Origin of the sequence: uncultured Megasphaera sp. (assembly GCF_900539295.1) — a bacterium.
Classification (GTDB): domain Bacteria; phylum Bacillota; class Negativicutes; order Veillonellales; family Megasphaeraceae; genus Megasphaera.
In genome coordinates this window covers 1-57,671 of the sequence record NZ_UQBH01000012.1, presented here as the reverse complement: position 1 = coordinate 57,671, position 57,671 = coordinate 1, and the positions used below count along the sequence as shown (strand labels likewise).

At 51.5% G+C, this 57,671-nt stretch carries 46 protein-coding genes and 1 other RNA gene (1 of these 47 running past the window's edge); 3 read left to right on the top strand and 44 right to left on the bottom strand.

Going from position 1 to position 57,671, the window contains the following annotated elements; all coding sequences use genetic code 11:
* The 12 genes from rny to tkt all read right to left on the bottom strand — a co-directional run.
* Nucleotides 1-561, bottom strand: the 5' end (the start) of a protein-coding gene (gene rny / locus QZQ46_RS05595; RefSeq protein WP_296827689.1) for a ribonuclease Y. The gene continues 975 nt to the left of window position 1, outside the view; the window shows 561 of its 1,536 coding nt (coding positions 1-561); it begins with the start codon at nucleotides 559-561; the stop codon falls past the left edge of the window.
* Nucleotides 562-770: 209 nt separating this feature from the next.
* Nucleotides 771-1,205, bottom strand: a complete 435-nt coding sequence (locus QZQ46_RS05590) for a regulatory protein RecX (protein WP_296827686.1) — start codon at nucleotides 1,203-1,205, stop codon at nucleotides 771-773.
* Nucleotides 1,206-2,288 carry a recombinase RecA gene (gene recA / locus QZQ46_RS05585; protein WP_296827683.1) on the bottom strand — a complete coding sequence of 361 codons (1,083 nt, stop codon included), beginning with the start codon at nucleotides 2,286-2,288 and terminating at the stop codon, nucleotides 1,206-1,208.
* Between the two features lie 12 nt (nucleotides 2,289-2,300).
* Nucleotides 2,301-3,557, bottom strand: coding sequence for a competence/damage-inducible protein A (locus QZQ46_RS05580; RefSeq protein ID WP_296827681.1), 1,257 nt, complete (start codon nucleotides 3,555-3,557; stop codon nucleotides 2,301-2,303).
* 14 nt (nucleotides 3,558-3,571) lie between these two features.
* The gene (gene rimO, locus QZQ46_RS05575; RefSeq protein WP_296827678.1) at nucleotides 3,572-4,906 is read right to left on the bottom strand and encodes a 30S ribosomal protein S12 methylthiotransferase RimO; all 1,335 of its coding nucleotides are present in this window, start codon (nucleotides 4,904-4,906) and stop codon (nucleotides 3,572-3,574) included.
* 6 nt (nucleotides 4,907-4,912) lie between these two features.
* On the bottom strand, nucleotides 4,913-5,956 hold the full coding sequence (locus QZQ46_RS05570; protein WP_296827675.1) for an ABC transporter substrate-binding protein: 1,044 nt from the start codon (nucleotides 5,954-5,956) through the stop codon (nucleotides 4,913-4,915).
* Nucleotides 5,957-5,961: 5 nt separating this feature from the next.
* On the bottom strand, nucleotides 5,962-7,869 hold the full coding sequence (locus QZQ46_RS05565; RefSeq protein ID WP_296827672.1) for a YgiQ family radical SAM protein: 1,908 nt from the start codon (nucleotides 7,867-7,869) through the stop codon (nucleotides 5,962-5,964).
* A 12-nt stretch (nucleotides 7,870-7,881) separates the two neighbouring features.
* Nucleotides 7,882-8,283 (bottom strand): RodZ family helix-turn-helix domain-containing protein, encoded by a 402-nt coding sequence (locus QZQ46_RS05560; protein WP_296827670.1) that lies wholly within the window; start codon nucleotides 8,281-8,283, stop codon nucleotides 7,882-7,884.
* Between the two features lie 71 nt (nucleotides 8,284-8,354).
* A complete protein-coding gene (locus tag QZQ46_RS05555; protein ID WP_296827668.1) occupies nucleotides 8,355-10,886 on the bottom strand; it encodes a DNA translocase FtsK in 2,532 nt (843 codons plus the stop codon).
* A gap of 24 nt (nucleotides 10,887-10,910) precedes the next feature.
* A complete protein-coding gene (locus QZQ46_RS05550) occupies nucleotides 10,911-12,230 on the bottom strand; it encodes a replication-associated recombination protein A (protein ID WP_296827666.1) in 1,320 nt (439 codons plus the stop codon).
* A gap of 79 nt (nucleotides 12,231-12,309) precedes the next feature.
* A non-coding RNA gene (ssrS, locus tag QZQ46_RS05545) (6S RNA) lies at nucleotides 12,310-12,487 on the bottom strand.
* Between the two features lie 150 nt (nucleotides 12,488-12,637).
* Nucleotides 12,638-14,629 (bottom strand): transketolase, encoded by a 1,992-nt coding sequence (tkt, locus tag QZQ46_RS05540; protein ID WP_296827663.1) that lies wholly within the window; start codon nucleotides 14,627-14,629, stop codon nucleotides 12,638-12,640.
* A 198-nt stretch (nucleotides 14,630-14,827) separates the two neighbouring features.
* Here tkt and QZQ46_RS05535 point away from each other — a divergent pair, with 198 nt between their 5' ends.
* Nucleotides 14,828-15,589: an HAD hydrolase family protein gene (locus tag QZQ46_RS05535; protein ID WP_296827660.1), complete on the top strand. Its 762-nt coding sequence runs from the start codon at nucleotides 14,828-14,830 to the stop codon at nucleotides 15,587-15,589.
* Here the strand turns inward: QZQ46_RS05535 and QZQ46_RS05530 are convergent.
* From QZQ46_RS05530 to QZQ46_RS05375, 32 genes are all read right to left on the bottom strand, one after another.
* On the bottom strand, nucleotides 15,584-16,738 hold the full coding sequence (locus tag QZQ46_RS05530; protein WP_296827658.1) for a toxic anion resistance protein: 1,155 nt from the start codon (nucleotides 16,736-16,738) through the stop codon (nucleotides 15,584-15,586). The two genes, QZQ46_RS05535 and QZQ46_RS05530, sit on opposite strands and share 6 nt — an antisense overlap.
* A gap of 9 nt (nucleotides 16,739-16,747) precedes the next feature.
* On the bottom strand, nucleotides 16,748-17,446 hold the full coding sequence (locus QZQ46_RS05525) for a 5-bromo-4-chloroindolyl phosphate hydrolysis family protein (RefSeq protein WP_296827656.1): 699 nt from the start codon (nucleotides 17,444-17,446) through the stop codon (nucleotides 16,748-16,750).
* Between the two features lie 113 nt (nucleotides 17,447-17,559).
* Nucleotides 17,560-18,471, bottom strand: a complete 912-nt coding sequence (locus QZQ46_RS05520) for a lysophospholipid acyltransferase family protein (RefSeq protein ID WP_296827654.1) — start codon at nucleotides 18,469-18,471, stop codon at nucleotides 17,560-17,562.
* 12 nt (nucleotides 18,472-18,483) lie between these two features.
* Nucleotides 18,484-19,515: a UDP-3-O-(3-hydroxymyristoyl)glucosamine N-acyltransferase gene (lpxD, locus tag QZQ46_RS05515; protein WP_296827650.1), complete on the bottom strand. Its 1,032-nt coding sequence runs from the start codon at nucleotides 19,513-19,515 to the stop codon at nucleotides 18,484-18,486.
* Between the two features lie 18 nt (nucleotides 19,516-19,533).
* Nucleotides 19,534-19,953 (bottom strand): OmpH family outer membrane protein, encoded by a 420-nt coding sequence (locus tag QZQ46_RS05510; protein ID WP_296827647.1) that lies wholly within the window; start codon nucleotides 19,951-19,953, stop codon nucleotides 19,534-19,536.
* 16 nt (nucleotides 19,954-19,969) lie between these two features.
* Entirely contained in the window at nucleotides 19,970-20,905 is a 936-nt protein-coding gene (locus QZQ46_RS05505) for an OmpH family outer membrane protein (protein ID WP_296827645.1), read from the bottom strand.
* A 9-nt stretch (nucleotides 20,906-20,914) separates the two neighbouring features.
* Entirely contained in the window at nucleotides 20,915-21,427 is a 513-nt protein-coding gene (locus tag QZQ46_RS05500; RefSeq protein WP_296827642.1) for an OmpH family outer membrane protein, read from the bottom strand.
* Between the two features lie 20 nt (nucleotides 21,428-21,447).
* The gene (locus QZQ46_RS05495) at nucleotides 21,448-22,728 is read right to left on the bottom strand and encodes a hypothetical protein (RefSeq protein WP_296827640.1); all 1,281 of its coding nucleotides are present in this window, start codon (nucleotides 22,726-22,728) and stop codon (nucleotides 21,448-21,450) included.
* An 18-nt stretch (nucleotides 22,729-22,746) separates the two neighbouring features.
* A complete protein-coding gene (locus tag QZQ46_RS05490; protein ID WP_296827637.1) occupies nucleotides 22,747-24,984 on the bottom strand; it encodes an outer membrane protein assembly factor in 2,238 nt (745 codons plus the stop codon).
* 17 nt (nucleotides 24,985-25,001) lie between these two features.
* Entirely contained in the window at nucleotides 25,002-25,607 is a 606-nt protein-coding gene (locus tag QZQ46_RS05485) for a hypothetical protein (RefSeq protein ID WP_296827635.1), read from the bottom strand.
* A 166-nt stretch (nucleotides 25,608-25,773) separates the two neighbouring features.
* Nucleotides 25,774-26,409: a sigma-70 family RNA polymerase sigma factor gene (locus QZQ46_RS05480; RefSeq protein WP_296827633.1), complete on the bottom strand. Its 636-nt coding sequence runs from the start codon at nucleotides 26,407-26,409 to the stop codon at nucleotides 25,774-25,776.
* A gap of 49 nt (nucleotides 26,410-26,458) precedes the next feature.
* Entirely contained in the window at nucleotides 26,459-30,742 is a 4,284-nt protein-coding gene (locus QZQ46_RS05475; RefSeq protein ID WP_296827631.1) for a translocation/assembly module TamB domain-containing protein, read from the bottom strand.
* A 149-nt stretch (nucleotides 30,743-30,891) separates the two neighbouring features.
* Complete coding sequence (locus tag QZQ46_RS05470; RefSeq protein ID WP_296827628.1) at nucleotides 30,892-32,547, bottom strand: TolC family protein; 1,656 nt, start codon at nucleotides 32,545-32,547, stop codon at nucleotides 30,892-30,894.
* A gap of 32 nt (nucleotides 32,548-32,579) precedes the next feature.
* The gene (locus QZQ46_RS05465; protein WP_296827624.1) at nucleotides 32,580-33,815 is read right to left on the bottom strand and encodes an MlaD family protein; all 1,236 of its coding nucleotides are present in this window, start codon (nucleotides 33,813-33,815) and stop codon (nucleotides 32,580-32,582) included.
* Nucleotides 33,812-34,564 (bottom strand): ABC transporter ATP-binding protein, encoded by a 753-nt coding sequence (locus QZQ46_RS05460; protein WP_296827622.1) that lies wholly within the window; start codon nucleotides 34,562-34,564, stop codon nucleotides 33,812-33,814. Before QZQ46_RS05460 ends, QZQ46_RS05465 begins: the two co-directional genes overlap by 4 nt.
* An 8-nt stretch (nucleotides 34,565-34,572) precedes the next feature.
* On the bottom strand, nucleotides 34,573-35,337 hold the full coding sequence (locus QZQ46_RS05455) for an ABC transporter permease (RefSeq protein WP_296827620.1): 765 nt from the start codon (nucleotides 35,335-35,337) through the stop codon (nucleotides 34,573-34,575).
* A gap of 257 nt (nucleotides 35,338-35,594) precedes the next feature.
* Nucleotides 35,595-37,610 (bottom strand): SpoIVB peptidase S55 domain-containing protein, encoded by a 2,016-nt coding sequence (locus tag QZQ46_RS05450; RefSeq protein ID WP_296827698.1) that lies wholly within the window; start codon nucleotides 37,608-37,610, stop codon nucleotides 35,595-35,597.
* The gene (locus QZQ46_RS05445) at nucleotides 37,610-37,900 is read right to left on the bottom strand and encodes a hypothetical protein (protein ID WP_296827617.1); all 291 of its coding nucleotides are present in this window, start codon (nucleotides 37,898-37,900) and stop codon (nucleotides 37,610-37,612) included. The genes QZQ46_RS05450 and QZQ46_RS05445 overlap by 1 nt, the downstream gene beginning before the upstream one ends.
* A gap of 43 nt (nucleotides 37,901-37,943) precedes the next feature.
* Entirely contained in the window at nucleotides 37,944-39,014 is a 1,071-nt protein-coding gene (locus tag QZQ46_RS05440) for a rod shape-determining protein (protein WP_296827615.1), read from the bottom strand.
* Complete coding sequence (gene murA / locus QZQ46_RS05435; protein WP_292280161.1) at nucleotides 38,995-40,269, bottom strand: UDP-N-acetylglucosamine 1-carboxyvinyltransferase; 1,275 nt, start codon at nucleotides 40,267-40,269, stop codon at nucleotides 38,995-38,997. Before murA ends, QZQ46_RS05440 begins: the two co-directional genes overlap by 20 nt.
* Before the next feature lie 186 nt (nucleotides 40,270-40,455).
* Nucleotides 40,456-41,421: a class II fructose-bisphosphatase gene (gene glpX, locus QZQ46_RS05430; protein WP_296827613.1), complete on the bottom strand. Its 966-nt coding sequence runs from the start codon at nucleotides 41,419-41,421 to the stop codon at nucleotides 40,456-40,458.
* A 117-nt stretch (nucleotides 41,422-41,538) separates the two neighbouring features.
* A complete protein-coding gene (gene serS, locus QZQ46_RS05425) occupies nucleotides 41,539-42,822 on the bottom strand; it encodes a serine--tRNA ligase (protein WP_296827610.1) in 1,284 nt (427 codons plus the stop codon).
* A 55-nt stretch (nucleotides 42,823-42,877) separates the two neighbouring features.
* A complete protein-coding gene (locus tag QZQ46_RS05420; RefSeq protein WP_296827608.1) occupies nucleotides 42,878-43,522 on the bottom strand; it encodes a histidine phosphatase family protein in 645 nt (214 codons plus the stop codon).
* 12 nt (nucleotides 43,523-43,534) lie between these two features.
* Nucleotides 43,535-45,127 (bottom strand): phosphoglycerate dehydrogenase, encoded by a 1,593-nt coding sequence (serA, locus tag QZQ46_RS05415; protein WP_296827606.1) that lies wholly within the window; start codon nucleotides 45,125-45,127, stop codon nucleotides 43,535-43,537.
* A 40-nt stretch (nucleotides 45,128-45,167) separates the two neighbouring features.
* On the bottom strand, nucleotides 45,168-46,241 hold the full coding sequence (gene serC / locus QZQ46_RS05410; RefSeq protein ID WP_296827604.1) for a 3-phosphoserine/phosphohydroxythreonine transaminase: 1,074 nt from the start codon (nucleotides 46,239-46,241) through the stop codon (nucleotides 45,168-45,170).
* Nucleotides 46,242-46,594: 353 nt separating this feature from the next.
* Complete coding sequence (locus QZQ46_RS05405; RefSeq protein WP_296827601.1) at nucleotides 46,595-48,391, bottom strand: phosphoethanolamine transferase; 1,797 nt, start codon at nucleotides 48,389-48,391, stop codon at nucleotides 46,595-46,597.
* 150 nt (nucleotides 48,392-48,541) lie between these two features.
* The gene (locus tag QZQ46_RS05400; protein ID WP_296827599.1) at nucleotides 48,542-50,827 is read right to left on the bottom strand and encodes an adenosylcobalamin-dependent ribonucleoside-diphosphate reductase; all 2,286 of its coding nucleotides are present in this window, start codon (nucleotides 50,825-50,827) and stop codon (nucleotides 48,542-48,544) included.
* Nucleotides 50,828-50,967: 140 nt separating this feature from the next.
* Nucleotides 50,968-51,921 (bottom strand): alpha/beta hydrolase, encoded by a 954-nt coding sequence (locus QZQ46_RS05395; RefSeq protein ID WP_296827596.1) that lies wholly within the window; start codon nucleotides 51,919-51,921, stop codon nucleotides 50,968-50,970.
* Between the two features lie 232 nt (nucleotides 51,922-52,153).
* Nucleotides 52,154-52,702, bottom strand: coding sequence for a bifunctional pyr operon transcriptional regulator/uracil phosphoribosyltransferase PyrR (gene pyrR, locus QZQ46_RS05390; RefSeq protein ID WP_296827594.1), 549 nt, complete (start codon nucleotides 52,700-52,702; stop codon nucleotides 52,154-52,156).
* 6 nt (nucleotides 52,703-52,708) lie between these two features.
* On the bottom strand, nucleotides 52,709-53,626 hold the full coding sequence (locus QZQ46_RS05385; RefSeq protein ID WP_296827591.1) for an RluA family pseudouridine synthase: 918 nt from the start codon (nucleotides 53,624-53,626) through the stop codon (nucleotides 52,709-52,711).
* Nucleotides 53,627-53,636: 10 nt separating this feature from the next.
* Nucleotides 53,637-54,074, bottom strand: a complete 438-nt coding sequence (gene lspA, locus QZQ46_RS05380) for a signal peptidase II (RefSeq protein ID WP_296827587.1) — start codon at nucleotides 54,072-54,074, stop codon at nucleotides 53,637-53,639.
* Nucleotides 54,075-54,196: 122 nt separating this feature from the next.
* A complete protein-coding gene (locus QZQ46_RS05375) occupies nucleotides 54,197-54,361 on the bottom strand; it encodes a DUF362 domain-containing protein (RefSeq protein ID WP_014015850.1) in 165 nt (54 codons plus the stop codon).
* A 553-nt stretch (nucleotides 54,362-54,914) separates the two neighbouring features.
* Between QZQ46_RS05375 and QZQ46_RS05370 the strand changes: the two genes are divergently transcribed.
* Together QZQ46_RS05370 and QZQ46_RS05365 are read left to right on the top strand one after the other, a co-directional pair.
* A complete protein-coding gene (locus QZQ46_RS05370) occupies nucleotides 54,915-55,595 on the top strand; it encodes a response regulator transcription factor (protein ID WP_296827585.1) in 681 nt (226 codons plus the stop codon).
* Complete coding sequence (locus QZQ46_RS05365; protein ID WP_296827582.1) at nucleotides 55,579-57,057, top strand: cell wall metabolism sensor histidine kinase WalK; 1,479 nt, start codon at nucleotides 55,579-55,581, stop codon at nucleotides 57,055-57,057. Before QZQ46_RS05370 ends, QZQ46_RS05365 begins: the two co-directional genes overlap by 17 nt.
* The last annotated feature ends 614 nt before the right edge of the window (nucleotides 57,058-57,671 follow it).

Here is a 57,671-nt window from a genome sequence, read left to right as displayed (position 1 = left end):
CACGGAAATGATTTCCCGGGCCTTGCTTTCTGCTTCTTCATGAGCCTGTTCTTCAAGCATCTTGATCATCTGTGCCGTTTCATGCTTCACTTCACTTTGAACGTTGTTCAAAAGCAATTCTTTGGCATCTTCATATGTCAAGCCGGAAATTCGTTCCAATTCGACCATCTTCTGTTCATGGATAGCTTCGATTTTTTCCTGCATGCGCGTCACTTCTTCTTCCTTGCGCTGCAGACTATCTTCTTTCTTTTCCATGGAATCGGATTTCTTGTCTAAATGTTCTTCTTTTTGAAGCAAACGCCGTTCAAAGCGCTGTAATTCCGTGCGGCGTTCCTTGTTTTCCCGTTCGGCGTCACTGCGAAGCTTATGGATTTCTTCCTTGCCTTCAAGGACCAGTTCTTTTTTGCGGGCTTCCGCATTCTGCTGGGCCGTGGCAATGATCCGCTGGGCTTCGACTTCGGCCTGTCCGATTTTACCTTCGGCAATATTTTTGCGATAGATGTAACCGGCACCGCCGCCGATGAGACCACAGATAATAGCCGCCACAATAGTAGTCAGCATAGTAACAAATTCACCTCCCCTTCACAAAAAAAAGCCGAACCTACCGTCCGGCTTTTTTTATGAGTATGTAAAATTTACTTCATGTTCAAAAAACCTACAATTATGCAAAATATGAACCAGTGTATCAAACCGGCTCCTTTAATTGTAATTTTTTTTCATATTAATGTCAAGACGGATTTGACTTGTCAAGTGTCTCTTTTAGCAAGCTGTCAATCCCCGTCAGAAACGGTAAAGGATGCGATGACCTCGGCGATGACAGCCGGCGAAAAACCGCGGTACTGGAGGTATCGCGCCGCCTTCCGTGCTTCATCGCGATGACGGGAAAATTTCCGATCGGTCAAGGCCTCTGCCAAGGCGTATTCATCAGGCCGTTCAACATCATCCGGCACGGTCAGCTGACGGCGGCGGAGACAATTGGCGATATATAAATGGCCGTACTGCCCTTTTCGGACATAGTAGGCATAGACCTGACGGGCCAGGCGTTCGTCATCGATAAAGTGTTCCTCTTTCAGCATGGCCATCACCTCGTCGATGACGTCGTCACTGACATCCCGCCGCCGCAGCTTAAGCCGCAGTTCGCCTTCACTTAAAAAGCGGACGTTGAGCAGCTGCAGCGCCTTTTCATAGGCTTCACTATAGGTCATTTATTCCTGTTCGTCGCTTTCCGGAATGGCTTCTGCCACAGCATCCTCTTTCATCAGGTCTTCGTCCATGACGTCATCGAATTTTTCCGGTTCCGCTGCCAGCGTATCGCGGATGATCTTTTCGACTTCGTCCGTGATTTCCGGATGTTCTTTCATGAAGATCTTGACATTTTCCTTACCCTGGCCCAGTCGTTCGCCTTTATAAGAATACCAGGTACCGCTCTTTTCAATGATATCCATCGACGCACCCAGGTCGAGGACCGTCCCTTCACGGGAAATCCCCTGGCCGTACATGATATCGAATTCACAGTGTTTAAAGGGAGGTGCCACTTTATTCTTGACAACCTTAACCCGAGCCCGGTTGCCGATGACGTCGCCGCCGGATTTGATGGCTTCGCCTTTGCGGATTTCCATGCGGATCGAAGCATAGAATTTCAAGGCCCGGCCGCCGGTCGTCGTTTCCGGGTTGCCGAACATGACGCCGACTTTTTCACGAAGCTGGTTGATGAAGATGACCATAGCTTTCGACTTGGAAATGATCCCTGTCAGTTTACGCAGGGCCTGGCTCATGAGGCGGGCCTGGAGGCCGACGTGAGAGTCACCCATTTCGCCTTCGATTTCGGCCTTGGGAACCAGGGCTGCTACGGAGTCGACGACGATGACGTCGACGGCACCGCTGCGGACGAGTTCTTCCGTAATTTCAAGAGCCTGTTCGCCGTTATCCGGCTGGGAAATGAGCAGTTCGTTGGTATCGACGCCGAGGTGGCGGGCATAGACCGGATCGAGAGCGTGTTCCGCATCGATGAAGGCTGCAATGCCGCCGTTTTTCTGGGCCGAAGCAATGGCATGGAGAGCCAAAGTCGTTTTCCCTGACGATTCAGGGCCATAGATTTCGATGACTCGCCCCCGGGGATATCCGCCGACGCCGACGGCCAAGTCGACGGCCAGGGACCCCGATGAGATAACTTCTAAATTCATCTTGTCAGCAATGTCGCCGAGGCGCATGATGGCACCCTTGCCAAAGTCTTTTTCAATCTTGCGCATTGCATTTTCAAGCGCTGTCTGTTTCGCGTCCAAAATCATTCCTCCTAACGGTTATTTGTTTTTATGGTTCACTAGATAGCGTACTACATAGTAGATGGCCCGTACGGCTGCGCGCCGCTTGATTTCAGCACGGCCGCCGTGATAAACGTCGCGGTGAACGAGGGTTCCCCAGGGGCCGCTGACGCCGGTATAGACAAGGCCTACGGGCTGTTCTTCCGTACCGCCGCCGGGACCTGCAATGCCCGTCGTGCTGACGGCAACATCACTCCCGTAAAGGCGTCGGCTGCCGTCAGCCATTTCAGCAGCTGTTTCCGAACTGACGGCCGTATATCGTTCCAGTGTCTCATGAGAGACACCGAGGATTTTTTCTTTCATTTCATTGCAGTACGTCCCGGCCGAACCGCGGAAGTAATCGGAAGCACCGGGCACATCGGTAATGAGCGAACCGATGAGGCCACCCGTACAGGATTCCGCAGCACTGACGATATAGCCTGCCTGACGGACTTCCCGTCCCAGTACATCGGCCATCGTTTCGTCGTTAAAGCTGACGATTTGGTCATTGAGACGGCGGCGTACTTCTTCTTCGAGCGGTAAGAGGAGCTCCTCAGCCTGTTCCTCACTGTCGGCGCGGGCCGTCAGGCGGACTTCGACGAATCCCGGGCGGGCGTACATGGCCAAGGTCGGATTCGACTGGTCTTTGACAAGATCCATCAGCCGTTCTTCAATAAAGGCTTCACCCATATCATAAATCTTTATATAGAGCGAGCGGATAGACCCTTGGCTGCCAAAAGTCTGAAGAAGCCAGGGTTTCAGGCGGTTTTCATACATCCAGCGCATTTCGCTGGGCGGTCCCGGCAAGTGGACCAGGGTCTTGCCGCCCTTTTGCATGGCAACGCCCGGTGCCGTACCGGCCAGATTGTCAAAAATGGAAGCCCCTTGAGGGACCATGGCCTGGCGCTTCTGGTTTTCGGTCATCGTCACCGTACCGTGATGGGCTGTTACCCAGGCTTGGACCGCATCGGCAATAGCCGGATCATAGACCAAGGGAAAATCCATCAGTTCAGCACCGATGATTTTGGTCATGTCGCCCTGAGTCGGCCCGAGGCCGCCCGTCGTAATGACGATGTCGGCCCGGGAAAGGGCCGTTTTCAAGACGTCTTTCATGCGCTTCGGGTTATCGCCGACCGTCGTATGATAGACGACGAAATATCCCATTTCATTGAGCTGTTTCGATAAGTAGGCGGAATTATAATTGGTAATTTCGCCCAGCAATAATTCAGAGCCTGTCGTAACAAGTTCTACTATCATACCAATCACCTCGGTTAATCGAGCCGTTCAGCAACGAGATCGTAGGCAAAGCCTTGAGCAATGCGGACTTGAATCATGTCCCCGGGCTGTACGCCATCAGCATCTTCAAGATAGGTCAGACCGTCGACGTCAGGCGCTTGGATTTCAATGCGCCCCACGGCTTGGGTCACGCCCTTTTCTTGTTCTACCTTTTCAACTAACATCGTATGGACAGAGCCTTCGAGCTCTTGGTTGCGGATTTCCGATACTTTGGCCTGAATGGCCATGAGCTGATGGTAGCGTTCTTCTTTTATTTCTTCCGGAATCTGACCGTCCATCATGGCCGCCGGCGTCCCTTCTTCCTGAGAGTAGGTAAAGACGCCGACGTCGTCAAATTTCGTTTCTTTTACGAAATCGCAGAGAGCCTGGAATTCATCTTCTGTCTCACCGGGAAAGCCGACGATGAAGGTCGAGCGCAGCGTGAGTTTTCGGCCGTGGCTGCATAACTTTTTCATGAGACGGCGCACATCATCTTCCGAATCGCGGCGGTTCATGCGGCGCAGTACCGGTTCGGCAATATGCTGGAGCGGCAAGTCGACATAGGGACAGATTTTATCTTCCTTCACGATGAGGTCCATCAGTTCGTCTGTAAAGTAATGGGGATAGAGATAGAACAGACGGATCCAGCGGATGCCTTCGATGGGAACCAATTGACGCAGCAGCTCCGGCAAGAGGGAGTGACCGGCAATATCGACGCCGTAACTCGTCGTATCCTGGGCAATGAGGTTGATTTCCTTTACACCGTCAGCAGCCAGTTGCTGCACTTCAGCGACAATCGATTCGATAGGCCGGCTGTATAATTTTCCCCGAACGTGGGGAATGATGCAGAAAGAGCAGCCGTTGTTGCAGCCTTCGCCGATTTTTACATAGGCGCTGTACGTCGGCGTCGTCCGCATGCGGCTCGTATGCTGGTCGTACAAATGGCTGACATCGTCGATGAAACAGGCCTTGCGCCCTTTTTTGACGGTATCGATAGCTTCCCAGATGCGGTCCCATGAACCGGTGCCCAGGAGCGCGTCGATTTCCGGCATTTCCTTCATCAGTTCTTCTTTATACTGTTGGCTGAGACAGCCCGTTACGATGAGGATCTTACAGTTGCCCTCCGTCTTATAGCGGGCGGCCTGCAGAATCGTATCGATGGATTCCTGCTTTGCCTTTTCAATAAAGGTACAGGTATTGACGATAATAATGTCGGACTGGGCGAGGTCCTCCGTAATTTCCATGTGGCGGTCGCGGAGAATCCCCAGCATGACTTCTGTATCGATGAGATTTTTAGAACAGCCTAAGCTGACAAATCCGATCTTTTCCATGTATCGTTATTTTTCCTTTCCGAAGCGAATTGATTTGATCCACCATGACTGCAAAGTGCGGCGGCCTTCATCAGAATATAATTTTTTTACCGGGAACAAGACCAGTCCCCGGCCGTTGGCGTCGACGTCAGGCTGCTCCTGCGGTATGGCGTCACTCATAAAGATATGCTTTTGCCGTAATACCGCATTGGCTTCCGGGGAATAGAGCCAGTCCGTAAAGGCATCGGCCAGTTCCCCGTCTTCACACCAGTTGGTGATGGCAATCCCTGTCAGCCAGTACGACGTGCCGTCCTGAGGATAGACAATATAAATAGGGGCTCCGTCATTTCGATACTGCCGAGCCGTCGAGGCATCGGCGACACCGACATCGGCTTCCCCGCTGGCAACACGGCGCACGTTGACCGGCATCGACTTCGAATACGAAGCGACGTGACTTTGCAGAGCCCGCAGGTAGCGTTCACTTTCATCGAGGCCCTTCATTTCGACGAAAGAACAGAGAAATTCACCGGCCATATCCATAGCGGCCAGATCCGGGAAAGCCAGCAGCATTTGAGGATCGGTCAAGAGATCGTCCCAAGTAGAGAGGAGCTGCCCCCTCCGGTCATAATAGGACTGACCGACGACAAAGACCATCGGATTATACCACAAGCCGTTCCACATGCCCTCCGCATCCTTCATGGAAGACGGCACCTTGTCCGTCACATCAGACTCATAGGGCTGGAGAATACCATTTTGTTTCTGCGTCCGCAGATCATCTTCCGAAGCGATGAGGATATCCGGCTTAGGGCCGCTGATATTCCCTAAAGACTGGCGCATATCGCTGTCAGTCTTGGAATAGATCTGTACCCGCAGGTGCTTCTGCTTATAAAATTCTTGGGCCAAGCCGTTATTGACGTCTTGGGGTAAGTCGGAAAAGACGACGAGATGGCGGCCGGCTTCATAGGCCCGCTGTGCTTCTTCCTGCTGGTGCTTCATCAAGATGGGCCAGGCCAGGCTCAAAAGCACGATGACGAAGACGCTGAGCATGATAAAAGGCACGTATTTCTTCATTATATTCACCTGAATTTTCTAGTCCTGTTCAAATCCTTCCGTCCTTGTCCGGAGCGAACAGCCGAATGGCCATGGCGATTGCCGCGGCCGGAAAGCGGACGGCCTGACTGACGTTGATGACGCCGCGGTGCAATGAGGCACTTCGGCCCGTAACCGATGAGGTCACGGCGGCCCGTCAGGCATAAGGCCTTATAGACAATATCATAATTTGCCGGGTTCTTATACTGCATAAGGGCCCGCTGCATCTGTTTTTCTTCTGCCTGGCGGGCAACGTACACTTTTTGCCCGGTCAGGGGGTTAATCCCGGTATAGTACATGGCCGTCGACAGACTGCCCGGCGTCGGGATAAAATCCTGAACCTGTTCGGGCTGCATATGCATATCCCGCAAAAATTCAGCCAGGGCCACGGCATCCTTTAAGGTACACCCCGGATGACTGGACATAAAATACGGAACGAGGTACTGTTTTTTCCCGAGCTCCCGATTGGCTTCGTCAAACCAATCTTTAAAGGTCAGAAAAGCATGGACATCGGCCTTGCCCATGAGGTCAGTTACGTGTTTTACGACGTGTTCCGGCGCCACCTTCAGCTGGCCGCTGACGTGATACTGGCAAAGTTCTTTTACGAATTCTTTGTTGCCGTCAGCCAAGACGTAGTCATAACGAAGACCGGAGCGGACGAAAACCTTTTTTACGCCCTTTACATGACGGATTTTCCGCAGGAGCTGCAAGTAATCGTCATGGGACGTGTTAAGGTTCTGACAAGTCTCGCTGCCGATACAGTGACGGTTGCGGCAGACGCCGTCCGTGAGCTGCTTTTGGCAGGCCACATGGCGGAAGTTCGCCGTTGGACCGCCGACGTCGTGGATATAGCCTTTAAAGCCGGGCAGCTTCGTCATCCGTTCCGTTTCTCGAACGAGGGATTTCTGGCTGCGGTGCTGGATGATGCGCCCCTGATGGCTGGCAATGGCACAAAAATGGCAGTGGCCGAAGCAGCCGCGCTGGCTGGTCAGGCTGAACTGAACTTCCTGAAGGGCCGGAACCCCGCCGGCAGCATCGTAGTCAGGATGCCAGCGGCGCTGGAAGGGAAGCTCATAAATAGCGTCCATCTCTTCCGTCGAAAGGGGCAGCGCCGGCGGGGTCTGGACGACGAACCGGTTTTCTGACGGCTGGATGATGGTCTTTCCATAAAAAGGATCCTGCTCTTCATACTGCATCTTAAAAGCCTTGGCAAAAGCCGCCTTATCGGCCCGGACCTCTTCATAAGACGGACAGACGACAGTCTTGTCCGAAATAGGCGGTTTACTGGTTACGTAGCAGATGCCGCGGATGTCGTACATTTCGGCGACGGACTTGCCTTCAGCCAGGGCATCGGCGATTTCTACGATGGAATGTTCCCCCATGCCGTAACTGAGGATATCGGCTTTGCTGTCGAGGAGTATCGAGTGGCGCACCTTATTGGACCAATAGTCATAATGAGCAAAGCGGCGCAGACTGGCTTCGATGCCTCCGATAATGATGGGCACGTCTTTATAAGCCTCGCGCATGCGATTGGCATAGACGATAGTCGCCCGTTCCGGCCGATGGCCCGTTTCTCCGCCCGGCGAATAGCTGTCGCGGCTGCGGAATTTTCGGGCCGCCGTCTTTTCATTGAGCATGGAATCAAGATTCCCTGCCGTAATCAAGGCTGCCAGCCGCGGACGGCCCAGTGTCTTAAAGGCGTCTGCACTGTGCCAGTCGGGCTGAGAAATAAGGCCGACACGATAGCCCCGGCTTTCGAGGACGCGGCCGATGAGGGCTGCGGCAAAACCGGGGTGATCGACATAGGCGTCGCCATTGATGTAGACAAAATCAAGTTGGTCCCAGCCGCGTCGTTCCATATCTTCCCGACTGGTTACTAAGAAATTCTCACGCATATGGCTCCTTATTTACATTAAAATCCAAATAATGAGCAAGAGGAAAATAATGATGCCGGCAACAATCGTAATTTCCGGCCAATTCCCTTGCCGCGTCTTTTTCTTCTTATTGTCTTTCCTGTTTTTTTTATGCTTGGCAGAAACGATGGTCCGAACTTCCGGCCTGGGCGTCCTTTCTTCGACAGAGGCCTTATATTCCTGAACCAGGGCAATGCCGTCCAGTTCCAGGAAGTTGCCGTAGTTGCGGATAAAGCCCTTGACGAATACGGCACCGGGAATGGCGTCATATTCATTGGCTTCCAGGGCTTCCAGGTATTCCCGCTTTATATTTAGGGCTTCCGATACATCTTGTAACGTCAGGCCCTGTTGTTCTCTCGCTAATCGTAATACGTCACCGATCGAAGATTCCTTCACTGTCTTTCTCTCCCTATTTACTATAATCGTATCCTTTATTATATAACAGATACGACAAAGGGTACAGGGGGTCAGCCCAAATACTTCTGCTGGACTTCGTCAGCCGTCATCAGGATATCCCGCGGCTTGCTGCCGTTGTTGGGCCCTACGATGTGCATGGCTTCCATCATATCGATCATGCGGGCAGCCCGCGTATAGCCGATGCGGAAGCGGCGCTGGAGCATGGAAGTCGACGCCTGGCCGGTCTCAAGGACCATGTCGATGGCCTGCTGCATGAGTTCGTCTTCAAAGAAGTCGACGCTGTCTTCGGAATTTTCAGACTGGGCTTTTTGGACGGACTCGTCGTAATGAGGACCGTCCTGTCCCTTGATAAATTCCACCATTTCATCGATTTCCGAATCGGAGATGAAAGCCCCTTGGACACGGAGCGGTTTCGATGCGCCGAGGGGATAAAAAAGCATATCCCCCTTGCCGATGAGCTTGTCGGCACCGGCCATATCCAGAATGGTCCGCGAATCGACCTGACTCGACACGGCAAAGGCAATACGGCTCGGCACATTGGCTTTGATAAGGCCCGTCAGGACATCGACCGACGGCCGCTGCGTGGCCAGCACTAAGTGCATGCCGCAAGCACGAGCCTTCTGGCCCAAGCGGATAATCGACTTTTCGACGTCGTCCGACGCGGTCATCATGAGATCGGCCAATTCGTCGATGATGATGACGATAAAGGGCATGGCTTCGTCAGGGTGCAGTTCATTATATCGGGAAATATCCCTCGTATGCGTATCGGCAAAGCGTTTATAGCGGTCATCCATTTCCCGAACGGCCCAGCGCAGGACGCTGGCAGCTTTCTTGGGATCGGTAACGACCGGAGTCAGCAAATGCGGAATGCCGTTGTAGTTGGACAATTCGACGACTTTCGGATCGATGAGAATTAATTTTACATCTTCCGGCCGCTGCTTAAAGAGGATGCTGGCAATGAAGGTATTGATGCAGACACTCTTACCAGAGCCCGTCGAGCCTGCTACCAAAAGATGAGGCATCTTGGTCAGGTCGGCAACGATGGGATTGCCGGCAATGTCTTTGCCCAGGCAGACGGGAACACCGCGGGCGGCTTTTTGGAATTTTTCACTTTCAATGACGTCGCGCAAATTGACACCGGTCAAGGTCTTATTCGGCACTTCAATGCCGACGGCGGCCTTACCTGGAATCGGCGCTTCAATGCGGATATCCGTCGCTGCCAGTTTAAGAGCTATGTCGTCGGCCAAATGGACGATTTTACTGACCTTGACGCCAGCTGCCGGTTCCAGTTCATACCGCGTAATGGACGGCCCCTGGCTGGCATTTAAAATCTTGGCATCGATGTTAAAACTCTGCAGGGTTTCTTTTAAAATGGCTGCATTTTCCCGTACTTCGTCGCTGAGGCCGACCGTATGCTGCGGTCCCGGCTTCAGCATAGAGACTGACGGCAGGCGGTATATCGACTTTCGTTCCGCCTTGGGAACGGCACTGCTGCCTTCCTCACTGAGATCTACGGCAACCGTGCTCTGTTCTACTTCAATGGGTTTAATATCGTCCATGTCATGACGGAGAACGTCTCGTTCCTCCGCTAAGGACGAAGTGCTGACGGGCTGAACGTCGTGAGCCGTCGGTTCGGCATCGGAAACAACGGTCTCATGAATCTGGCTGTAGTCCGTCTCATCTTGAGGGCCGTCATCAAAGCCGTCTTCCAGATCTTCATTCCAATAAGCTTCGATGTCTTCAGGAGATACACTTTCTTCAACGGCCGGAATTTCTTCAATGGGGCGGGAATCAAAGCTGACTTCCTCTACCCCATTTCCAAGATCGCGGGCATCCGAAATCTGAATTCCTTCCGACAGATCTTTATCGACTGCTGAAGCGTCTTCCGGCGTATCTGCCGATCTTTCTTCCAGGGCCTGAAAATCGAAGATTTTCCGCTTTTCGTGCCATTGGCGAAGGGACTGGGATGCGTCCTGCAGTCCTTCGACAGCCTTTCCGGAAACGCGGGCCGCTTCCTGGCCGGCCTTATCGGCAACGGCCGCCACTGGCTGGGAAATAGACCAGTTCTTCCAGATCAGAAAGGTGACGATAGCAGCTCCCATGATGGCCATGACAGCCCCAAAAAAGCCGAGAAACTGCTGCAGCACCGAGGACACGACAGCCCCGATGATGCCTCCTCCGACGGATAAACTGGCAGGCAGAAACTTCGTGCCTTCCGGAATGACCAGTAAATGGATAAGCCCCAAGAGAAGCACATAGATCCAGGCACCGATGACCCAGGACCGCGATACGGGGCAGGCCTTGCGGACGACGATATACTTCAGGCCCAAGACAACCAGAGATAAGCTGACAACGATTCGCCCCAGCCCGAAGATGTATGATAAGACATCGTCTACACTGTGTCCGATACGGCCCGTATCGACGCCGATAAAACCGACGGTCGCAAAGACGCCGAATAAGATACAGAAAATACCGATAATCTCATATTTTAAAAGGGGCGATTTCTCGGCCCGCTTGGCAGGCCGTGCCCGCCGGGTCGTCCGCTTGCGGCGGGTGGTCTTAGGGGTCCTTCCGTTTGCCAAAATAGTTCACCTTCCACTAATAGATTACTTGTCACGGCGGCGCTTATGCCAGGCATCAGCCATAGCCTGTTCACGGCCGTAAGGTCTTTCATGATAATACGACGCGCCTTTAAGGGCATCGGGCAGGTACTGCTGATCGACCCAGGCGTCTTCAAAATCGTGAGGATAGCGATAATTTAAGCCGTGGCCCAACTGGGCAGCCCCGCTGTAATGACTGTCCCGCAAATGGGCCGGGATATCGCCGCAGTCCTTCCGGCGCACATCGCTGAGGGCTGCATCGACAGCCAGGTAAGCGCTGTTGCTCTTAGGTGCGCAGGCGACATAAATAACGGCCTCCGACAAGATGATGCGGCCTTCAGGCCAGCCGACAAATTGAACGGCCTGAGCTGCTGCGTTGGCGATGACCAGGGCCTGCGGGTCGGCAAGGCCGACGTCTTCGGCAGCACAGATGACCAAGCGGCGGGCAATAAACGACGGCTGCTCGCCGGCTTCAATCATACGGGCCAGATAGTGCAGGGCCGCATCGGGATCAGAGCCGCGCATACTCTTTATAAAGGCCGACACCGTATCGTAATGGGCATCGCCTTTTTTGTCATAAGTATATACCTTATGACCGGCGACCTTTTCGATAGCTTCTTGTGTAAGCTTACCGCCGGCAGGAACGACCATGGCGACCTGTTCCAGTAAATTGAGGCCTACACGGGCATCGCGGTCAGCCAGGCGGGCAATGGTTCCGAGCATGTCATCGCTGCCTTCAATGCCAAGGCTCCCCAACCCTTTCACCTTATCGGTCAAAGCCCGCTTCAAAACGGATACGACAGCGGCTTCTGACAAGGGCTGAAGAGAGATGACCCGCAGGCGGGATAATAAAGGCCGATTGACTTCAAAATAAGGATTTTCCGTCGTCGCTCCGACCAGGATGACCGTCCCGTCTTCAACATAGGGCAGCAGCACGTCCTGCTGGCTTTTATTGAATCGATGGATTTCGTCGATAAAGAGAATCGTCCGCTTTTGATATAAATGAACCGCTTCTTTGGCAGCAGCAATGACTTTTCGCAGCTCTGCCGTCCCGGCCGTCACGGCATTCAAAGTTACGAAGCGGCTGTCCGTTTCAGCAGCGATGACATGGGCCAGCGTCGTCTTGCCGACGCCCGACGGGCCATAGAACAAGAGCGACGGAATCGTATCCCGTTCAATCATCATCCGCAGGAAACTCCCGGGCCCAATCAACTCATCCTGGCCATATACGTCATCCAGCGATTCAGGCCGCATACGGACGGCCAGCGGTGCATACTCTCTGCCGCTTCGTTCATCGGCCATGGAAAATAAATCGTCTCCGCTCATTTGTTTGCTCTCCAGACTAAATAGAACGCCGCCAAGAGGTTCTTAGCGGCGGAAAATACATCATATTCTTGCACAAGAAAAGAGCCCCACCATGCCGTTTATAAACCGAGTTTTGAGCCTGCCTAAGCAGGTGGGTGTCCTCCTATAAGGGTCGGCAGTCCAATGAAGGCATTGCCTCGCATTATAGAGACCGAACTCCCAATGTAAAAAGTGTTGGTTCAAAACATCGAGACCATTTACGTACACAGTAGGGTTTCTTCTTGTACATAGTATAATAAAATACTCAAGAAAAATCAAGCCTTGACAATAGGAAAAGGGGCTGCCGCCCATGCAGCATCCCCTTTTCGAGACCTTGGCAGGTCATTGGAAGACTTGCCGCGGACCGTATGACACCGATAACATCGGTTTTATTTTACAACTTTCTTAACCGTTTCAACAACATTTTCTGTCGTGAAACCGAATTTCTTGAACAGCGTCCCTGCCGGAGCAGATGCACCGAAGGACTTCATGGACACAGTTGCACCGTCGAGGCCGACGTATTTGCCCCAACCGAAATCGGAAGCGGCTTCTACAGCGACGCGGGCCCGAACGGCCTTGGGAAGAACCTGTTCTTTATAAGCTTCATCCTGCTGTTCAAAGAGTTCGAGGCACGGCATGCTGACGACGCGGACGTCGATACCGTCCTTAGCCAGTTCTGCTTTAGCGTTGACAGCCAATTCAACTTCAGAGCCGCTGGCCATGATGATGGCATCGGGAACGGCTTTAGAAGCGTCAGCAACGACGTAAGCCCCTTTGAGAGCTTCTTTGCTGCTGCCTTCAAGCTGCGGCAGGTTCTGACGCGTGAGGACTAATGCCGTCGGAGTCTTCTGGCTGGTAACGGCTAAGTACCAACCGGCTGCCGTTTCCGTAGCATCAGCCGGGCGGAAGACGTTGACGTTGGGAATGGAGCGCAGCATAGCCAGCTGTTCAATCGGTTCGTGTGTCGGGCCGTCTTCACCGACGCCAATGCTGTCGTGAGTCAAAACATAAGTCGTCGGAAGTCCCATGAGGGCAGCCAGGCGGATCATCGGTTTCATGTAATCGCTGAAGACGAAGAACGTGCCTGCATAGGGGCGAACGCCGCCGTGGAGGGCCAGGCCGTTGGTCATGGCACCCATGGCCAATTCGCGGACGCCGAAGTGGATGTTGCGGCCGCTGTAATCGGCTTTTCCGAAAGAGCCTTCGCCTTTCATTTCCGTTTTGTTCGACGGAGCCAGGTCGGCACTGCCGCCAAAGAGCTGCGGGATGCGGTCTTTTAAGCGGTTGATCATCGTGCCGGACAGGTTGCGCGTTGCCTGCGGTTTATCTTCATAAGCCCAGAACTCTTCATCATTCAAGAGTGCCTGTGCATCGACATCAGTATGGTAAGCATCCCATTTAGCCTTCATATCCGGGAAGGCAGCGACATAAGCGTCAAACAATTTCTGCCAATCTTTTTCAGCAGCACCTGCTTTTTGGCTCAGTTCTTCATAATGGGTGTATACTTCGTCGGGAACGTAGAAGGTTTCTTCCGGTTTCGGCCAGTTGAGGTTCTTCTTCATAGCGACGATATTTTCTTCACCAAGGGGCGCTCCGTGAGCGTCGGCAGTACCCTGCTTAGCCGGGCAGCCGTAACCGATTTGGGTCTTAATGGTGATAAAGGACGGATGTTCTTTGTCGGCTTTCGCTTCTTCGATAGCTTTGCCGATAGCATCCATATCCGTGCCGTCTTCGACGGTAATTGTCTGGAAACCGAAAGCTGCCATGCGGGCTTGGACATTTTCCGTAAATGCCAGATCCGTATTTCCTTCGATGGAAATATTGTTGCTGTCATACAGGATAACCAATTTGGAAAGGCCGAGAGTGCCTGCCAAGGAGAGGGCTTCGGACGAAATGCCTTCCATCAGGCAGCCGTCGCCGCAAAGGGCAAAGGTGTAGTGGTCGACGACAGGATAGTCCGGTTTATTGAATACCGCAGCTAAATGAGCTTCTGCCATGGCCATGCCAACAGCCATGCCAAGGCCGGCCCCGAGGGGACCCGTCGTAGCTTCAACGCCCGTCGTATGAGCATATTCCGGATGTCCCGGTGTTAAGGAGCCGTCTTGACGGAACTGCTTAATATCATCTATGGTCAGGCCGTAGCCGTACAGGTGAAGCAGCGAATACAGCAGCATCGAACCATGGCCGGCAGAGAGGATAAAGCGGTCCCGGTTCGCCCATTTCGGGTCTTTTGCATTGTGGTTCATGTGGTTTGCCCAAAGTTCGTAGGCAATCGGGGCAGCTCCCAAAGGCAGGCCCGGGTGGCCGGAATTAGCCTTTTGGATTGCATCCGCCGACAATACACGAATGGCATTTACACAAGTCGTATCAATGGTGCTCATTAGTCAAATCGCTCCTTTTTAGGTTCGTTAAATATAAATAAACATTTACACTTTATTATGTAAAAAAAGGGCAGTTCTGTCAATGGCAAAATGTCCTTTCACATATAAAATCACCCGGTCCCGCAACATTTCGGATAGACAAAAAGAATTATGCTATAATAAAAAGGCCTATACATCTCGTACAGAAAGGATTTAACCATGACCAAAAAATACTTTTTCTTTGACATCGACGGAACCCTGGGCCTTGGGATTTCAAGCATCATCCCGGCAGACAGCCTCTATTGCCTGCGCCGCCTCATGAAGGCCGGCCATTTTGTATCCATTGCCTCGGGAAGGCTCCAGAACGATGCCCAGTCTTTTGCCGACTGCTATGGGATTCCGGCCGTCGTTGCCGACGGCGGCAACAGCCTGTCCTTAGATGGGAACGTATTAGAAATGGAAGGACTTCCCATCGAAAACTGTAAGACCCTCCTCGGCGAACTGACTCGTCGCGGCTTTGCCTGGGCCGTCGTCACCGATAATACGATCAACCGCTATACGCCCTACAAAACCTTTCCCCACGTCGACCGGCGCAATTACATGAAAACCGTCGTCAAGCCCATCAATATTGACGAGTTGACGACGGTCTATAAAATCATGTATGCCCGGCCGGAGAAAGAAGAAGATGAGCCGGAAAAATACGGTCTGCCCCATTTAGAATACATCGACCACACCTATCTCATCGAGCCGACGGATAAGCGCCGCGGCATCCTGCGCATGCTGGAACTCGTCGGCGGAGCAGCCGAAGACGCCGTCGTATTCGGCGACGGCTTAAACGACATCACCATGTTCCAAAAGCCATTCTTTTCCATTGCCATGGGCAATGCCCGTGAGGCCCTCAAAGAACGGGCCGACTATATCACGGACGACCACGATAAGGGCGGTATCTTAAAGGCCTGTAAGAAATTCGGCTGGTTATAACGGCTGCGACTGGCCGGCACCTTTGAGCAGCGCCTGTTTCAGCCGGTCTTCGATCTGGACTAGTTCCTGTTCGGCAGCCTGCCGCTTCTGACGGCCTTCACTCTGGATGCGCAGCGTATCTTCAATGGTAGCAATCAGGTCTTCGTTGACCTGCTTGACCGTTTCGATATCGACGATAGCCCGTTCATTTTCAACGGCCGTATCGTGAGAATTTTGCTTGAGCATGGCGGCGTTGCGCTTCAAGAGGTCATTGGTCGTCTCGGACACAGCCTGCTGCATCTTAAGGGCTTCCTGCTGGCGGCCGAGGCCGAGGGCCAATATCATCTGGTTCTTCCACAAGGGAATGGTATTGTAAATGGCACTCTGGATGCGGTCGACGAGAATCTTGTCATTATCCTGAATAATGCGGATCTGCGGTGCCGTCTGAATAGCGATGGTCTTGCTGATTTTGAGGTCATGGACCTTCTTTTCAAAGCGGCTGACGGAATTTTTAAAATCCTGAACGACCTGCGTCGCCATGGGATTATCCGAGGCCTTAGCCTGGGCTTCCAATTCGGGAATCGTCGTTTCATTCAATTCCTGAATCTTTTCCTCCCCGGCTTTGATGTAGAGCTGGAGCTGTTTGAAGTATTCCAAATTCTTGTCGTACAGCCCGTCGAACATGGCCACGTCCTTCATGAGGACCATCTTCTGCTTATCGAGGCCGGCCTGGATATTGTCGATCTGAGCGGCCAAGGTCATGTAGGACTGATGCAAAGCCGGCACTTTTTTAAACAAGGAGCCGACGACGGGGATGTTGGCCAGGAATCCTTTTCCGCCTTCTTGTTCTTCTTCAAAGTCATGAACCTTTTTCACCAAGTCATTCAGCAAGTTGCCGGCTGCCGTCTGATCGGTACTCTTTATAGTCGATAAGATGCTGTCCGAAAAAGAAGCGATATTGTTTTGGGCCGCAATGCCGTACTGAGCGATGGCATTGGCCGTCACCAAGTTGATCGATTCCTTAATCGTATCGACTTGCTTCCGATCTTCTGCCGTCAAAGTCTCTACCTGCTGATTGAATTTGACCAATTCATGCTTTTCGTAGCTTTTAGCAGCGGTCTCGCCGGACTGTTTTTTCTCTAAGAGGTCGTTCAAATTGATATCCGCCATGATAACACCCTACTTTCGTTTCGTATTTAAAAATTTATCCGTCAAATCGATGATCGAATTCACCAAATCACTATTGCGATTTTCGATTTTTGGCCTTTCCGGAATTTCAGGCTTTAAGCCGTCGGCTGCCATATTTTCCTTCATGACTTTCATTTCCGCATCGAGATCCATGAGCTGGGCGTTGAGGACCTTGGAAAACTGGTCGGCATAGGCTTCATCAAAATTATCCAACAATCGTTTAATCTGCATCTTGGACTGCTGTACTTCCACCGCCTCGAGGCCGGTCTTTTCCAGTTCTTTATACTTTTGTACCAATAGAATGGCCCGGTCCTGGTAGTAATCGACGAAGCGGCGAGACAGGCTAATCCGTTCCGGATGCCCCTGCAAATAGATCAGAAAATTCTTGGCAATGCTCTGCATCTTGCCCAATTGCTTGCGCAGGTCTTTGTCGTTCAGTGTCCTCATTTCCTGATCGAGGACATTGAAGTCTTCGACAGCCTTATTAAAGAGTTCTGTATTGAGTTTATCGAGCTCTTCATTGCCGGTCGCAATCTTGACCTTGGCCTTAAACTTTTTCTTCTGCCGGAAGGCAAAGCGAAGGGCCAGGAGCCCAACGATCAAGGCAAAGATGCCGGTCGGTTCGGTAAATCCCAAGTATCCCGCAGTAACAAAACAAAGAAGGGCTATAAAAAACATAATAACGCGCATAATCGTGCCTCCTCAGTCTAAAGAATCTCTTTGTGTTAATCATACCATATTTCCCGGTCATTTGTCGTCATCCTGTTAATATTCACAAAAATATTCGCAAAAAAAGAAGCTGCCTATTGGGCAGCTTCTTTTTCAGCTTGCTTTTCTTTATAGCGTTTCGTCCATTTCCAGCGATTGTGCAGCCAGAACCAATCTTCCGGATACTGACGGATATGAGCTTCTAACCGATCGTTGAGTTCTTGAGTCGTCTTATACATGATCGGCTCTTTTTCTTCCTTTGAGAGCTTGTGGTCCGCCGTATAAGGCCGAAGCGGCGGCTGAACGTCAATGACGTGATGGTACGGCCGGTCTTCCCGGATAAATATCGGTACAATCGGATAGTTTCCAAGGCCGGCCATCTTGGCCGGACCGTCCGCCGTCAGGGTATCGCGGCCGAAGAATTTCACCATGATGCCTGTATACCCCGGATCCTGATCCATGAGAAGGCCGATGTAGTGACCGTCCCGGAGGAGACGAACCATGTCGCGGATACCCGTCTTATAGGTGACGTGCTGTTTCATCATAGCCCGATATTCGTTGATAAACTTATCGGCACCATGACTCTGCTCCTGGGCCACGGAAATGAGGGGATAGCCGTTCATGGCAAGTACCGCCCCCAAGAGTTCCCAGTTGCCGGAGTGAGAGGCCATAATAATAGCACCGTCCCCACTCGCTTTTAAGGCTTCCAAATGCTCACGGCCTTTAAAGTCAACCTTCTCATCAAGGGATTCCTTAGTATAGACCGGATAGCGTAAGACCTCTATTATCATCGGGCCAAATCGAAGGGTACTGGCCTTGGCAATAGCCATAGCTTTTTTCGGGTCGTCCGTAATGCCGCAGTCCAGTATTTGCTGTTGGGCTAATACTTTTCGTTTTTTCGGAACAAAGGTCCAGAAAAAAGAACCAAAAAAAGTACCCAAAGTGCGGCAGCAGCCGCGAGGAAGATGACAAACGATCCAGCTCAGACATTTCATAAAGGTATACATAAGCCTGTCCTCTTACTGTTGTTCTAATTTTTTTTCTAATTGGGCAATCTTTTTCTGCAAGTCCTTGACGGTCTTAGCCATTTCCGGCAGATGTTTCAAGAATACCTGAGTGCGGCTCCATTCCATATGAGGCCGTGCCGGAAAGCCGGCGTAGGTCTGATTGCCTTTGATATTGCCGATAATCCCTGATTTTCCGGCAAAGACGGCGTTATCGCCAATGGTAACGTGACCGGTGCAGCCAGTCTGTCCGGCGAAGATGACGTGATTGCCGGCTTTGGTGCTGCCGGCAATGCCCGACTGGGCGATGATGAAGCAGTCTTCACCGATTTCGACGTTGTGGCCGAGGTGGACCAAGTTGTCGATTTTCGTCCCTCTGCCTACCTTAGTCGCGCCGAGAGTAGCGTTGTCCAAGCAGGTGCAGGCCCCGATTTCAACGTCGTCACCAAGGATGACGTTCCCAATCTGGGGAATGCGGGTATGCTTCCCCTTTTCAGTGGCAAAGCCGAAACCTTCCCCGCCGATGACGGCATGGGCCCGGATGACGGCATTTTTACCGAGGACACAGTGCTCATGGATGACGGCACCGGGATAGAGGACCGAACCTTCACCGATTTTAGCACTATCCCCTAAAAAGACGTAGGGATAGATAACCGATCCTTTTCCGATTTCGACATTTTTGCCGATGACGGCATAGGGCATGATAGAGACATCTTCCCCGATGACAGCGGTCTCGTCAATGATGGCCGTCGGATGGATGCCGGGATGAATCGACTGACGGGGGTGAAACAAGACCAGGAGCTGCGAAAAGGCCAGACGGGGATTTTCTACGATGACCAGCGTATTATCGCCGGCCGGTACTTCTTTATCGACGATAACGGCACCGGCGTGGACTTGCGGCAAATATTCCGTATACGGATCGACGGCAAAGGTAATATCGTTTTGACTTGCTTCTTCCAAGCTTTTTACGTCGCCAATGACGGTATCACCGTTGCCGATAACCGTCCCGCCCAAAAATGCGGCTAATTCCTGTACTGTTTTATTCACTATATACAACCCCTTTTTTTACTGCATTTTGGCAATAAGATCATCGGTAACATCGATGCCGCCGGAAGGAACGGCTTCTTTCATGACGATGATGCCGACGTTCTTATCCTTGGCGATATCGCCAAGGCGGCTTTCAAGATCCGACATGAATTGACGCTGCATGCTGGCGCCGAAAATATTGAGTTCCTGCTGAGCCTGCTGCTGCTTCTTCTGGAAGTCTTCTGCAGACATGGTCTGTTTAGCATCCTGCAGTTCTTTATCGATAGCCTTCTGCTTATCTTCCGTCTTCTGCTTATATTGCTGAACAAGGGGCGCTTCTTTCTGTATGCGCGACATGTCGACAACACCTACATTATCTTTACCGCCGCATCCGGCGAGTACGCCTGTAAGGGCTGCCATGACGGCTACGATTCCCAAGCGCTTCCAAACTTTTTTCATTCCAAAATGCCTCCTGTTACGCCAATTTGGCAATAATATCATCAGTTACGTCGATAGCCGTCCCGACACCTTCATAGTCGGAAAAAATCATGTCGATGCCCTGTTCTTGAGCAACGGCAGCGGCTTTATCGCGGATGTCTGCCATGATGGCTTCTTTCACATCGTTCATTTCTTTTTCTTTTGCATCGAGTTTATCTTTCCACTCTTTATTCCACACAGCCGGTTCAGGCCGATCTTGCAAATTTCCCAACTGCTGCTTAAAAGCCTCCTGGCTCTGAAGCTTGCGTCCTTCGAGGTCAGTTTTGACCTGACGGGCATAGTCTTCGAGTTCCTTCTTAGCCTGCTCCTTGTAAGGCGCCATGGCAGCTGCTATTTCCGCAGCCGTACTGTTCGTCACTTGAATGTCAGCATTGCTGCCTCGCAGGAGAGCCTGCAGCTGCTCTTCCGCTGCCGCCCGTTCTTCTTTTGAAAGATTCAAGGTTTTCAGCTTCAACTGAAGGTTGACGATTTTTAAGGCGTCGGAATCAGAGATGACCGGCGTCGTCTTTTTCTTTTCCTCAACAAGGGCGTCATAACGCTGTTTCAAACTGTTGTTGAGTTCATTCTGTTTGATGGCGACTTTAGCCTGTAATTCTTGGTTGAGGGCCGCCGTCCCGGCTGCATCGACTGCGGCAAACTGCTGCATCGTTACACCTTCGGCCTGAGCCTTGCGGGAATAATTCCACTGTTCAAACTGATATTGGGCAACCATAGCATTATATTCCAGTTCTAACCGGTGATATTCGCTGTAGCGCGGATGGCTCATGACGACGTGTTCCAAGTCTGCATAGGCATAGACCGGCGTCGCTGCTGCCGCTGGCACGGATTGATCCCGATGGCTGAAAAACCACCAGCCGGCCAAGAGGCAGACGAAGAGAACCACGGCACCGGCTGCCGCATATATCCGTTTCATAAGAACTCCTTACTGATTGTTGCTAGTGCTGCTGGAGGAAGCACTCGAATTCTGGTTCAGTTCCTTCGTTACCTGATCGGTAATATCCGTGCCGCCATAGAGGACGACGCTCTTTTCAACAACCAGGCTGAGACCTTTCGTCTGAGCTACGTTGCCGACAGCCGTATCGACTTTGTCTTTCAGGCCTTTAAAGAGTTCCTGACGCTTGGCAGCCAGTTCGCCCTGCATCTTCTGGAAGAGTTCCTGTTTCTGCTGGTCATCCATGTTGGCCGACTGCTGTTCAAACTGTTTCTGCATATCTTCTTCGGCCTGCTGGAGCTGTTTCTGTACTTCAACGGCATCCTGGTTATCCGGCGTAATGATTTTGCTGGTATCGACGACGCCGATATTGCTTGAAGGCGCTGCATTTACGGGATTGCCCGTCTGCATGATGGCAAGGCCGGCGATACTGAATACAAAGATAGCGGCAATGACTGCCGAGAAAATTTTGATATTGCGTTTCTTACCCATTTCAGACATCATAATAGAAAATCTCCTTTATTTTACAAATAACCGATGATCCGAAGCCAATGATCATGGTCGGATACGATATATTCTAAGCCAACATAATCGTCGACACGATACTGAAGACCGACTTCATTATCGGCATGCGTCAAGTCGCGGTCATAGCGCAGCGTCCAGCGGCTGCCCAAAGGCTGACGAAGCCACAAGTGATGGCTGTCGTCAAGGCTTTCAAACTGATAGCCCGTCTCCGTGCCGCCCGTAAACCGGTAGAAATACCCAGGCATGAAATTCCACTCCAGGGACGAGGGCATGAATTCGACGGCCCCGTATATCTCGTGACGATTTGCGATTTTTCGGCCCAAATGAGCCATGAGAACCGTGTCTTCATCCGTACTGTGCTGACGGCCTACGTCGATGTAGGCCCCTCCGCGGATATCGTAAAAAGCCGTTTCCGGGGTGACACTTATCGTCGTGTCTTCATCGACAGAAAGAGCGGGCGTCACGTGGAGGCCATAGTGCTTAATGACCCACTGGCGCCGGACATCTCCGGAAAGGCTTTCCATGACGTCCTGTTCATGGCGGCGGACAAAAGCGACGGGCAGACCGTCCAAACCGGCATAGGTACGCTCCAGATCATTGCGAGCGCTGAGGAAGATGACCCGGGGAAGGTCATCGCCTTTAATGGCTACGCGGACATTGCGGACGACAGGAAGCTTAGGCATCATATAAATGGTAACGTCCGTCTCCGGGCCGCCGCGGATCACGATGTGCGGATAAAATTCGGGAACACGGGTCTCCAACTCGGTTTCCATGACCGACTTTACGACACCGTTGGCCCAGTCCAGAGCATCGACGGGCAGGCCGATGAGCAGATTTTCAATCAGTTCATCAGCACCGGCCAGGTCCTTGTCGACCATGGTCCGGCCCATATCGGGCAAAGCACCATAGTCAACGGTTACCTTTACATTTCGAATCGTATCGCCCCAGGGGCGGATGCGAACATCGAGGTCGGTCCGGCTCCCCGGTTTGATTTCGATCGATTCTACGGTATAGCCGATGAGGACGCGATTGATGATATCGTTGACGATCCGTTCGTATTCTGCCGAGCGGCCGGCGATATCATCGCTGTCCTGATTGAGAAATACGTGGTTTCCTACGGTTTGAATACTGGCAGCAATTCGTTTTTGCACCAGCGGCGGAATGGCCGCTTCCACGGAAGACAGGTGGACCGCCACCTGTTCTACCGAGGCAGCTGCAACACTACTAAGACTAGCACAGACGGCAAAGACAGTCAACAAACAAGTGCGGATTCTCATCATCCACGACCTTTCATGACCTTAGAACTTACCGCCAAAGCTGAAGTGGAACTTGCCGCCTTCACTGCCGATACCGTAATCCAAACGGATAGGTCCGATCGGCGTCGTAATACGGAAGCCGATACCGCCGGAATAGTGAATCTTATTATTTTCTTTATACCAAGGAATGTTTTCTACGCCGCCCCAGGCATTACCCATGTCGGTAAAGACGACGCCCTGAATCTTTTTAGCGATAGGATAGCGATATTCAATAGTCGCTTCATACATCTTGTTACCGCGGAATTCATCGTCTTCATAGCCGCGCAGCGTGTCGGCGCCGCCCAAGGTAAAGAGGTCGTTGTAGGGCATGTCGCCGGTGGCAATGCCGCCCATGAGGCGAACGGCGATGACGTGAGCCCGGCCGACTTTATAGTAGAGACGATTTTCAGCGATGAACTTGAAGTAGTCGAAGTCACCGCCCATGCCGTGACCGGCCCAAGTTCCGGTGAAGGACAAGCGTTTGCCTCGCGTCGGATCGTAGACGTTGTCGCGGTTATCGAAAACGTGAGACCAGGTCAGGCTGTTGGTCCGGCCGAAGTTATTCTTTAAATAATTGCGATAGGCATCGGCGCTGCCGCCCCAATAATCATAATATTCACCTTTACCTTCGACCCATTTTTCATATTCAGCCCCGCTGTTATAGCCGGTGTACTTGGTCTTCTTCGTTTCCAAGGTGACGTAGTCGCTGACGTATTCGCTGCGGACGCGGCCGTAGGTGACGTTGAAGCCCGTCGTCCGGCGGTCGTAGTCGGCAACGGAATCGCCTTTTTCATTATAGTCTTCGTATTCCGATTCGCGGTCGAAGAGGCTGAAGCCGATGGAGTCGCCGGCATCGTTGAGGTACGGATGAGTATAGGAGAAGATATAGTTCTTATTGGAATCGGTATTGCCGCCGAATTCCCAGCTGATGTTGACCTTGTCGCCGGTACCGCGAAGGTTCGTTTCACTCAGGCCGAGAATACCGACTAAGCCGTCGGAATCAGAATAACCGGCGCCGATGGTAACGGAACCCGTCTTCTGTTCGGTAACGTCGATTTCAACGATGACGTTCTGGGCATTTTTCTGGCCCTGAAGGAGGCGAACGTTGACGTCTTCAAAGTAACCCGTATTATAAACACGCTGAATGCTGCGGCTAGCTGCATTTTTATTAAAGATATCGCCCTTCTTCATACGAAGTTCACGCATGATGACATTGTTTCTGGTCTTCGTATTGCCGCGGAGGTTGATATTTTCAATGCGGGCTTCGGTAATCGCAATATGGAGGGTCCCTTCGTCGTCCAAGCGAACGTCGGAGACGTGGCTCATCATATAGCCGGCATTGGCAAAGAGCGTATTGATGTTAGCTACATCGTGGCTGACGACGGCCGTATTCAGCGTCGTGCCCGGCGTCGTAGCGATGATTTTCATTAAATCGCCGGTGCTGATCGATTCATTGCCGACGATGTCGATTTTCTTGACGACCGGATTCATTTGAACGGTATAATTCAGAGCCACGCCTTCGGGAACGTTGGTAAAGGCCGGTTTTACCGTTGAAAATAAACCCGTCGCACCGATGACATTAAGGTCATGACGGATATAGTCCATGCTTACGGCATCGCCGACACGCATAGCCAGGCGAGGCAGGATGTTCTGTTCGATCTGCGGTTCCGGTACGGGGCTGACCGAAACAGACGTTGCGACTTTATCGACGTACGGCTTCAGTTCGTCATCGGTGACGGCATCGCCATAAGGAAGGGACACGTCCTGTCCGGGCTGGATGACCGCCATGGGGTATCCGGGAATGGAGGTATCGAACTGCATGTCGCTGGTCCCGCTCATGTAAGCGATTTTTTCGCCGGAAATCTGAGGCGTCGTATCGACGGGTTCAGGATTTCTGGCTTCTTCGGCTTTACGAGCTGCTTCTTCAGCTTCCTGCTGGACGGCTTCAGGGCTCTTACCGGCTGCAATAGAGGCCAGTTCTTCTTCTGTTTCATAGCCCGTAAGTCCCGATTTGGCAGCTTGGATTGCTTCTTCTTTAGACTCATCGTTCGGCGAGGTTACGACGGCATTGACAGCCGTTTTCTTATCGTCATCCGTCGGGGCTGTTGCCGAACCGGACGTCGTAACCGTTCCGGTATTCGACGCTTCATAACCGGTCGTCGTATCCTCGGCCCAAACAGGGCAAGTCATTATCGCACTGGTTACCATCAGAGCGAGCAGTTTCTTCTTCCGCATATTCATAAAAAATCCTCCATTAATTATTTTGCCACACCGGTACCGCGTAGGGTATGACGCGCTTCTTGTACAGTAGCTTGTAATTGGCTGTCCGACAGGACGGCCTTTTCTTCCCGCACAGCGGGCAATGCCGCTTTTTGGTCATCAGCAGCCGGAGCGGCCGACTGCACTGCCAGTTCGTCATCAGCAATAGAAGCTGTATCTGACGGCGTTTGCGGCAAGGTTTGAACAGAGAGCTGGGCTCCCTTATCCGGACCGTCGGTTTCGCCAGTCCCTTGGAGAGCTTCAGCAGGCGGTGCCGCCATTTCTGCAGCATCACCTGATTCATGCTTTGGCCGTTCTCCATAAACCGATGCCTCTACAGGCCGTGCCAAGTTATCCTGACTTGGCTGATGGAAAAGATACCAGCCGCCCGTCACCAGACAAAGGGCCGTGACGATGGCACCCAGGCGCAAGAGGCGCCTGTTGACGGGGTGGTGACGGCGCAGATTTTTCATCTCCGCTTCAGCCAGCATCAGATTGAGTTCGCCCTTGATTTCGGACTCTTTGTCAAAGGATGCTTCCGCCTTTTCCAACCAGGACTGAACAGCCCGAACACGGTGAAGGGTATCGTTTTGGGAGCGTTTCATACAGCCTTCTCCTTTCTGTATAAACGAATACGCTTATAATATCGGCTGAGGCCATATGAATTTATACCGGCAAAAGAAAGCAAAAATATGCCATAATCTATATTTTACAGCATTTTCCGATTCTTTTCACCTAAAAACAGGCCAAATTTACGAAAATATAAAAAATCTAATCCCGGCTGTCATGAATAAAGCGGCTGAGCATCCCCCGCACCCGGCGAATGCCCCGCTTTTGCAGGCGATATACATAGGGCAGGCTGATATCGAGGGCCTTGGCCAGATGTTTCTGCTCGACATCCTTCAAATAGACGCCTTCGACGACGGCCTGTTCTTTTTCAGGCAGGCGGTTCAGTACGCCGCTGACTTTTTCCAAGAGGAACTGCCGGCTTGCCGCTTCCACCGGATCCTGACTGTCGTCACATAAGGTATCCTGCAGGGTAATGCCCTGCTCGTCCGGCGCATCGAGGGACATGACACTGACGGCGCCTTCCCGCTTTAAATAGTCGAGGATAGCCCCGCGGATGCGATGAACGGCAAACAAGGGAAAGGCCACGCCGCGGCTGTGGTCATAGCGTTCCACGGCCTCAATGAGCCCCAGCGTCCCTTCTTGGAGGGCGTCGAGCAAGAGATTTTGATGGATGTGCCAGCGCATAGCCTCTTTGAATACCAGTGGCTGATACTGTTCGATGAGGCGGCTGCGGGAAGCAGCATCGCCATTTTCTTTATAAGCCCGCCACAAAGCCAGTTCTTCGTCCGGCTTCAACAAATTTATTTTTTGCAGTTCCTGTAAATAATCTTCCAGCACGGCCTTTCACCTCCTTTCATCAAATTCAGTCGACGACTTAAAAAAGCCATTAAAAAGTATACTTATAGATGCCGCCAATAAAGTTATTGTCACTCGACGTCCAGGCACTGAGGCTGAACCGGCTTCCCAAATCATACATGATGCCGAAGCGGTTGTCGTCGTGATTAAGGCCAAAGGCAGCCGTGACCATAAAGTCGTTGAACAAGTATTTGCCCATTTCAATGTTGTAGTAGTTGTTGCCGACATCCGTATTTCTATCGTTAAGGTCGAGGGATCCGTTGGTTACGGTCAGCATATCTAAGGACAATGCTTTTTCCAGTTCCTGAGTAATGCCGAGACTGTTCAAGGTCATGCGGATACCCGAGCCGAGAAGGGCGCTCATATCGTCTTCACCGATAGAACTCTGGGGACGGCCGTTGCCGTTGCGCAGGGTTATGAGCGACACGATCTGCGGCTTCGTAAGCGGCGGATCCGAACGGAGCATGAGATCCATATTGTCGGCCTGGCCGCGCAGGGTCAGCATAACCGTGTACTGGCCGACGCGGCTGATCCCTTCAGCATCGATATAAGGCAGGAGCGAATCGTATCGAGAGAAGTCAGCAATGGCCTTAGAAACGCGGAAGTTCGTGTCCAAGTAGTGGACAGACCCGCGCGTAGCTTCAAAGCGTCCCGACGGATTGGGATGTTCCAGGCTGCCCTTGAATACGACAGCCCCGGTCACCATGAGGTCATAGAGAGCTGCATTATACAGGCGAACCTTATCCCCTAAGGACAAGGTAAAGTCGAGATCCAAGTCAGGTGTCGACGAGCTTTCGCTGAGGGATAGAGGGACGTCAATGGTCGCATTATTGATATCAATGAGACCGGCAATCTTCGGCCGTCCGTCACCGGGCGTGACGTTTATGTAGCCCGTAAGCGGACCGTTATAATAGGGATTGTCCACATAGAGGTCGGCAAAGTCAGCCGAGAAAGAATAGGTATCAAGGCTGCGGCCGCTCCACGAAGCATTGCCGCTGAGGGTAATGCTTCCGGGGTCCTTCTTGCCCTTCTTATCCATCGTGCCGCTGCCGCTGAGGGCCGCACTATTTCCCTTGAAGGACAGATCAGCGTTGATATCGCTCAGCGGATAGACTGTATCTTTAAACTTTATGTTCCCGTTCTTGACCGTGACGTCACCGGTAACCCTGGGTGCTGCCAAAGTACCGCCGACCTTAACGGCCCCTTGAATCTGGCCGTCGGCTTCGGTTACATAAGGTGTCAAGAAGGTCAGGATATCGAGACTGGTATTGGACAATTGGAGATCCACATCCATGGACTCGTCGGTCTTGCCTCCGGAAAGGGCACTGACCGGAATCGTCCCCTTGGCACTGATTTTATAGGGATCACGGCTGGCGCTGGCCTGCTGGATCGTAATCATGCCCTGGCGGATGTTGAACAAGGCAAAGGCGCCGGTAAAGGAAATCCCGTTGGCCGTACCGCTGCCCAGCTGAGCCGATACGTCGGCCTGGATATCGTCAGACGTCCCGCTGAGGTCAGCTGCAAAGTCGATGGGCGCATCGACGATGAAATCTTTCTGGCCTAAGACAGTCATCAAGGCCTTGGACGGGAACTGTTTTGCTGCCACCGATAAGGCAACGGGACCGTGAAGGGCATAGGAACCCTTGGCAGCTAAGGTGCCGTTGCCGATTTTAAGGGCCATCTGATTAATATTGACGACGCCCTGTTCGAGACGGACATCGATATCTGACGGATCAATGGTTTCGCCGCCAAAAGTACCTTGGCTGATATTCCCCTTCATAGAAACGGTCGGATTATCGCTGGTACCGCTGACATCGATTTGGCCGTTCAGTTTACCGGCAATATCCTGTACCGGCAAATCGGCGACCTTAAGCAGGCCGGCAATATCGCCGTTGACGACGGTCGCCTGGCCGCGAATGAAGGAGGTCTTCGTATTGTACAGCAGATTGGCATCGTAATTGCCGTCAAGCTGTGAAAAATGCAGGTCTGTCAGGCGCAGCATATCGTCGTAATAGGCAAAGTCTCCGCGGACGTCATTGAGCACCATGTGGTTGATGACTAAATTAGCGGCCTTCAAAGACCCTGCCGCCGTCGGAGCAGACATAGTTCCTCCAATATGAGCCGTCAGGTCAAAGGAGCCGCTGCGCGGCGTCTGGTTCTTGGGAGCCAGGCGGGACACGTCGATATTCTTCCCGGTCACATCGAGGTTCAACGTATCGCCAATAGAGCCTTCCAGGGCCACCGAGGCCGTATAAGACGAGATATCGCCGTTGGACAAATAGATTGTCTCCTTATCGAAGCGGTAATCGGCGCTGATATTTTTATATAGATATCCCGCATAGGAACCGCTGGTCAAGCGGAAAGAGCCGACGGCCGACGGATTGTCCAAGGTACCGCTTATAGTTACGGTATTATCGGCCCAGCCCGTGAGCGGCAAATCTTCTTTACCGACAAGGGGCAGGAGCTGTTCAATGCGGATATGGGACGTCGTAAGCGAAGCATCGACAGTCCGGCTGTCAAGATCGGCACGACCGGTCAAGGTGTGGAGGCCTTCACCGCGACGCCAGTAGAGAGCCGGAATTTCGACGTGTTTGCCCTGACCGTGGGCAGACCCGTTGATGCTGTCAAAGGCCATGCCTTTAATCTGTCCGTCACGAGCACTGAAGGCCAAATCCCAGTTTTGGCCGTCTATATGGCCGGCGGCGTCAGCCGTCCCGCTCATGGGAATCGACAAGAGAGGCGATGCCATATCGAGGGGCAGGTCGTGGCCCGTAAAGGAAAACTGCGGCCGCTGTTGGTCCACATCGTAAGTACCGCTGATGTCGATACTGCCGCTGCCGATATCGGCATGGCCGCTGCCGACGGTGAGGATATGACCGTCATAAGTCACATCAGCCCGGGCCCGGTCAGCCGCCAGGCCGTTATAAGAAAGATTAGCGGCATTTACCGTTCCCGCTGCCAGTATCGAACTGTCATTGCTGTTGCCGACGGCATGAAGTGAAGCCGAGACGGTACCCAGGACCGCTGCCGGCATATCGGGGACAGCCGTCAAATCAAGGCCGTTCACCTCGGCATCAGCCTCATAGGCTCCCGAGTTTACATCATATCGAGCCCTGCCGCGGATATCTCCGCCAAAGGCCCGCGCCGTCAGTGAATCGACGGTCACCGTCTGACCGCTGTAAGACACATTTGCCGAGGCATCATCGACGGTATAGCCGTTATAGGTAACATTATGAAGACCTGCCGTCCCCTTGGCGCTGACATCCTGTGCCGAGCCCCATACGACGCCTTTGAAAGAAGCCGTCCCGCCAAGGCCGTCCGGCAGATAGTCGGCAAAGGCCGTTACGTCGGCACCTGGCACGTCGACGTTAAGATTAAAAACGGGGACGTCACCATTGGTCACAACCTTGCCGTCGATGCGGAACTGCTGTCCATTGGCCCGACCTTCAACGCCTGACAAGGTAACGTCGTCCGTCGTAAGGTCGGCATGACCTTTTATATCATCGATATCAATGCCGTTTACATCCACCTTGCCATCGGCAAAATCGGCTTGGCCCGACATGAAAAAGCCCTTATGGCTGTCGGCCACACGGACTTTTGCATTTTTGACCGTCCCTTGTCGAAGGACGACATCGTTCGATGCCGGAATCAGGAAAGATGCATAGCGGGCGTCGACAGCCTCGGCGTTGACGACGAAATCATACTGACGGCTCGAGGCATAGGAACCGTGAGCCGTGATTTTCTTGCCGTCGACATTCATATCGGCATCGATAGCCATGGACGGATACTTGGCAAAGGAAACGCTGGCCATGACATCATTGCCGACGACGAGGGTATTGTCGGGAAGCAGTGCCCGTACCGTCCCGTCATGGACGTTGATGACGCCGCGAAAGCCGGAATCGCTGGTGCTGTCAGTCTGTTTCAGAATCGACGTGACATTCCACGTCCCGTCGCTGTTCTGCCACATATGAAGGACCGGATGGTTGACGTCAGCTGTATCCAGCGCCTTAAGGATTTCGCCGTCTTTCAACGCCGTCACGATGCTGCCGGGGTTGACATAGATGCGGACGTCATCGCTTTCAAAGATGATGCGTCCCTGGGGATCCTTAATGACCGGTTTGGCCAAAACTACCTGTCCGGTCAGGGATATATCAAGAGAAGAGAACCCTAAGGTCCCGTTCAGTTTACTGTTTGCAGTTGTCGTAATCATATTGCCCGCCATTTGGGTCAATGCCGGTTTTTCCATCCACAGGGCAATGCCTGCAGATAGAAAAAAAGCGGAAAAGCCACAGGCAGCAATCCATTTTTTCTTCATGAGCAAGCTCCACATACGAAAAAAGAGAGAATTACACGTTCTAATTCTCTCTTTATTCTACCTATGGTATTGAGGAAAATCAAGAAATAGATGACAAATCGGAAATTTTCTCCGAAAATTGTTAAAAACCTGTCATCGTCCTGCTTTCCTTAGTTTCGATTCGTCGTCCTGGTCAAAGACGGGTGGATGACGCCCGATTCGACGTCAACGCCCATGACCTGTTCGAGCTTGGCAATGCCGACGTTATAATCGTACAGTGCCTGGATATGGTTGACCTGGGCTTCATTGAGGCTCAGCTGAGCGTCGAGGACGTCCAGGTTGATGCCGACGCCGGCCTGATAGCGAATATTCTGGATGCGGTAATTTTCGCGGGCCTGATCGACAATGGTCTGTGTTTCTTCGACTTTCTGAGCCGCGCTGCGGATATTGAGATAAGCCTGTTTAACGGCCAGCTGTACAGATTCACGCGTAGCCTGTTCCGTTTCCCGGGCGACTAAGAGATCCTGTTTGGCCTGATTGACTTTGGCCTTGGTTGCGCCGCCGTCATAGAAATTGTAGGTCACGCCGGCACCGATGTTCCAGCTGCGGCGGTCGGAATCAAATCCGGGGAAGTTATCGTCAGACCAGCCGTTGCCGCCGGTAACGGAGACGGTCGGTTTATTCCCGGCATTGGCAATAGAGATACTGCGTTCAGCCTGCTGAACAGCGAGGGCCGCCTGAAGGACTTCCGGACGGTACTTCATGGCATAGTCCGTTGCTTCCTGCAGGGAAATATTGTAGGTATCAAAAGGCAGCTGATGATCGACCAAATTCAACTGAGTCTGCAAAGGCAGGCCGAGGATATTGCTTAAGTTCGATTCAGAAATAGCCACATTATTTTCAGCCGTAACGGCAGTCGTCTTGGCATTGGCCAGGGAAACGGCTGACGACAGGACGTCGACGCGGGCTTTCGTACCGACGTTGTACTGAGCCTGGACGTTATTCAAATGGCTCTGGAGGTTGGTGACGGCTTCCTGATAGACGCCCTGCAGTTCTTTATAAGCTAAGAGGGCATAGTAGCCTTCGACAGCAGAATATTTCGTCGCCTGTTCGACTCGCAGGATTTCTTCCTGAGCCGTAACCTTGCTCAATTTAGCCACGTCGATATTACCTTCGACCTTACCGCCCGTATAGAGAGGAATGGTCACGGCCAAGGTGTTGCCAAAGGCATTTGAAATAGCATTGGTACGGTTAGACGAAGCAGCCGCTGATCTTGCCCGCTGGGCGCTGAAGGTATAGTCGACGACGGGGGCTCTGCCAGCTCTGGCTTCATCGACAGCATATTCAGCCTTGCGCAGAGAATACTTGGAGTTCTTGATATCGCGGTTGTAATCGAGGGCCATCTGAACGGTTCTCGGCAGGGTCAGGTCGACGACGCCGTTGGTCGGTACACGGCCGACGACGATGACCGGATCCGCTTCCTGTTTCTTAGCCCGCTTTGCCGCTTCTTTTTCAGAAAGCTTGGCCGAATCATCAGCAATCTGCTGAGCCAGGGCTTCACGGACATCAGGCGTAATATCCGTCGACTGTGCCGCGGCTTTCGCCTTGGCCTTGGCTTCTGCCTTAGCAGCCTTTTTCTGCTGAGCCTGCTGGGCTTTGATTTCCTTATCTTCCGCTTTAGTCCGGGCCTGAACTTCATCGGCCTGGGACAAATCGACAGGACGGACCGATGCCGTCGTATCGTCAGCTGACGCAACGGCGACTGTGCTTATGGTTGTAATCATCATGGCGATGACCAATTTCTTATACAGTTTGTTGTTCATCATGGGTACCCCCTGTTTTCTTTATATAGAATTTGCTAAAAAGCATAGTTGATGCCATAATAATTGCCGCCATCGCGACGACTCATGGGCCGCGTGAACTGGCTGAAAAGGTAGAGATCCGACGTCAGCCGATACTGAGCTTTCAAGCGATAGCGCCAGTCGTTGGGATCGTACCCTTCAAGGGACAGGCGGAAAGGCCCGTCGTGGAACAAGTCAGCACCGATACCGAGGTCGCCGTTGATGAGCCCAGCCCTCAAATCATAGATGCCGCTGCGCCGGCCGTACTGTAAGTTGAGGTTCGTACCGTTACCGATATTTTCAGCTCCGATCAAGCCAAAGCTATCGCCGCGGTACACCCTAAAATTTACAGTGCCGCTCGTTTCGTTCTTGGTCGTGTTATATAAGAGTCCGCCCTCACCTTCTACTTTGATGTCCGATGAACCGCCAAGGATTTTATTGACCTTAGTCGTTATCTGGGCCGTATTATCAAGAGTCGTCTGGATATTGGCCTGGGTCTTGGGGTCGGTCGTCATCTTTTCCATAGACTGGGCGATATTTTCAAAGCGATCGGTAATCGATTTTATATTGGCCGCCGTTTCCCGGGCATTGGCCGAGGTCGCACCGTCACCGTCGAGATTCTGCATAGACGCATTCATTTGCGCCGTCACCGCCGCCATGTTAGCCGTAATGGCTTCGACATTGGCCGCGTTGGCATCGAGCATCTGACTGGTTCGGCCGGTAATGGCATCGATATTCTGGATAGAACCGCGCATAGCAGCCTGGGTCTTTTCGTCACCGATAACGGCATTGAGGCTCTTGACCATCTCATCGGCACTGCCCATGAGCTTGCTGGCGCTGTCCATCATATCGTCCATGGTCTTGCCCTGCTTGCCGTCGATATAGTCACCGTCTGCAAGGAGATGGGCCCGATCGGAGCCGGGCGAAATGGAGACGATTTTTTCCCCTAAGAGACCGTCCGTCGTAATGACGATTTTCGAATCCCGCGGGATTTCCGTCCCCTTATCGATTTTCATGGTCACATCGACGCCGTTGCGCGACGGCGTTACCTTTTCGACCTTGCCGACATGGACGCCGACATAGCGGACGGAGTTGCCCTTCTGCAGGCCATTGGCATCGTTAAATTCAGTATGGATGACAAAACCGGGCTTACCGAAGAGTTCGATATGAGCGAGCCCCATGACGACGCCGCTGAATAAGAGGACGGCAATGATGGTGACCAAACCTACTTTAGCTTCTGCACTCCACTTCATAGGCTACCCCCTCTTTCTTCCGGAAGACGCCCGCCGTGGATAAAGCGTTGAACGTCTTCGTCGTCCGTTTGGGCAAAGCTTTTTTTATCGGCAATGAGCCGGAAGCGCCCGTCTTGTAAGTAAGCCAACCGGTCGGCAACAAAAAAGGCCGAGTCCATATCGTGGGTAACGATAACCGAAGTGGCGTGAATGTGTTTTTGCATGCTGACGACCAAGCGATTGATGTCCATGCAGCGCAGGGGGTCGAGGCCGGCCGTCGGTTCATCATAGAGGATGACCTGTGGATCGAGGGCAATGGCCCTAGCCAGGCTGACCCGCTTTTTCATGCCGCCGGATAAGTCGTTAGGCATCATATCTTCAATGCCGTCGAGGCCGACGAGATGCAGTTTTTCCTTGACGATTCGCCGGCGCGTTTCCCCATCGTCATGAGTGTGCTGACGAAGGCCGAAAGCGACGTTTTCCCCGACCGTCATCGAATCGAAGAGGGCCGAGTATTGAAAAACCATTCCCATATGGCGGCGCACGTCCATCAGCTGGTCTTCACTATAGGCCGTGATATCCGTATCGTGGAAAAAAACCTGCCCTTTATTCGGTTTCTGAAGACCGATGATGAGGCGCAGGATCGTGCTCTTGCCGGAGCCGCTGGCGCCGAGGATGGCCAGGGTTTCTCCCTGATGAATGTCTAAATTAATATTGTCCAGTATGACCTTGTCGCCATAAGCGACAGTCACATCGCGAAGACGAATCATGATTCTCCTCAATACAATAAAACGGATAAGATATAATTGCAAATAAAGATAAAAATAATCGATGTTACGACGGATTTCGTCGTCGCCTGTCCGACGCCTTCAGCACCGCTTTTGGCATTCATGCCTTCATTACAAGCAACGAGGGCAATGATGCCGCCAAAAAACATGGCCTTGACCATACCCAGGACGACATCACTTATTTTCGTAAACAATTCGATGGAATTTACATATGTAAAATGCGTCAGTCCTGCGCCGAGAGTAGCTACACCATAGCCGCCGGCCGTACCGATGACGTAGCCGTAAAAGGCCAGGATAGGCACCATGATGACGCAGGCGATAAACCGCGGAACGACGAGGTAAGCAATGGGATTGACGGCCATGCAGCGCAAAGCGTCGATCTGCTCGGTAACCTTCATCGTCCCTATTTCTGCCGTCATAGCAGCGCCGACGCGGCCGGCCATGACGACGCCCGTCAAAATAGGGCCTAATTCACGGCCCATGGCGACGGACATAACGCCGCCCAAAGTCGACTGCGCCCCGTAGCGCAAGAGAATATCGACAATCTGCAGGGTCATGACCATGCCGGCAAAGAGCAGGGTCATGCTGACGATAGGCAGTGAATTGACGCCGAGATGGGCCATCTGACTGAACATCAGCCGGCGCTGATTCTTTGGAAGCTGGCGCATCGTCTGGGCAAAAAGGATGGCGATGACACCGACTTGTTCAAAGACATGGATTGAAAACTTACCAATGCCTTCTAAAAGCTTCTGCATGAAATACCGCCCTTTCCCTAAGTGTTAGACTACTTTTACTATACCATTATTAAAAATGGATGTAAAACACCAATATTTAATTGTGCCTAAATTGTGAGAAAATCCAGGCCGGAAACTAAAATTTAAATTTGAGTTTCCATAGGTAAAATAATAGCATTTTATGCGAAAAATGGCAAGTAAAAAGGGCTGTCCGAAGACAGCCCTTTTCAGGCATTGGTAAAAGGACGATTCTCCCGGTAAAAGAACATGTTTTATGCTCAGTGGAACATATCGAGGTCGACCGTCCGGATAACCGAAGCCGTATCCTTCCCGTCTTCCTTATCCTGGCCCTTGTCGTTCTTTTTATCCGTATCTTTGCTGCTGTCGGCCTTATCGGATTTTTCCAGGTCTTCTTCTTGAGACGAACCTTCGCTTTCATCGCCGATAATGGCCTTGGCTTCATTGATGTTGTGATTCTTGGCGAGATAGGCATCGCGTTTTTCCGGCGACACGACTTTAATCGTAATCTGGCCGTCGCCTTTGACGATGTACGGCGTAGCGATGGACGACTTGGCATCACTTTGATTGTCGTCGCCCACATTGTGCTTGCTCGGCTTAATGACATCTTTGGCACTGGTACCCGGTTCTTTACCGCGGATTTTCTCCTTGCTCACCTTGGTCCCGCTTTCGTTGATCATGCTGACGCCCTGGTCGAGGATTTCGATGACCAAATCGTTATTGGAATCTTCCTTGTCAATTTCCTTTTTCAAGGCATCAAAATCCTTGTAGCGGCGCAAACGCCGAATGATTTCATCGGTCAAGTTGTAGCGCTGCTTTTCAATCAAATAGGGCAAGGGGATGACGCCGCCGCCGCGAACTTCCAAAACCATATCGCCTAAAGGCTGGTCTTTGGGGACGGTAAAGCTCATGGTCTTCACTTCATCGACGCCGCGGTAGGGATGGAGCTTAACTTTGAAGTAAACATTGTCTCCGGGGCTGACGACGACCGGCGCTGCCGTTGCATCGACGATGGTGGCCGACTTGCGGGCCTGGGTAATATCGACGTTCATGGTAATATCGAGGACCGGATAGTCGATGAACTCGTTGTGCTTCAAAATATCGAGGACGTTGTAGAGTTCATCGATGCTCTTTTCATTGATGTTTTCTTCGGAATAATACATGTTGTGGCGGGTAATGTCCTTATCACGGCCATTGGATGAGCGAATCGTATAGGACAAGGTTGCCGTACCGCCGCCGGTTCGGTCGATAGTCTTATTGACCGTATTGTAAACCGTCGTCGCCGCCAATACCGGCGTCAATTCATTGTCTTCAATGATTTTGACGCGCTTGGTCATGGCCGTATCCGTATCGGTATCGCGGACATTAATCGTAACGGGAATACCCGGTGCCAGATAGTTGTACTGGCCGCTGATGCCGGCCCCTCTATCCTGGGTGATCTTGCCGACTTCCGCACCGATAGAACCTAATTTGAAAGAGCTGGACAGGTTGTTGACAACCGTAAAAATATAGGCATTATGCATGAAATAATTGATACTGCCCTTTTTCAAAAAAGGATGTCCGAAAGCGACGATGTGGTCGTTGTCGACGTAGGTGACCGTACCGATAGCGCCCATCTTCATATCGCCGTTGACGAAGGCAGCGGCAACGCTGCTGCCCGGTTCTAAAGGCAGGGCAACTTCGTCGGTGCTGGCCGATGCCGTATCGACAGGCATGAAATTATAATCGGGAAGCTTGCTCTTCATCCAGTCCGCCGAGATGGTGTCAAATCCTGACATCATCAGCGGCGTCGCAATGGGAACCAGCGACGATTCACGGGCGTTGAAGGGCCGTATTTCTTCCTTCGTCGGCACGTTCCACAGCTTCAGCATGTCGTTAATAGGCGTAATCATGCCGATGCGGGAATTGGTAAAGGACCAGCCGTAAGCGACGGCACCGAGGAGTTTGCCGTCGATATAGACCGGGCTTCCGCTCATCCCTTGGGCGATACCGCCGGTCTGTTCGATGAGCGGGCCGGAAAACTTAGCCAGTATCAAATCACCGGCCGGTCCGCTGTTCTTCATGACCCCTAAGATTTCAACGGGGAAGGTCTGGATTTCCGTACCTTGAACGACGGTCTTGGCATAGCCGGTCATGCCGATCTGAACGTCGCTGACGTTCATGAATTCCTGAGCCTGGACAGAAACCGCCAACAGACAGGAAAAGGCCGCAGTCAGACAGACCCGGCCCACCATACGCCGTAAAGCAGAAACTTTCTTAGTCATGGCGTGTTTCATCATTTCGTTTCCACCACGACGACAACGGCGCCCTGCTGTACCTGTGAGCCCGGTTGGACGAGGACTGATTTGACAACCCCTTCTTTATCGGAACGGGCCGCCGGCATCGGACCGGCTAACGAATTTACCGTAAGGAGAACATCTCCTTCTTTAACGGCTGCACCGACAGGGGCTACACTGACGACGCTGCCGCTCAATACCGTTATATAGGATACATCGGCCGCAGCTGCCGGCATCGACAGCAGGCCGGCGAGTCCGGCTAATACGGCGAGTCTGTAAAGTTTTTTCATGACGGCTCCCTCCATTTCCTATTTCACTGAAAGAGCGAAACAGTTATAAATCATCAAAACTATCTTTTAAGCGGTCCATTTCCCGCACGGCCTTGCCGGCGCCATGGGCTACACAGAGCAGCGGATCTTCGCAGAGATACGCTGCCATGCCCGTCGTTCGGGAAATGAGACGGTCAAAACTATCGAGAAGCAGTCCGCCTCCGGTGAGGACGATGCCGTGATCGGCAATGTCCGCAGCCAGTTCAGGCGGCGTTTTTTCCAAGATGGAAACGATCGTCTTGAGGACGGTCTGAATCGGTTCGTCGATGGCCAGGCGGATTTCCTGCGAGTCGATATCGATCGATACGGGAAGTCCCGTTTCGGTACTGCGGCCGCGGACGTCAGCTGTCATACGGCGGCCGTCGCTCATGGCGGTGCCGATGAGGATTTTCAGCTCTTCTGCCGTATGCTGGCCGATGGTGACGTGCTTTATCTTTTCCAAATATCGGATAATGGCTTCATCAAAGGTGTTGCTACCGATACGCAGGGACTCACTGATGACGATGCCGCTCAGACTGAGTACGGCAACGTCGGTCGTACCGCCGCCCATATCGACGACCATCGACCCGTTTGACGTCGCGATGTCGAGACCGGCACCGATGGCAGCTGCCAGGGGTTCTTCCATGACCGTCGTCTTTCTGGCCCCGGCCTGCATGGCCGCTTCGATGACAGCCCTCCGTTCGACATTGGTAACGCTCGACGGAACGCAGATGACGACGCGGGGCTTAAAGAACAGGGATTTGCCGATGGCCCGGCGAATGAAGTACCGCAGCATATATTCGGTAGCATCGTAGTCGGCGATGACGCCGCTGCGAAGCGGATGGTAGGCGTGGATGTTGCGAGGTGTCCGCCCTATCATGGCCTGGGCTTCGCGGCCGATGGCAACGACCTTGTTTTCCATCGTATCGACGGCGATGACCGCCGGCTCGTTGACGACGATGCCCTTGTTTTTAACGAATACGATGATATTGGCAGTTCCCAGGTCGATAGCAATGTCGCTGCCGAACCAGTTCGATAAAAAGAACGAGCGGGAATGCCTGGGCTGTACCTTTTTTTTAGTTTTCTTCTTCCTCAATATTGACGCGAACAATATCTGCACCTAGCCTTTGTAATTTCAATACAAAATTATCGTAACCACGGTCGATGTGATAGAGATAACCGACTTCCGTTTCTCCTTCAGCGACCAAGCCCGCCAGGACCAGGGCCGCTCCGGCACGCAGGTCGGTGGCATTGACCGAGGCGCCTTTGAGCTGTTCTATGCCTTCTACGATGGCGCTTCGTCCTTCAATCCGGATTTTAGCACCCATCCGTTTAAATTCATCGACATGCATGAAGCGGTTTTCAAAGACCGTTTCAGTGACGACGCTCGTCCCTTGGCAGAGGGTCGTCAAGGCCATGAACTGAGCCTGCATATCTGTCGGGAAGCCGGGATACGGCAAGGTCTTTATATCGGCCGGCCGCAGGGGCTCATGGCCGATGACGCGGATGCCGTCGATTTCTTCCTCTACTTCGGCACCGACTTCTTTTAATTTAGAAATAAGAGGCTTCAAATGTTCTGAAATGGCATTTTCAACGAAGATGTTCCCCTTGGTCATGGCGGCCCCGATCATGAAGGTACCGGCTTCGATGCGGTCGGGAATGACGGCGTGGCTGGCACCGTGAAGTTCTTTGACGCCTTCGATGCGGATGACGTTGGTACCGGCGCCGCGAATATTAGCCCCCATGCTGTTCAGGTAGGTAGCCAAGTCGACGATTTCCGGCTCTTCAGCGGCATTTTCGAGGACCGTCTTGCCATTGGCCATAGAAGCGGCCATGATGATGTTTTCCGTCGCGCCGACACTGGGGAAATCGAGGTAGATCTGAGCGCCCTGTAAGCCGTTAGGAGCCACGGCTTCGATGTCGCCGTTTTCAAGATTGATGACGGCGCCCATGGCTTCAAAGGCCTTGAGGTGCAGGTCGATCGGACGGGCTCCGATGGAGCAGCCGCCGGGCAAGGAAATCTGTGCCCGGCCTTTGCGGGCCAAGAGCGGTCCCATAACTAAGAAGGACGCACGCATGCGGCGGACCAAATCATAGGGTGCCGTCGTCGATGTCAACTCATGGGCATCAATGATAAGGGTGTCTCTTTCAGGATGTTCTATATGGACGCCGAGGGATTCGATGACGTCGCAGACGGTATGAACGTCGGCGAGCTTCGGAATTTCGGTTAATGTGCTTTTCGTCGTTCCCAACATAGATGCGACGATAATGGGCAGTACGGCATTTTTAGCCCCACTGACGCGAACAGTGCCCTGTAAGGGCTTTCCACCATGAATAACAAGTTTCTCCAATTCTGGTGCCTCCTAATAGTATTCGAGTAGTTTTATCTAAATGGCCCTGAAGACGCAGCGCCTGAAGATGCCATTTTATTGAGCATATAATTACTATCAAATCATTCTACCATAAAAGGACAGAAAAAAAAAGGCTTGTCGCCTAGGCAACAAGCCCTTTTTTAGGAATACCTTATAAAAGAAAAGTTATAGGTGAATACTCCATTTAGCCTCTTTGTTGAAGCGGTGGAAGGTATCGATAAAACGTATCGTTCCGCTGCGGTAACGCATGACGACCGACATAGTACGGGCACCGCCGCCAAAGTACTGAACGCCGCGCATCATGGGCGTATCGGTAATGGCCGTTGCCGAGAAAATGCAGTCATCGCCCTTGACCAAATCATCGAGGGTCAGGACCTTGTTGACATCTTTGATGCCCATATCCAGGCAGCGCTGCCGTTCTTCATCAGTATAAGGAATGAGGCGGGCCTGCATGTCGCCGCCGAGGCACTTTAAAGCCGCAGCTGCTAGGACGCCTTCCGGAGCGCCGCCGATACCCATGACGACGTGGACGCCGGAGCCTTCGATACCGGCATCGACAGCCGGCGAGACGTCACCGTCGGTAATGAGTTTGATGCGGGCGCCGGCACTGCGGCATTCGTCGATGAGGTCTTTATGGCGCGGCCGGTCGAGGATGACGACAGTCGTGTCATCGATGCCTCGTTCTAAGCCTTCAGCAATACGGCGCAGATTTTCCGTCACGGACTTCGTCAAGTCGATGCGCCCTTTCGCCCGCGGCCCGACACAGAGCTTTTCCATGTACATGTCCGGCGCGTGGAGCAAATCACCTTTCCCGGCAATGGCCATGACGGAGATCGACCCGTCCTGCCCTTTCGCCGTCAGATTCGTCCCTTCCAAGGGATCGACGGCAATGTCGACTTCGGCGCCGCCGGCACCGACTTTTTCACCGATATATAACATAGGGGCCTCATCCATTTCCCCTTCGCCAATGACGACGGTGCCGTCGATAGGAACGGTCGCCAAGATCGAGTGCATGCCGTCGACGGCCAATTGATCGGCACCGATCTTATCGCCTTTACCCATGAGGCGTCCGGCTTTCACAGCCGCCGCTTCCGTAACGCGGACAAACTCCAAGGTCAATACGCGATTCATAATGAACCTCCTTGTCTAAAAATAACGAAAACACATATATAGTATTATTTCTAGGCAAAGCAAAAAACTCCTGCTTTTAGGCAGGAGTTTTTTAACAGCATCTCGTGGACGAGACTCTTATTTTTCTTTCGTAATGACGTCGCAGTGCATATAGGGACGAAGGGCTTCCGGTACGATGACCGAACCGTCAGCCTGCTGGTAGTTTTCGAGAATAGCTGCAACCGTACGGCCTACAGCCAGGCCCGAACCGTTCAGGGTATGGACGAATTCCGGTTTCGACTTCGGCGACCGGCGGAAGCGGATATTAGCCCGCCGTGCCTGGAAATCTTCTGTATTGGAGCACGAAGAAATTTCGCGGTATTTCCCTTGAGCCGGGAACCAGACTTCGACGTCGAAGGTCTTGGCTGCAGAGAAACCGATGTCGCCGGTGCAGAGGCAGACGACGTGATAAGGGAGGCCCAACGCTTTCAGGATATCTTCGGCATTCTGAGTCAATTTATCGAGTTCATCGTAGCTCGTTTCCGGAGCCGAATATTTTACCATTTCGACCTTGTGGAACTGATGCTGGCGAATAAGACCTCGCGTATCGCGGCCGGCAGAACCTGCTTCCGCGCGGAAGCACGGCGTCAGGGACGTGAAGTAAATCGGCAGTTTATCGCCGTCGATGATTTCACCGCGGTAGTAGTTGGTAAGCGGTACTTCGGCCGTCGGGATCATATACATTTCTTCGCCTTCGACGTTGAGCTTGTACATGTCTTCAGCAAATTTCGGCAGCTGACCCGTACCGGTCATGGAGTCGCGGTTGACGATGTACGGCGGAATGACTTCCGTGTAGCCGTCCTTTTCCGTGTGTTGGTCGAGCATGAAGTTGTACACGGCTCGTTCGAGGCGGGCGCCGGCACCGACATAGTAATAGAAACGAGCGCCCGTAACTTTTGCGGCCCGTTCGGAATCGAGAAGGCCCAAGCGTTCGCCGACATCCCAATGATTCAAGGGTTCAAAGTCGAACTGTTTCGGTTCGCCCCATTTGCGGACTTCCGGATTGTCGCTGTCGTCGTTGCCGACCGGTACCGACGGATGGCACATATTGGGGATCATGAGCTGGATGGCGTGCATATCTGCTTCTACAGCCTTGACTTCCTTATCGAGGACGTCGATGTCGTCACCGAGTTTTTTCATGGCTGCAATCTGAGCATCGGCATTTTCCTTGTTGCGCTTGAGCTGGCTGATTTCCTTGGTAACCGTATTGCGTTCATTCTTCATGGCTTCTACTTTTTGAAGGATTTCACGCCGTTTATCGTCTAAGGCGACGAAGGCATCGACGTCGGCATGGGCGTGGCGATTCTTAATATTTTCCTTTACTTCTTCCACGTGGTCGCGGATAAATTTCGTATCTAACATGATAACTGCTTCCTTCCTCCGTAAATATATGCTTGACTACCCCACTCCGATAGCCTTATAACCCTTTTTGTTCAATACCGCTGAATAAGTACCCCATATGATTGGTCGAATTGAGCAGAACTAAGCGCCAAATACCATCCTGCCATTCGAGGACGTTGATGCAGGTGTTGTCCTGCTTGATCTGCCAAAAATGACTTAAATCGAGGCCCAACACGTCACAGATGATGGCCTTGTTGACCGCATCGTGAGCTGCTACTAAGACTGTCTTGCCTTCATACTGCTGTACGTAATCATCAAAGGCGGCCCGGACGCGGCTGCGGACGTCTTCCAAGGATTCGCCGCCCTTGCCCGGCATCGTAACCGTATGGGGCGCCGTATGCCAGCGCTGAAATTCTTCAGGATACCGGGCTTTGATTTCATCGGCCAGCTGCCCTTCCCAATCGCCGTGATTGATTTCCAGCAGGCGGTCGTCTTTTAAGACCGTAAGTCCGTGAAGAGACGCACAGAAAGAGCAGGTCATATAGGAGCGTTCGAGGGGACTCGAGATGGCGACATCGATGGGTGTATTCTTTAACCCGTCAGCAACCATGCGCCCCTGGAGAAGACCCCGTTCGCTGAGATGGGTATCTTCTTGCCCCTGGTAGCGGCCTTCAATGTTCCATTGTGTTTCGCCGTGGCGAATAAGTATGATGCGTACCATAATCTTCCCCTTTTAGTGTGTGTCACAGTGAATGAGTTTGATGTCGAGAATGCCGTTGATCGAGCGGAGCTTAACCATGATGTCATTGGGAATATCATCCTGGACGGCAATGGCCATGATGTTGTTGCCCGTCGTCGTCATGCGGCCGACCTGCATGCCCATGATGTTGATATGAGCCTGGCCGAGGATGGTCGAAATCTGACCGATCATGTTCGGCTGGTCGACGTGGGGTACGAGGAGCAAATAGCCTTCGGGCTTAAAGTCGACACGGTATTCATCGATCTGGACGATCTTGGCTTCCGTGCCGTTGAACAGGACGCCGACGATGGCGTGTTCACCCTTATTGGTCCGAACGCGGACGGTGACCGAATTGACGAAGTAGTTATTGGACTGGCTGTTGATTTCCTTGACGGCAATGTGGCGCGTCTTAGCTACTTCAGAAGCGTTGACGTAATTGACCGATTCCTGCAGGATGGGATTGAGAGCCCCCTTGAGGACAGCCGTCGTCAAAAGGCGCGTTTCCGTATCGGCCAGTTCGCCCGTATATTCGACTTCGATTTCCTTCATGGGGGCATCGGCCAAATATACGCCTAAGTTCCCCATCCGTTCCATGAGGTCGAAATAAGGATGGATGACGTTGTAGACATGAGGCGGAACGGGAGCCATATTGACAGCCGTAGCAACCGGTTCGCCCTTCAGAGCTTCCATGACTCCTTCAGCAACGTCGACGGAAACACCGATCTGAGCTTCAACCGTCGAAGCGCCGAGGTGCGGCGTGATGACGACATTGTCCATGCCAACGAAGGGATTGATATCCTTCGTAAGCGGTTCCGTCGGAAATACGTCGATGGCAGCACCGGCTACGTGGCCGCTCTTTAAGGCATCGGCCAGGGCATCGATGTCGAGGACGGCACCGCGCGAGACGTTGATGACCCGCACGCCGTCTTTCATCTTGGCAATTTCATCCTTACCGATAAGGCCTGTCGTTTCCTTGGTCAGCGGCGTGTGCATCGTAATGTAGTCCGACCGTTCGAGGAGGGTATCCAAGTCGACGGGTTCGACGCCGAGCTGTTTAAACCGTTCTTCCGGAATATACGGGTCATAGCCGATGGTCTTCATTTCCATGGCCTGCATCCGTTTCGCAATCCGCGAGCCGATACGGCCGACACCGATGATGCCGAGGGTCTTATTCTGGAGCTGAATGCCCGTAAAGGTCTTGCGGTCCCAGTTGCCGGCCATGAGTGAATTATGGGCCTGCGGAATGTGGCGGGTAATAGCCATGATCATAGCACAGGTGTGTTCCGTCGCCGCCAAGGTATTCGACGTCGGCGTATTGACGACGACGATGCCGCGAGCCGTAGCGCTCTTCAAGTCGATGCTGTCGACACCGACACCGGCACGGCCGACGACTTTCAATTTTGTCGCGGCGGCAATGACCTTTTCCGTAACGTGGGTCATCGAGCGGGTAATGAGGCCGTCGTATTCGCCAATGCAGGCGATGAGACCGTCTTCATCGAGATTTTTCTTAACGTCGACTTCGTAGCCGTTTTCACGAAGGAGCTCTACGCCCTTCATCGATACGTCATCGCTGACTAAAATTTTCATTTTCGTATCCCCCTATAGATCCTATTCCTTATATACAATATTAATGCTTTTTATGGAAATCTTTCATGAAATCCGCCAAAGCCTGACATCCTTCTTCGGTAACGGCATTATACAGCGAGGCCCGGCAGCCGCCGATGGAACGATGGCCTTTGATACCGATGATATCTCGTTCGGCAGCGGCCGAAACGAACTGAGCTTCCAATTCCGGTGTCGGCAGGTTGAAGGTGACGTTCATCAAACTGCGCGAATCTTTTGCGGCATGGCCGCGGTAAAAACCGTTGCTTTCATCGATGACGTCATAAACGATGGCTGCTTTTTCTTGATTGCGCTTAGCCATAGCGGAGAGACCGCCGTTACAATCAAGCCAGTGAGCGACTTTATTGACGAAGTAAATATTGAATACCGGCGGCGTATTATACGTCGAATCGTGATCGACATAGGTCTTATACTGCATCATGACCGGCAGGTCGCGGCAAACCTTTTTCAAGAGATCATCTTTAATGATCGCTGCGACGACGCCGGCAGGACCGACATTTTTCTGGACGCCGGCATAGATGAAGTCAAACTGCTTGATATCGACGGGCCGGCTGAGGAAGTCGCTGGACATGTCACAGAACAAGGGAACGTCGAAGGAAGGAAAATCCTTCCACTGCGTCCCGTGAATCGTGTTGTTGGAAGTCATATAGACGTAATCCGTACCTTCTTTTACGGCAAAGCTGTCAGCTTTTGGAATATAAGAAAAACCATCGGCTTTACTCGAGGCGACTTCATAAGTTTCGCCGAAAAAGGACGCCGCTTCCATGGCCTTATTGGACCAGACGCCGGTATTCAAATAACCGCCGCGCTGTTTCAGGAAGTTTGCCGCATGCATGGTAAACTGCATACTGCCGCCGCCCTGGATAAAGACGATGTGATAATCGTCAGGAACGGCCAAGAGCTTTTTCAACATAGTCACCGTATCGTCCTGCATAGCTTGATAGGCGGCACTGCGATGACTGATTTCAACGATGCTCATACCGGTTCCATTGAAATCGAGAAATTCGGCTTGTACTTCTTTCAGTACTTCCAAAGGCATTGCCGATGGACCGGCATTGAAATTGTACACTCTTTTCATGTTTCTCCCCCTCTTATGCAGCGAAGACCGCAGGGAAAGTCTTCTGCTATAAAAAAAACTCCCGTCCCATCAAAGGGACGAGAGTTGTATTCCCGCGTTGCCACCCAACTTGCCTTTCGGCCAACTTGTACCGCTGTATCGGGCGTACCCGTCAAATTCATCATTTGCAGCTCCGGAGCGGAACGCCTTACAGCCCTGCTGCCTCGCACCGACCGGCAGCTCTCTGAAAAGACTCGTAATTTGCTTCTCTTTCATCGCTTTCTGTAAAATTATGTATATTATAAACATAATGTCTCAGTCTGTCAATACTGGCTTTAGTAAAAAAACATTTACGGCCTTTACAGACTGCATCCTCATTCAGGCAAGCGGTTTTTGTTATGCAAAGTCCTGAGATTACCTTTACTCATGCTGTATTCAGGCGATGCCAAGTCCCAATCAGGATCACTGCCCGGGACACCTTCAATTCCCATGAGGTCGGTCATAAGGTTATAAATCAAGTCATTGGTCCAATAGCTTTCACGATGGTTTTGTAAACTCTGCACCGTTCGCGGCCGTTCTGTCTGAAAAGACGGACTTAGGATCATGAACAACGGAATATGGCTCATCGTCGCAGTGAATTTGCTGGCTTCATGACCATAGTTTTTCTCTACATCTTCCCCATGGTCCGAAAAATAGACAAAGCCTTTGAAGTTCGGATTATCCTTCAGCTTGTCATAAAGTGTCTGTAAAACATAATCATTGTATCGGACCGCATCATCATAGGCATCAATCGATGTTGATCTGCCGCTGTAATGTTTCCATGCTGCAGGATAGCGATCAGCATATGAACCATGATTCCCCATGAGATGAATAACGATTAAGGCATTCTTCACATCACGGCTGTCAGGGATCGCCTCTACCAAATCTTCATCGTAGCGGTCGGACCGTAAATCATGGGTCCCGGCCCGTTCATTCATCCAGATCTGATGAGTTGCCGTACTGGCCATTTCAGCAACAGGCGTATCCCAGGCACCATATTTCCGCTGATTACTGATCCAATACGTATCATACCCTGCCGCTTTAGCGATTTCTATTAGTGAATAGGATTTTTCCAACGAAATATCATTATATTGATTCTTTTCACTCAGGGCATAAGTCAGAACGGGAACTGTATGCGTGTGATTGGAATAGGCATTCCGGAAAAGGATAGCTCCCGGTTTCTGAGATTCTTCCATCAGCCATGGCGTCGTATCACGATTATAGCCATATGCCTGCATATGATCCCGCGTTTCAGACTCACCGATAACCAGAACAAATACACCACCCGCCGATTCAATATGCAGCCCCTTTAATTGTTGCAGCCGGGATTCTCGCTGCGCTTTTGCCTTGCCGTACGCTTTATACTGCTGTAGAGAATCCGTTGTCTCCCTGGCAATGCGAACCGGTAAATAATCCGTCCCTTTGACAACGGTATGGCTGCTGACTCCCAAGATAAAAAGTGACAATAAAACAGCCGTCTTCTTGGGAAAAGAAAGGATAGGAACGGCTAAGCGATGTAAAAAATATGTCGTCCCACCGAGAACAAAAACAAGAATTACCAGGGTCCCCACCCAGCTGACCAAGTTTTGACTTTTTAAATACGCCAGAGATTCGCTGCCGTTCGTTTGAAATAACGTCAATACAATCGTCGCGGACAATACACGACCGCTGACGGCATAGTATCCCCAAATGACAAGGGGCATCAACAACGCTAATGCTAAACAAAAATAAAGTATTCCATTGCTAAGACGTCGCATCACCTTCAAGGCTATATGCCGACTGAGATATAGTAAATCGGTCAAAAAAAGAAAGACCATAGACCCTAACAAATAAGCAGCTATAATTTCAGCTCTCTCAACATGCTGTCCGACAAGCATCGGTACGAATGCCGAAGATAGAAAAATTCCTGTATAAAAGATGAAGGCAATAATGTATCCTTTTGTGTAGTTCCAAAGGGTCATACTCAATGCCGCCGTGATCCCACCAAAAAGTAACCGTGACTTAAATACAAAAGAAGATACTGGCAATGTTAACATTTGAATCAGCAGACCAAAGAAAACAAAAAGAAAAACACAGGAAATACCTTGATAAAGACATTTCCTGTGTTGCTGTAAATACAAAAACATCTGCATAATCGACGCTCCTCTGTCTGTAAATTTTACGTAATAAATACGAAAATTTTCAGTAATAATCCGCATCTATTATAACATAAAATAGACAGACAAAGAAATCATCTACCCACGGGATAGAAAAGAACGCTGAGCCGTCCCGCTTACCTTAACTTAACTGCATTTACTCCAGCCGCAGTTCTTGCAGGTATTGCAGCCGCCTTCAAAGGTCAGAGGCTCGCCGCACTGGGGGCAAAGGATGCTTTCCGCCGTAACTTTCTTTTCGGCTCTCGGACGGACCGGTGCTTTTTTGACCGGCGGCGTATGGCCGCTGGCAACGGATTCCGTCTGCTGCAGTTCCTGCTGCACTTCATCGAACATGTCGAGGAGGGCATTGCCGACGGCCATGGGGCAGCACGACCCGCGGCTGGTATCGCCTCGCGTTACCCGGCGGACTGAATAGGACGGGCAGTTCCCCGTCGAATTGAGCTGATCGACGATAGTATAAATATCGATGCCGGCACGGGCGCTGATAGAAATCATACGTGACAGGCCGATCATGAAGTTATTGCAGCCGCCGGTAGATCCTTTACTCAAATACGTTTCAAGCAGAGCCCCGGTCTGGGGATCAAAGAAGGCCATGCAGTGCAGGCTGCCGCAGCCCGTAATGAGCTTGCGCTTCTTGCCGATGACGTTGTCGTCGATACTGACGATTTCGCCTCGTTCAAGACCTTCGCCGGCCGTCGGTACCGGTTTTTCTTCTTCATGAGTCGTCAGGATACCGGCACGTTTGCAGCCGTCACGGAATAAGGTCAGGCCTTTGCAGCCGTTTTCATAGGCCAGGAGGTAGAGGTTTTCCGTATCTTCGACAGTAAAGCTGTTGGGTACATTGACTGTCGAACTGATGGACGCATCGATGTGACGCTGCCAAGCTGCCTGCATGGCGACGCGTTCGCGGTAATCGAGGGTCAGGGCCGTAACGAAGTAATCCGGCAGTTCACCGTCATCCTTCAGTTTACGAGCCTTCATATACCGTTCGACGATAGGCGTATAAACTTTATAGTAGACGTCCGTCCCGTGGAGGGATTCGGTCTTTCTTTCGTAGAAGTTAGCATAAATCGGTTCAATGCCGCCGGAAATGCCGAGCATGGTCGACAAGGTCCCCGTCGGAGCGATGGTGAGCAGCTGGGAATTGCGAAGGCCGTATTCCTTTACCTTTTCAGCCGTCGCATCTGTCGTATTGGCTTTAAAATAAGGGGTGCTCATGATTTCATCGATATGGCATTTGGCAAAGGCACCGCGTTCGCGAGCCAAATCAGCCGAAGCGGCAATGGCCGTGTCAGCCATGGCAAAGCCGATATCGTGACAGAAATCAACAGCATCTTTACTGCCATAGGTCAGTCCCATCTGGATGAGCATATCGCCCAGGCCCATGATGCCCAAGCCGATTTGGCGCCAAGCCGTAACGCTTTCCCGCTGTTCTTCCAAGGGATGGAGGGGCAGGCCTTCTTCGAGGACATCGTTTAAAGCCCGGACGGCAATGACGACGCAGCGCTTGAATTCGTCGAAGTCAAAGGAGGCATTCGGCGTAAAGGGAGACTTGACGAAGTTTGCCAAATTGACACTGCCGAGGAGACACGAACCACCGGCCGGCAAAGGTTCTTCCGCACAGGGATTGACCCCTGCAAAGGAAAATTCCGGCGTGTTGGCCAAGAGGTTCCACGATTTGATCCGATCCCAAAAGAGAGCGCCCGGTTCAGCGTAATCCCAGTTCGTTTCGGCAACGAGGCGGAATACGTCAGCTGCATTGACCAGGCTTTCGATGACCTGCCCCGTTTCTTTCCGGGTAAAGTGCAGACGGAACTGTTTATGTTCCTTGACGGCTTCCATAAATTCATCGCTCAGGCGAATAGAAATATTGGCCTTAGTAACTTTATCGAGGTCAGTCTTGAGTTTAATAAACTCGAGCACGTCCGGGTGGGCACAGTCGATGGAAATCATCAAGGCGCCGCGGCGGCCGTTCTGACCAATCAGTTCGGTGACTAAGGAGTAGAGGGTCATAAAGGAAATGGAGCCGCTCGTTTCTTTAGCCGCATTGTTGATGCGGGCCCCCTTTGGACTGAGCTGAGAAATATCGATGCCGCATCCGCCGCCGTAACTATAGGTACGAGCCAATTTCCCGGCCCGGTCGAAGATGCTTTCGATACTGTCTTCCGGCGGAGTCATAACGTAGCAGTTGGACAGGGTGATCTTCTTCCCTTCACATTCCAATCCGCGGTTTGCCAAGATTCGACCGCCAAAGAGAAACTTCTTTTCTTTGATTAAATCAGCAACTTCGCTGTCGCCGCCGCTGATGCGTTCAATCCAGTGGTCGAAAGTTTCGCCGTCGTTACAATATTTATTCTTCCAAATATCGAGTCCCAGCTGATTGTCACTGCCGAGCCATTCTTGTTCGTTCATTCCATTTCCTCCTCAACAATGTATGTAGACGTGCAACCGCCATCTACAATATCTAGTAGATGGCGGAAATGTACTATACTAATAATAGTCGGGTATGAAAGAATAGTCAAGTATCGGAAATGCATAGGACTAGACTTTTTTTATACTGAACCAGCATCTTCTTCTAAGAATTGGCCCAAGACTCGCATGTATTCGTTTCGGTTCGTCTCAATGCCGACGGCATGGGCCGACCCTTCAAAAATATGGATTTCTTTTTTAGGGCTTGTACAATTATCATACAAACTTTCCGCCGTCTTGACCGGAACTAAGGCGTCGTCACTGCCGTGAAGGAAAAGCACCGGAACTTTCATCCGCTTTACAGCCTGAGCCGGTTCCAAGGATGACACCATTTTATGAGTATGGTAGAACATGGCTGCTTGGAAGAAGGGATCTAAGAGGTCATAACCCCAAATGGCCCGCTTGTCACCGACGGCCTGCCATAATTTTTCCCGACCGAGAGAAATGATGTTGCCATAGGCACTGTCAGCGACGACAAAGGACAAATCCTTACCGTACTCACTGCCGGCATACAATAAAGCCATCGACGCGCCGAGAGAAATACCGTGAAGGCCGATGGTCATCTGCGGGTCGCGGTTTTGCAGCCACTGACACCACATCAGTAAGTCATCGACTTCACTTATCCCCCATTCCGTATGGTCGCCTTCACTTTCGCCGTGTCCCCGCAAGTCGATGAGCAGGATGTTATAGCCCAAGCGGCGGTATTCGTCCATGTAAGGAAGACACATCGTTCTATTTTGGTACAAACCGTGGAGGAGGATAACCGTTTTGTGGGAATCGCGGCGGTTTTCAATATAGGTCCCTCGCAGAATCTTTCCATCCGTGGCGTTAACCCGGACCGGTTCCCAGTCCCGGTCCCGTTCCCACTGACGAATCGTCGATACGTCACGGCTGTGATTTTCAATCCCCAAAATCTGATCCCAGGGGGCGTCATAAAACTCTTCATAGGCCATGTTGCCGATATACAGCCCGGCACCGACAGCAATGACGGCCAGACACATAAGACTGAGGAACAGTCGTTTAAAAAATCGTTTCATCGTGGCTAATTACAACTTCCTATCACAGCTGGATTCTTACGAAGCATTTTCGGGGCCGACTCGACCAGGCCCCGAATCATTTCATCTTCAACGTTATTGGCATCATTTAAAATCTTTTTCATCACAACCCCTTCTTCCTGAATCTATAGCAAAACGTATGTTTTTCTTTAAGTATAGCAATAAACAAAAGTGAAATCAATGAAAAAGACTGCCGCACAAAGCAGCAGTCGGGTTATTGCACTGTCACTTCCCTCAGGATAACGCGATCCTGCCGGTCCGTTTCTTTCAGCTGGACGGCAACGTCTTCTTTCCGCGACGTCGGTACATTTTTACCGACGTAATCGGCCCGAATCGGCAGTTCCCGATGGCCTCTGTCGACGAGTACGGCCAGTTCAATGAACTGCGGACGCCCCAATTCCATAATCGCATTCAGTGCCGACCGGACCGTTCGGCCGGTAAACAAGACGTCATCGACGAGGACGACGGTCTTGCCGTCAGCATCGAACTTGCCGGCGTCCGTAATAGCAATGGGATTCTTGCGGTCATCATCGCGGTAAGCCGAAATGTCCAAGTCATAGACCGGAACTTTTCGCCCTTCTATGGCTTCCAGCTCCTGCCCCAGCCGCTTCGCTAAGGGAACGCCGCGGGTATGGATGCCGACCAATATCGTTCGGTCAAGCCCCTTATTATGTTCAATAATTTCATGGGCAATGCGGCGAATAGCCCGCCCCATCGCTTTTTCGTCCATGAGCAGTGTCTTTTCTTTCCACGTACGACTCATCAACTGTCACTCCTTCTGTTCCGCCCGCTTCAGGCAGTCGAGAAAATCTGCCGGTGCCGGCGCTTCAAAGTGCATCAACTGCTTGGTAATGGGATGGACCAAGTCAAGTGAATGGGAATGGAGTGCCTGACCGTCAATGGGAAAATCATCTTTCTTATAGCCGTATAAGGGGTCGTTTACGACGGGATGATGAATATAGGCCATGTGGACACGAATTTGATGCGTCCGGCCCGTCTCCAGTTTACATTCAACCCAAGTATACTCACCATACCGCTTAAGGACCCGGAAATGAGTAACGGCATCGCGGCCGCCTTTAAAGGTTACGGCCATTCGAATCCGATCTTTCGGATGTCTTCCGATAGGCGCATCGATGACGCCCTTTTCTTCCGAGATATTGCCGTGTACCAGGGCCCAGTAGGTTCGATGAGCCGAATGGGCCTTGATCTGTTCTGCCAGGCATTTATGTGCCTCATCGGTCTTCGCGGCGACCATGACGCCGGACGTATCCTTATCCAAGCGGTGAACGATACCCGGCCGGATAACGCCGTTGATCCCCGACAGCTCTCCCTGACAATGATAGAGCAGCGCATTGACCAACGTCCCGTCAAAATTTCCGGCTGCCGGATGAACGACCATGCCTCGTGCCTTATTGACGACGATGATGTCCTTATCTTCATAGACGACATCGAGAGGGATATTTTCCGGCTCAACATTATACTCTTCCTGCACCTCTAACCGGACCTGAACGACATCGTCCGTATTCACCCGATAATTAGCCTTTGCCGGCTTATCATTTACAACAACATCCGATCCCTGAATGAGCTGCTGAGCATAACTTCGTGAAACGTCCAAGGCCGCCGTCAAATAGACGTCAAGGCGTTTCCCCTTTTCTTCTTCTGTAACAACCAATACCTTATTTTCCATATCTTCAACCTCATTTATCCGAAAGATGGGTCCAACTATACCACAATAGCAATGCGACGCCGACGACGATGCCGATATCGGCGACATTAAACACCGGCCAGATTCTAAAATCAAAGAAATCCGTCACCGCACCGACAAAGGTCCGGTCAATGGCATTACCCAAAGCGCCTCCCAAAAGCAAGCCGGCTCCCCCGCTGACCAGAGGCGTTGTCGGCATTTTTTTTCGAAAAACACCGTATAAAAGGAATAAAATAAGGGCGATAATTAAAAAAAGCCACTGTTGATGTTCTAAAATACCAAAAGCAGCGCCTTTATTCAAAATATAGGTAATATGAAAAAATCCCGGAATAACCGGAATGGATTCATGAAGCACCATTTCCTGCTGTACAACAAACTTCGTGAGCTGGTCGACAACGGCTACGGCCAAGGCAATGCCTAACACATACAAGGTAAATTCCTCCTACTATGTAACTTACAATCACTTTATTCTATCATACGACGCCGATAAAATTCAATAAAAAAAGAGACATGCCAATACATGTCTCTTTTCTTATTGAATTGCCCTGGCAATTATTCAGCAGAAATTGCGCCGGTAGGACAAGCGGATTCACAAGCGCCGCAATCGATGCAGGAATCAGTTACAACGTATTTCGTTTCGCCTTCTTCGATAGCGCCCGTAGGACAGGTGCTAGCGCAAGCGCCGCATTTTACGCATTCATCGGAAATAACATGCATATTTTTCACCTCCCAACATCAATGTTCGGGGGTAACCCCCGTCGTCTGTTTCATTATTGCACGAATACCAAAACTTGTCAATGAATACCGAAAGGGTGAAGATATAGGTATTTCCTAGGTTTTTGACATAACACAAAATATTTTTCTCAAAATTTATTCAAAATCATAGTCCTCCATCATCATTGCATCTATAGAAAAAAGCCGGCGAGGGGGGCCGGCTTTTTCTTATTGCAAGATATCATCGGGGGAAGACAATATCTCAGCAGTTGAAGAAATAAGATAGGGGTGTTCGAGGGGTGTAATGAACAAACTTAAATCTCCAACGTCTCGTAGATGATCTCTTCTACACTTACTATCATAACAGGTTCTCGGAAAAAGTAAATGCCTAAACATTAAAAAGAGATTAAATCGTTGTGACTTTTTTGTGATAATGTCCAGGTGAGCGATACAAAAAAGACATAAGGTGATGGTACAAAAGCGAGAGGATATACGTTATAATAGAAAGTATATAAGTAAACGGGGTGTAAAACTACTTTTGATCGGAGGTTTTTATATGCCTGGAAACACAAGCATTTTAATCGTTGAAGACGAAAAACCAATCGCTCGGTTCATACAGATGGAACTGGAACACGAAGGCTACGACTGCGGGATTGAATACAACGGCGCTGCCGCCTTAGATCGCATCTGCCAGGAACGCTTCGATCTCATACTCCTCGATATCATGCTCCCCGACATCGACGGGCTGAGCATCTGTAAACGGACGAGAGAGTTGTCGAACGTTCCGATCATGATGTTGTCTGCAAGGGATGATATCGAAACCAAGGTCTACAGCTTGGACAGCGGAGCCAACGACTACCTGACCAAGCCGTTTAACAGCAAAGAGCTCTTTGCCCGTATCCGTGCCCTCCTCCGAGAACGCCGTCAGCTTGAAAAGCAGGAAAAATATCTCCATCTTCGTGAAATGACCGTATTCGTCGACCGCCATGAAGCTGTCATCGGTCCCCGAAAAATCAGATTTTCAAAGACAGAATTTCAGCTCCTCGTCTATCTGATCATCAATAAAAATATCGTCTTGACACGGTCACGTATTCTTGAAGAGGTGTGGGGATATGATTTTGCCGGCGATACCAACATCGTCGACGTCTATATCCGTTATCTTCGCGGCAAACTGGGTCCTGACTACCGCAACTATATCCGCACGGTTCGGGGAGTCGGCTATGTGGCAGAAGATTAATCGCTGGCTTATACGGCAGGTTCTCATTGCACCGCTGCCAATTTTTGCCAAGATGGTCCTCCTCTATTCGGCAATCGTGTTCTTCATCCTGCTGACAGTATCCGTCGCTACACTTACCAGCATTCATTATATCATGAACAACGCCTTGCGCGATCAACTGATGGATAATGCAGCCGCCGCCGTTCATTATTTAGATACGTACGGCAAAGTCGATACTACCATCTTCGTCCAAGCCAACATACCGCCACAGATGAATCTGCAGATTTATGACGGCGCCGGCCACCTCATCATCGACAATGGCCCGACCCACGTCGTCCGAAAACTCAGCGACCGCTATATCGACGATGCGATCAGTACGCCTGAGGAAAATCCCCTTCCGACGCAGGTCCAGGGCAACGAAGCTTCCGAATTCTCCTATTACCGCCTTTGGACAAACAAGGAGGGCATGAATTATTACCTCCGCTTTTCACAGCGGCCGGATAAGGAAACAGACTTCATCTCCTTATTATCCAAGCAACTGTTGGCCTCGATCCTTATCAGTCTGGTTCTGACCATCGTCACCGGCACGTATCTCATGAAAAAATCACTGGCGCCTTTAAAAGTGATCAATGATACGGTAAAAACCATCGAAGTCAATCGACTCGACAATCGAATTGCCCTGTCAGACAATAAAAATGAGCTCCACGATTTAGCCGTCACCATCAACCAGGCCTTAGACCGTATCGAATACGGTTACAAGAAGCAGCAGCAATTTATCAGCGATGCCTCCCATGAGCTTCGGACTCCGATTACAGTCATCGCCGGGTATGCCGATCTGCTCGACCGCTGGGGAAAAAATGATCCGGCAGTCCTCAACGAAGGCCTTACGGCCATAAAATCAGAAACGGATTACATGAAGCAGCTCACGGAACGACTGCTCTTCTTTGCCCGTTCCAACAGCGGAACCCTTATCAAACACTTTTCAGAAATCAATACGGCCCACCTGCTGCAAGAGGTTTACAGCGAAGTCTCCCTCATCGACAAGGAACATGACATCCGTCTTACCGGTAATGATGAGGCCGTCATCATTGCCGAACCGGGGAGCGTCAAGCAAATGCTCCGTATCTTTATCGATAATGCCATAAAGTATACGCCTTCAGGCAAGCAAATTACCTTGTCCTGTACAGCTGATGATAAACAAGTAACTTATCGCATCATCGATACGGGCATCGGCATTCCGGAAAAGGATTTAAATCGCGTATTTGAACGATTTTATCGCGTCGATTCATCGCGGACGAAGGACACCGGAGGGTCGGGACTGGGACTGTCCATTGCTCAGTACATCGCGAAAGCCAATAAAGCTGAAATCACCCTGGAAAGTAAGGTAAATGTAGGCACGACAGTTTCAGTCATCTTCCCGTTGAAGGCTGGCAATGAAGAAATTGGCAGTGACAGTGAAACAGCGACACGAAAGCGGCCTTAAGGAGAGAGAACAACTTTATTAAGAAAGACGTACTGCCATCAGATGCTAGGCTGATGGCAGTTTTTATGTTTAAGAAAGAATTTTCCGTAGAGAGTCCAAAGGAGTGCGGGGAGTTTTTAGAAGCTATAGGATCTGATAGCGGCAGTCCGGTCGCCTGAGGCTTCCATCTCTAAAGAAGCCTCATAGGTAAGAATAATTGGGACTAGTTGCCTGCGTATTCCTGATTAAGGGCTGCCACATAGTTCTGACAGCGGCAGTCTGGTCGTCTTCAACATCCGTCGTTTCGAGATGCTGCATGAACAAGATTGGTTATATCTAGTCGCCTGTAGCCTCCCGTCAGGAAAAACCAGATTGGTCAGAATGATTCAGACTTGTCGCCTTCGGCTTCCCTCTAAAGGGATGCTACATGGGTAAGATTACTTCTGTCTAGTCGCTTGCAGCATCCGTCGTAAAAGCTGACCCATGGTTCTGATACGGGCAATCCGGTCGTCTTCGACATCCGTCATTCTTTTATTATATGAAAAATAAAAGAAGCACTAGCATTTGCTAGTGCTTCTTCGCTTAATCAGCGGCTTCCTATCCTCCCAGGGGGCCTCCCCCCAAGTACTTTCGGC

Excerpts from the sequence above, each read along its gene's own strand:
- QZQ46_RS05590 (WP_296827686.1), bottom strand. The coding sequence starts at position 1,205 with ATGACCTATAGTGAAGCCTATGAAAAGGCGCTGCAGCTGCTCAACGTC.
- recA (WP_296827683.1), bottom strand. The coding sequence starts at position 2,288 with ATGATTTTGGACGCGAAACAGACAGCGCTTGAAAATGCAATGCGCAAG.
- QZQ46_RS05580 (WP_296827681.1), bottom strand. The coding sequence starts at position 3,557 with ATGATAGTAGAACTTGTTACGACAGGCTCTGAATTATTGCTGGGCGAA.
- rimO (WP_296827678.1), bottom strand. The coding sequence starts at position 4,906 with ATGGAAAAGATCGGATTTGTCAGCTTAGGCTGTTCTAAAAATCTCATC.
- QZQ46_RS05570 (WP_296827675.1), bottom strand. The coding sequence starts at position 5,956 with ATGAAGAAATACGTGCCTTTTATCATGCTCAGCGTCTTCGTCATCGTG.
- QZQ46_RS05565 (WP_296827672.1), bottom strand. The coding sequence starts at position 7,869 with ATGCGTGAGAATTTCTTAGTAACCAGTCGGGAAGATATGGAACGACGC.
- QZQ46_RS05550 (WP_296827666.1), bottom strand. The coding sequence starts at position 12,230 with ATGAGCGGAGACGATTTATTTTCCATGGCCGATGAACGAAGCGGCAGA.
- tkt (WP_296827663.1), bottom strand. The coding sequence starts at position 14,629 with ATGAGCACCATTGATACGACTTGTGTAAATGCCATTCGTGTATTGTCG.
- QZQ46_RS05535 (WP_296827660.1), top strand. The coding sequence starts at position 14,828 with ATGACCAAAAAATACTTTTTCTTTGACATCGACGGAACCCTGGGCCTT.
- QZQ46_RS05530 (WP_296827658.1), bottom strand. The coding sequence starts at position 16,738 with ATGGCGGATATCAATTTGAACGACCTCTTAGAGAAAAAACAGTCCGGC.
- QZQ46_RS05525 (WP_296827656.1), bottom strand. The coding sequence starts at position 17,446 with ATGCGCGTTATTATGTTTTTTATAGCCCTTCTTTGTTTTGTTACTGCG.
- QZQ46_RS05520 (WP_296827654.1), bottom strand. The coding sequence starts at position 18,471 with ATGTATACCTTTATGAAATGTCTGAGCTGGATCGTTTGTCATCTTCCT.
- QZQ46_RS05510 (WP_296827647.1), bottom strand. The coding sequence starts at position 19,953 with ATGAAAAAAGTTTGGAAGCGCTTGGGAATCGTAGCCGTCATGGCAGCC.
- QZQ46_RS05505 (WP_296827645.1), bottom strand. The coding sequence starts at position 20,905 with ATGAAACGGATATATGCGGCAGCCGGTGCCGTGGTTCTCTTCGTCTGC.
- QZQ46_RS05500 (WP_296827642.1), bottom strand. The coding sequence starts at position 21,427 with ATGATGTCTGAAATGGGTAAGAAACGCAATATCAAAATTTTCTCGGCA.
- QZQ46_RS05495 (WP_296827640.1), bottom strand. The coding sequence starts at position 22,728 with ATGATGAGAATCCGCACTTGTTTGTTGACTGTCTTTGCCGTCTGTGCT.
- QZQ46_RS05490 (WP_296827637.1), bottom strand. The coding sequence starts at position 24,984 with ATGAATATGCGGAAGAAGAAACTGCTCGCTCTGATGGTAACCAGTGCG.
- QZQ46_RS05485 (WP_296827635.1), bottom strand. The coding sequence starts at position 25,607 with ATGAAACGCTCCCAAAACGATACCCTTCACCGTGTTCGGGCTGTTCAG.
- QZQ46_RS05475 (WP_296827631.1), bottom strand. The coding sequence starts at position 30,742 with ATGAAGAAAAAATGGATTGCTGCCTGTGGCTTTTCCGCTTTTTTTCTA.
- QZQ46_RS05470 (WP_296827628.1), bottom strand. The coding sequence starts at position 32,547 with ATGATGAACAACAAACTGTATAAGAAATTGGTCATCGCCATGATGATT.
- QZQ46_RS05465 (WP_296827624.1), bottom strand. The coding sequence starts at position 33,815 with ATGAAGTGGAGTGCAGAAGCTAAAGTAGGTTTGGTCACCATCATTGCC.
- QZQ46_RS05460 (WP_296827622.1), bottom strand. The coding sequence starts at position 34,564 with ATGATTCGTCTTCGCGATGTGACTGTCGCTTATGGCGACAAGGTCATA.
- QZQ46_RS05455 (WP_296827620.1), bottom strand. The coding sequence starts at position 35,337 with ATGCAGAAGCTTTTAGAAGGCATTGGTAAGTTTTCAATCCATGTCTTT.
- QZQ46_RS05450 (WP_296827698.1), bottom strand. The coding sequence starts at position 37,610 with ATGAAACACGCCATGACTAAGAAAGTTTCTGCTTTACGGCGTATGGTG.
- QZQ46_RS05445 (WP_296827617.1), bottom strand. The coding sequence starts at position 37,900 with ATGAAAAAACTTTACAGACTCGCCGTATTAGCCGGACTCGCCGGCCTG.
- glpX (WP_296827613.1), bottom strand. The coding sequence starts at position 41,421 with ATGAATCGCGTATTGACCTTGGAGTTTGTCCGCGTTACGGAAGCGGCG.
- serS (WP_296827610.1), bottom strand. The coding sequence starts at position 42,822 with ATGTTAGATACGAAATTTATCCGCGACCACGTGGAAGAAGTAAAGGAA.
- QZQ46_RS05420 (WP_296827608.1), bottom strand. The coding sequence starts at position 43,522 with ATGGTACGCATCATACTTATTCGCCACGGCGAAACACAATGGAACATT.
- serA (WP_296827606.1), bottom strand. The coding sequence starts at position 45,127 with ATGAAAATTTTAGTCAGCGATGACGTATCGATGAAGGGCGTAGAGCTC.
- serC (WP_296827604.1), bottom strand. The coding sequence starts at position 46,241 with ATGAAAAGAGTGTACAATTTCAATGCCGGTCCATCGGCAATGCCTTTG.
- QZQ46_RS05405 (WP_296827601.1), bottom strand. The coding sequence starts at position 48,391 with ATGCAGATGTTTTTGTATTTACAGCAACACAGGAAATGTCTTTATCAA.
- QZQ46_RS05400 (WP_296827599.1), bottom strand. The coding sequence starts at position 50,827 with ATGAACGAACAAGAATGGCTCGGCAGTGACAATCAGCTGGGACTCGAT.
- QZQ46_RS05395 (WP_296827596.1), bottom strand. The coding sequence starts at position 51,921 with ATGAAACGATTTTTTAAACGACTGTTCCTCAGTCTTATGTGTCTGGCC.
- pyrR (WP_296827594.1), bottom strand. The coding sequence starts at position 52,702 with ATGAGTCGTACGTGGAAAGAAAAGACACTGCTCATGGACGAAAAAGCG.
- QZQ46_RS05385 (WP_296827591.1), bottom strand. The coding sequence starts at position 53,626 with ATGGAAAATAAGGTATTGGTTGTTACAGAAGAAGAAAAGGGGAAACGC.
- QZQ46_RS05375 (WP_014015850.1), bottom strand. The coding sequence starts at position 54,361 with ATGCATGTTATTTCCGATGAATGCGTAAAATGCGGCGCTTGCGCTAGC.
- QZQ46_RS05370 (WP_296827585.1), top strand. The coding sequence starts at position 54,915 with ATGCCTGGAAACACAAGCATTTTAATCGTTGAAGACGAAAAACCAATC.
- QZQ46_RS05365 (WP_296827582.1), top strand. The coding sequence starts at position 55,579 with ATGTGGCAGAAGATTAATCGCTGGCTTATACGGCAGGTTCTCATTGCA.